The organism is Allocoprococcus comes (assembly GCF_013300725.1).
Lineage (GTDB): Bacteria > Bacillota > Clostridia > Lachnospirales > Lachnospiraceae > Allocoprococcus > Allocoprococcus comes_A.
Genome location: NZ_JAAIMM010000023.1, coordinates 1 through 57,671 on the forward strand (window position 1 = coordinate 1; position 57,671 = coordinate 57,671).

Genomic DNA, 57,671 nt, shown 5'->3' on the forward strand with positions numbered 1-57,671 from the left:
TGATCAACAGGTGGCTCTTTTTGAAAAATCAAGGTACAGATGATTACCTACTTACACAAGTGTAAAGAAAACAGAAACTTAAATATTCACAAAGAGAAAAGGCTATGGTATAATACAGAGTACTGAATTTAGATAATTATACTGAAAATCAAAGGATTTATAGGAGGAAATAGAGAAAATGAAACTTGGTATCGTTATTACGAGACCGATTTCATAAATGTCCATATAAGTTGTTAAATGCCTTTAAATGCTGATAGCTAGAGCATTTAACGGATTTCCGACTTGGATAAAACTCTATATAAATTCATGTAAGTTTTTGAAAAATGGCCCACTTTGTGGCCCATTAACTTTTGATTGAAGTCCTAATATGGTAAGGAGAAGTGCTTGTATGAGCGCTTCTTTTTTGCAAGTATTATAATAAAAATAACTGGTGATTAGGTTCCAATATGAATATGTAACTGGAATTTTAAAGGCATAGTATGTTGTACCATCTAATAAATTTTGCTTTCATTTTTGCTCATGACCATGAGACTTTTTTCACTCAAACTGCATGCTGATGATATATTTCTAGTATCGAACAGAACGTTGTTGTATTATGATTTGCTTTTAATTGTCACGGCAGTGTTTAATGGATGCTGTGAAAGCCTAGGCTTTAAAGGATTTTTTGATGATTGACGAATAATTTACACCTTATTTATACCTTTGGAAGACCGGATCGGAATAATAGAGAAATAAAGAAATAGATAAATATAACAGGAAGCAATTTTGTCATATTGGAAATAATTAAAATTTGCTGAACCGTGTTGATTTTATTGATTGAGTATAATAAAAGTAAGAACAGAAACTTCCATGTTTGAAGCGGTTACCAGAATTGACAAAGAAATGCAAGTTAGCCAATCCGGTAGTCCAGCATATTTTTTCATTGTCACCCGACGTTTATACAAAACATATACTTATTCCGCTTGATGCGTCATTCTTGTTCTGAAAACAGGAACAGAATCCTTACAGCGACTGTAAGTGTTATTTATTGTGCTTCTGTGCTATCATTTACCCAGAAATGGATAGGAGGCATTCACATGAAACCAATTTTGAATATTGAAAATCTTACCAAAGTCTATGGGGCGTTGCCAAACCAGACGAGAGCACTGAACGGAATCACTTTTCAGGTCATGCCGGGAGAGTTTCTCGGTATTATGGGAAGCAGTGGTTCCGGCAAATCCACGCTTCTCAACTGTATTGCAACTGTGATTCAGCCTACAGGTGGAAGCATTCAGGTGGAGGGAGATACTCTGCAATCCCTCAAGGAAAAGGCTCTTGCCGAGTACCGTGGCAAAAAAGTTGGTTATCTATTCCAGAACTTTGAATTGCTGGACAACCTGACTGGCAGGGAAAATATCCTGCTCCCGACTTCCTTGCATGGGGTAGCCGAAACAGAAAGCAGCCAGCGGCTGAAGCAGTTGGCTGACTATCTGGAAATTTCTGATGTTCTGGATAAGTTTCCGTCCAAGATGTCCGGTGGCCAGCGTCAGCGTGTTGCGGCAGCAAGGGCTCTGATCTTACATCCCCAAATGATCCTTGCCGATGAACCGACGGGTGCGCTGGATTCTAAGAACGCAAGAAGTCTTATGGAGAAGCTGTCCGGCCTGAATCGTGACGAACAAGCTACGATCCTGATGGTAACCCATGATTCCAATGCCGCCAGTTTCTGTAAGCGCATCCTGTTCATCCAGGATGGCGTGATCTTTCATGAGCTTCGGCGTGGAGACGAAAGCCAGCAGGAGTTCTACGGGCGCATCCTGAAGGTGATGGCGCAACTGGGAGGGGGCAGCGCAAATGTTCTCTAATCTCATTCTTCGGAACAGTCGCCGCAGCCGAAAGGAAAACGGTCTGTTTTTCAGCTCCCTGGTGATTTCTATTGTTGCATTTTACATGATTCTTTCCATCTCCACTCAAGATGTGATGCTCTTTTTGCAGAAAATGGAGAGTGACGCAGTTGACAAACTCCTGCTTCTGATTCCTGCGTTTTATGGGATGACCCTCGGTATTCTGTTCTTTTTGATCTATTTTGCCTGCAAGTATCAGTTCGAGCGCAGACGGCATGAGTTTGGTGTTTATCTAATGTTGGGGATGCGTAGAAGTAAACTGTTTGGTATGCTTCTGGCGGAAGATTTCCTGACCAGTATTCTTGCCATGCTCATAGGATTACCTGTGGCTGTGGTGCTTTCAGAAATTGTCAGTCTTGTCACCGCCAAACTGGTAGGCATGGGGATCATCGGTCATCAGTTTTCTTTATCCTGGTCTGCGATTGAATGGACGCTGGCAGGATTTCTGGCAATTAAGCTGACGGCACTTCTGATTTTGAGTGGACGAATCAGCCGCCAAGAGATCGGTACTTTGCTATCCCAGCCAACGAACCACCCCAAAAAGCAAATGCCATCTGTTATCTATGGACTGGCTGCTATATGCGGAAGTGTGATGTTGGCAGTGGCTTACTACATGGCGATTCAGAGAATTGCATGGACAAAGGTAAGTATGATGGGACTGACTTTGCTGTTGGGCATAGTTGGTACGATGCTGCTTTTCTATGGGATGCGTGCGCTGATTGCTTTGATTGTTAAGAAAGGAAAAGGAAATAAGCAGCTGCATGTATTTACCTTCCGGCAGATTCAGGAGAATGTCATTCATCAGTCAAACTCCATTGCCATCAGCTCCCTGCTGATTCTGGCAGCGCTGTGTTGTTTTGGTGCGGGCGTAGGAATTGCAGGAACGAATAGCCTGTCTTCTGACCATGTAATCGACTATACTTTTGAAGATCATACTGCAGAAGATTCATCGCAGGTTCTTCCGAATATAAAGGCAGCCCTGAAAGAAAACGGTTTGGAAAATCAATTTTCAGAGCTTTTTGAAATGAGGGTTGGGAGTATTCACACCACAGAAGATTATGATAATGCCTACAGCATGGACGTTGTTATGGACTCTCTTCGAAGCCTGCCCCAGTCGGAAGACCGGGATGTCCTTTTGAACAATCTTGATTATGCCACATACCCATATTTGATTTGTTTATCGGACTATAATCGTTTGTTGGAATTGTCCGGCAATCCGGCTCTCCAATTAGGCGAAAAGGAGGCCGCTGTCTATATTGATACAGAGTTTACTACGGTAAGCCGTACCGCAATGCTGAACCAAGTATTGGCCGGGCATCCCAAGGTGGAACTGGATGGTAGTCCGATTCATCTTACAGGAGAGGTTCAGTCTGTGAATTTGGTCACGGACCGTTCTATAACCTTGTCCTTTGCATTGATTCTTCCGGATGAAGCATTCCTATATTATAGCCAGGGGATGTATGATACCTATGTCAATGCGGTGCTCAGTGAACAGGCTCTGGATGGAAATAGCCTTATGACTGCATATTTGGATTTGAACGAGAAGCTGGACGAAACTGGCATTGAATATGAAAGCTATCTTCAGAATATGGGTCGTCAGCTTTTCTACACCATAGCATCCAGTTATATTACCCTATATCTAGCAATTGTTTTCCTGGTAGTTGCCAACACCATCGTGGGTGTTCAGTTCCTGATGAGTCAGCAGAAAACCGGGCGCAGATACCAGACTCTGATCCGCCTGGGAGCTACTTACGAAACCCTTTGCCAGTCTGCTGGAAAGCAAATTACCTGGTTTATGGGACTTCCTGTATTGGTTGCGGCTGTCAGCAGTCTGTTTGGAGTCAGGGCGTTATTTACAGGGATACTCTCGTCTCGAACCCGTGGGACAGTGTCTGAAATGCTACTTGTATCTGCTACTATGATTTTGCTGCTTTGCGTGATAGAATATATTTATATGAGAGTGGTCAAGCGCTCCAGTGATCGGTATTTGCTGACACTGATGCAGCCACAGAGAGAAGAATAATTTGGAAGGAGGTGCTGCCGTGAAAAGAATTGCTGTTGTGGAAGATGAAGTCTATATGCGGGAAGAACTCTGCAATATGCTTCAAAAGGACGGGTATCTTGCGGAGGCAATCACCGAGTTGGAAGATGCCGTTCGGCTCCTGGCAGCCCTCCGTCCTGACCTTGTGATCTTAGACCTGAATTTGCCGGAGATCAGTGGCTTTCAAATCTGCCAGGAACTAAAGAATAAAACCGCTATCCCCGTCCTGGTACTGACTTCCAGAGATCAGGTAAAGGATGAACTGCAAGCGTTCCACTTGGGTGCTGATGAATATTTGACGAAGCCGTGCAGAAAAGATCGACTTCTTGCCAGGGTATCCAATATTCTCAAAAGGTATGAAGGCCGTACCAATCTCATAGAGGGACCAGATTTCCTGTTAGACCAGCAGACCTACACGCTTTATATTCATAATACCTCTGTCGTGCTTCCAAAAAATCAGGGAAAACTGTTGGTTGCTCTTTTGTCCGGCGGCGATGCTCTGGCCACGACGGAGCAACTTTGCATAGCACTATGGGGAACCACGGAATACATAGACGAAAATGCCTTGCAGGTTAATCTGACCAGGCTGAAAAAGACGATGTCCGGTCTTGAGATGAAGCAGCGAATCGTTGCGGTTCGTGGGATGGGCTATCGTCTGGAAACGGGGGTGGCTCCATGAAGCGGCTTTGGCGCATGATAGAACGGTACTACCCCTGGCTGCTGTTGCTGTTGGGCGTGGATTGCTTTTGTGCTATCATTCTTTGGATTTCTGACATTCAGGCATTTCAAACCTTGAGTGGGTTAGTAGTTCTGACAAGCCTCCTTTTGTTTTCAGCAATTCTGTTTGTACTAAACAAGCGGGAGACCACCCGCCGAGAGCTGTTCCGGGATTTCCTCAGTGATCCTACCATCTGCAACGAGGAACGGCTGCTCAGTGCCATCAGCCGGGAAGAAGGAGAATCTATCCGGCTTCTGGCATCAGTTTTACAGGAACACAAAACTGAGAGTAACAGTATGGCAGATGCCCTACAGGACTATGAAGAATATGTGGAGGGCTGGGCACATGAAGCGAAAACGCCCCTATCGTTGTTGACCATGCTCCTGGATAATCGGAGCAACGAAATGTCTCCTCCCCTGCAAGCAAAACTGGATTATGTCCGCAGTCAGCTTCAGGAGGATGTCACTCAGATGTTATACTATGCCCGGTTAAAGAGCAGTACAAAGGATTATCAGTTTAAGGATATCAATTTGAATGACTGCTTGGGGGAAGTTCTGGAGGACTATGCCCCACTTCTGGAAGAAAAGCAGTTTGTAATTATCAATAAACTGCAATCTGAAACAGTCTATACAGACCGTAGAGGGCTTCAGTTTATGTTGGGACAGATCGTGAGCAATGCCATAAAATATAGCAGCGATAGTCCCATGCTAACAATCTCTATGATACATTCGGAGATCGCAGATGTTCTTTCAGTTGAGGATAATGGCATCGGTGTAAAAAAATATGATCTGCCGTATATTTTTCAAAAGGGCTTTACCGGGGATTCTACTGACAGCAGAAAGAAAGCTACCGGTATAGGGCTTTACCTGGTTAAGAAGATGGCTGACGATCTAAACCTTCGTCTGGAAGCTGCTTCCCCGTGGGAAAAGGGCTTTAAGATAGTCATCTTCTTTCCAAAATTGAGATCCAACGGAGGAAAATAATATAAGCAAAAAACGGGGCTGTAAAATAAGTCTCTGCTAAAGAAACGCTAGTTCCGACAAATGCTGGTTCTGGCGTTTCTTTACATTAATATATGTTTTTTGAAAATCGTCACTGTTTTATGTAAAAAGGGTACACTTAATAAGCTTGGATAGATTTCTTCTGTACGTCCATATTTTTTATATCTTACATGTTGTTTTCGTTTGAAAAGAAATTTACGTCCAATAGGGCATATAGGATTTCCGTTCTCATCTCTTATATAGTTTACAGCACGATAAGGATTCGTGTGATGTTTTTTATCTGCCGTTTCTTTTTTGTACATGGTAAATATCATTAAATTTTTCCATTAAAGGTACAAAGCATTCCATGCCTTGTCTTCCATAAAATCAATTCTACGTTAAAAACATACCGTCTAGACAGCTATTTTTTAAGCTATCATTTGAAAGACATATATAATATATAGGCTCAAATGGTGAAAGTGCCCATTTGGGCCTATTATTGTATGAATTCATACGTTACAACCAGAGCAAGATCCACCCGTGTATTACAGTATTGTCATTTTGACAATTTTGTATTACTTACGAGTAGCAGACTTGATGGGGGTTACGTCCCCATACCCACGTGAAAATATAATTGCAGGCAATTACATTTTAGCAGATACGCAAGCGTTTCTGAGTAAGCGTCATAGACAACAAAATAAGAAAATTTTGATAAGGCATTCACCTGGATAGGTGAGTGTTTTTTTATTTTCAAATATTTAATTAACAGAAAAAATAAAAAAGTTTTCCTCAGGGGGCTGTAAAAATGCCTCTCAGCGTTTCGTATTAATGAAAGGGTATTTTTTGCAGGAAAAATAAAAAATTTTCATCAAGAGCCTGTATTTATGCCCTTCATCTTTTGAATATGTGTAAGGACATTTTTTGAGCCGGCATAAAAATGATTTTTACAACAGTTAGAAACAGAAACGAGGCGAGAAAAGAATGAAATATGAATACATGAAGGAGTCAGAGCAGATGCTTCAGTACTTCCAGTTTCCGAAGTTTTTGCTAAAACTGCGAATTTCTCAAACTGCAAAATTCCTTTATATGATTTTGTATGACCGGGCACGGATATCGAGAATGAATAGTTGGATAGACAAGTATGGAAATGTTTATCTGATTTTTCCGATAGAGGAATTGTCTGCTCAAATCGGTAAATGTAAATCTTCTGTAAAAACAGCATTGAAGGAATTAGATGATGTGGGACTATTGGTTCGCAGATCTGGTGGTTTTTCAAAACCCAATCATTTATATATAAAAATTCCATCTGATGAGATTGGTTTACAGCTGGTTGAGAATAAGGCGGTTGAAAAGATGGTTGCAACAGAGTCGGAAAAGCAACCTTCATCTGGTCGTAAAAATGGCTGTGCAGGAGTCGGAAATGTGGCACCTAGTAAAGTAACTGAGAAATATAAAAGAAATAAATATCATGAAGTAAATTATTGCTATGGAGAAGGAGAGAGTTTGTGATGAGAGAAGAAGATATCGTATGTGTAGGCAGTGATGGTTTGCAATACTGCAAAGTCTGTGGGGAAGCGAAAGAAGCTTTTTTCCCCGAGGGTGGCTTTATGGGGATGAAAAAACATACTAGGCAATGTGCCTGTGACAGAAAAGCGTATGAAGAAGAACAAAAATATTTTAAAGAGAAAGAACACCGGGAATTAGTCAGTAGAAATACGAGCATCTGTTTTGACGAGAGCAGGATGGAAGAGTGGACATTTGAGAATGCAGATATGTCAGATGCAGTAATGCATAAGGCAAAAAGCTATGTTGATAACTGGGAGGAAATGAAAAGAAATCATATAGGCTGTTTGTTCTGGGGACCGGTTGGTACCGGGAAAAGTTATATTGCCGGGTGTATTGCCAATGAACTTCTTAAGCGGGAAGTAACGGTAAAGATGACAAATTTCAATACCATTATTGATGATATATTTCCACTGGCAGACAAAACGGAATATATCAATGCATTGGCTTCTTACCAGCTTTTGATTATTGATGATCTTGGAGTGGAACGAAATTCAGAATATGCGTTAGGAATTGTTTTTAGCGTCATAGACCGCAGGATCCGTTCGGGACGACCTTTGATCATCACAACCAATCTTCCGCTGAAAGAAATAAAAAGCGAGACCATGTTGGACAAAAGGCGTATCTATGATCGTATTTTAGAAATGTGTACACCAATGTATGTTGGAGGTACAAGTAAACGAGAAGCGATTGCAAGTATGAAAATGGAGAAAGCGAAAACGTTGTTGAATACAAAGAATGATCGTGTGTATTGCGGATAGAAGTGTATGCTACGCACGTTAAATAATAAGGGAAGGATTTTATGAGCAAACAACATGTTGCGATATGTGAAAAAGTGGCTCTTACAATTGAAGAGGCAGCAGAATACAGTAATATTGGACAAAACAGAATAAGTGGTCTTTTGAAAGAACCGAGATGTCCGTTTGTGCTTTACGTAGGCACGAAAAAACTTGTAAAGAGAAAAGAATTTGAAAAATTCATTTCGGAAAGTGTGGAAATATAAATGATTGACAGGAGATGGGGCAGGAGATGAGATGAAAATGAATATTCACAAAAATAAGATGCTATGGTATAATACAAGGTACTGTATTAGGGCTTCTTATGAGAGGAGCTGAAATATGGGAAAAGATTTAAAAGGCAAAGAACTTGGCAAGGGAATATCCCAGGAAAGTACGGGATTATACTCAGCCAGATTTGTAGATCGGTTTGGAAAGAGAAAACATAAACGATTCAAAAAGCTGCAAGAGTGCAGAGCATGGATTGCTGATGCGACTTATGTGGATGAACACAGTGATATTTCAATGCCATCAGATATGCTGGTCGATCAATGGTTTGATTATTGGATTGGGATAAAAAAGAAAACAGTCCGTTCAAATACTGTTCGCAATTATACGGAGAGATATATTAAAAATATTAAACCGGTAATTGGGAAGATGACACTATCAGACGTGAAACCACTTCAATGTCAGAAAATATTTTATGATATGGCAGATCAGGGGTATCGCACATCTACAATTTATCAGGCAAGAATTGCATTATACAATATGTTTGAGTATGCAAAAGAGAATGAAGTCTTGCGTAGCAATCCCTGTAAAAAATCTGTGAAAAGTGATATGGGAAAGCCTTCTGAGAAGAAGGTTGCTTTAACAAGAGACATACAAAAAACATTTTTACAATATGCAGAAAATCAAAGCTATGAAAATCAGTATCGTTTTATACTACAAACCGGATTGCGAACAGGCGAATTGGTAGGATTGAAATGGGGAGATGTCGATTTTAAATCCAAAACAATTCAGATTCGCAGAAGTATGGAATATCGTTACAGTGCAAAGGAGTGGCGTATCGGAGAACCAAAGAGTAAATCAGGTTACCGTACGATACCCTTAACAGAAGAAGCGGTTTCTATACTAAAAAAACAAAAAGAAAAGAATAAGAGGATTTCAGAAATTTCAACAGAATGGGAAGAATTTGTGTTTCTGTGTCGAAAAGGAACACCTGTCAAGAACAGTACATATGATACAGCGCTGTTTAAAATCTGTGACAAAGCAAAAATTCCAAGATTTTCGATGCATATCTTGAGACATACTTTTGCTACCAGATGTATTGAAGCAGGAATGAAACCGAAAACACTTCAGATGTTACTGGGCCATTCGAATATTGGAATTACAATGAACTTATATGTTCATACTACCGAGGAAGAAAAGAAAAAAGAAATGGACTTGGTAGCAGAAGCACTTATGGCAATGTAATGGCCCACTAAATGGCCCACTTGCAAAAATAAGTATGCTGAAATCCCTTGAAATCAAAGGATTTATAGGAGGAAATAGAAAAAATGAAATTAGGTATTGTAGGATTACCTAATGTAGGAAAAAGTACTTTATTTAATTCACTGACAAAAGCAGGAGCAGAATCAGCCAACTACCCATTCTGTACCATTGATCCAAATGTGGGTGTTGTTACTGTACCGGATGAACGTCTGGATGTGCTTGGTGAGATGTATCACACCAAAAAGATCATCCCGGCAGCGATTGAGTTTGTAGATATTGCAGGCCTTGTAAAAGGTGCATCCAAAGGAGAAGGTCTTGGAAACCAGTTTCTCGCAAATATCCGTGAGGTTGATGCAATTGTTCATGTAGTACGTTGTTTCGAGGATAGCAATATTGTCCATGTAGATGGAAATATCGATCCGCTGCGTGACATTGAGACGATCAACCTGGAGCTGATCTTTTCAGACCTTGAGATCCTGGAAAGAAGAATTTCCAAAGCAGTCAGAGCAGCAAGAAATGACAAGACGATCGCAAAAGAGCTGGCACTGATGGAAAGAATTAAAGCACATCTGGAAGATGGAAAGATGGCAAAGAGCTTTGATGATATCAATGACGAAGATGAACAGCAGTGGCTGGAAAGCTACAATCTTCTGACCTACAAGCCGGTTATTTTTGCTGCAAATGTGGCAGAAGATGATCTTGCAGATGATGGTGCGAGTAATGCAGGAGTACAGGCGGTCCGTGAGTATGCAAAAAAAGAGGACTGCGAAGTATTCGTTGTATGTGCGGAAATTGAGCAGGAGATCGCGGAACTTGATGATGATGAAAAGAGTATGTTCCTGGAAGAACTGGGACTTAAGGAATCTGGTCTTGAAAAGCTGATCAAGGCAAGCTACAGCCTTCTTGGACTGATCAGTTACCTGACAGCAGGAGAACCGGAAGTCCGTGCATGGACGATCAAAAAAGGAACGAAAGCACCACAGGCAGCAGGAAAGATCCATTCTGATTTTGAAAGAGGATTCATCCGCGCTGAGATCGTATCCTATGATGACTTGATGGCATGTGGCACTTATAACGCTGCAAAAGAAAAAGGCCTGGTGAGACTGGAAGGTAAGGAGTATGTTGTACAGGACGGAGATATTATCCTGTTCAGATTCAACGTATAATATTTGTTAAAAAAGTAAGTGATAATGTATGACGAGAGACGGACAGATGTCCGTCTCTTTTGTAATGCAAGATAGTCAAAACTTACTATAGTTTACATAAAACAACCTTCTAAAATGCAGGGTTTGTACGTCAAAAGGAACAATCAGAACATTAAAATGACTGGACTTTTCATATATGAACAGCTATAATAATATCGAACGAAAGTGTAGAAAAATTTTAACACAAGTAAAAGTTTTGACACAATCTAAGGAGGAACAAAGAAAATGGCAAGATCAATGAAGACCATGGATGGTAACCATGCAGCTGCTCATGCTTCTTATGCTTATACAGAAGTTGCTGCTATTTACCCGATCACACCTTCATCTGTAATGGCTGAAGCCACAGACGAATGGGCAACACAAGGAAGAAAGAATATTTTTGGTCAGACTGTTCAGGTAACAGAAATGCAGTCTGAAGCAGGTGCAGCAGGTACTGTACACGGCTCACTGTCAGCAGGTGCGCTTACTACTACTTACACAGCTTCCCAGGGCTTACTTCTTATGATTCCTAACTTATATAAAATTGCTGGTGAACAGCTTCCGGGTGTATTCAACGTATCTGCCCGTGCAGTAGCTTCACACGCTCTTAATATTTTTGGTGATCATTCAGATGTTTACGCCTGTCGTCAGACTGGATGCGCAATGCTCTGTGAATCCAGCGTACAGGAAGTTATGGACCTGACACCGGTTGCACACTGTGCAGCACTGAAAGGTAAAATTCCATTCATTAACTTCTTCGATGGTTTCCGTACATCACACGAAATCCAGAAGATCGAAACATGGGATTACGAAGATCTGGAAGATCTCGTAGATAAGGATGCAATCAAGGAATTCCGTGCACATGCACTGAACCCGAACCATCCATGTGAAAGAGGATCAGCTCAGAACCCGGATACATTCTTCCAGGCTCGTGAAGCATGTAACCCATACTACGATGCTATGCCGGCAATCGTACAGGAATACATGGACAAAGTTAACGCTAAGATCGGAACAAACTACAAACTGTTCAACTACCATGGTGCAGAAGATGCTGAAAGCGTAATCATCGCTATGGGATCTGTTTGTGACACAATCGATGAAACAATCGATTACTTACTTGCTCAGGGCAAGAAGGTTGGCGTTGTTAAAGTTCGTCTTTACAGACCATTCTGTGCACAGGCACTTGTAGATGCAATTCCGGATACTGTTAAGTACATCAACGTTCTTGACAGAACAAAAGAACCAGGATCTCTTGGAGAACCTCTGTACCTTGACGTTGTTGCAGCTCTTAAAGGAACAAAATTCGATGCTGTTAAGATCAACTCAGGACGTTACGGACTTGGTTCTAAAGATACAACACCGGCTCAGGTTGTTGCTGTATTCGAGAACGAAGCAAAAGCTAAATTCACAATCGGTATCGTTGATGATGTAACAGGACTTTCTCTTGAAGTAGGTGCTCCACTGGTTACAACACCGGAAGGAACAATCAACTGTAAGTTCTGGGGACTTGGAGCTGACGGAACAGTCGGAGCTAACAAGAACTCTATCAAGATCATCGGTGATAACACAGATATGTATGCACAGGCTTACTTTGATTATGATTCAAAGAAATCCGGTGGTGTTACAATGTCTCACCTCCGTTTTGGTAAGAAACCGATCAAATCTACTTACCTGATTCATAAAGCAAACTTTGTTGCATGCCACAACCCGTCATACATCAACAAATACAACATGGTTCAGGAACTTGTAGATGGTGGTACATTCCTTCTTAACTGCCCATGGACAGTAGAAGAACTGGACAAACATCTTCCGGGACAGGTAAAAGCATTCATCGCTAACCATGACATCAAATTCTACACAATCGATGGTATCAAGATCGGTAAAGAAATCGGACTTGGCGGACGTATCAATACAGTTCTTCAGTCTGCATTCTTCAAACTGGCTAACATCATTCCGGAAGAAGAAGCTATCGACCTTATGAAGAAAGCTGCAAAAGCTACATACGGTAAGAAGGGTGATAAGATCGTACAGATGAACTACGATGCTATCGATGCCGGAGCTAAACAGGTTAACGCTGTTGAAGTACCGGAAAGCTGGAAGAACTGCGAAGACGAAGGTCTGTTCACACCAGAAGTTAAGGGTGGAAGAGAAGATGCAGTAGCATTCGTTAAGAATATCCAGGCTAAAGTTAACGCTCAGGAAGGTAACACACTGCCTGTATCTGCATTCAAAGATTATGTAGATGGATCTACACCGTCAGGAACAGCTGCTTACGAAAAACGTGGTATCGCAGTAGATATCCCGATCTGGCAGTCAGAGACATGTATCCAGTGTAACCGTTGTGCATATGTATGTCCGCACGCTGCAATCCGTCCGGTAGCTCTTACAGAAGAAGAACTTGCAAAAGCACCAGAAGGACTGAAAGCAATCGACATGATCGGTATGCCGGGAATGAAGTTCACAATGACTGTATCAGCTTATGACTGTACAGGATGTGGCTCTTGTGCAAATGTCTGCCCAGGTAAGAAGGGTGAAAAAGCTCTTGTTATGGGTAACATGGAAGAAAACGCTGGAGAACAGGTATACTTCGACTTTGGTACAGAAATCGAAGTAAAACCAGAAGTTGTTGCTAAATTTAAAGAAAATACAGTAAAAGGATCTCAGTTCAAACAGCCACTGCTTGAGTTCTCAGGAGCTTGTGCTGGATGTGGAGAGACTCCATACGCTAAACTTATCACACAGTTATTTGGTGACAGAATGTACATCGCTAACGCAACAGGATGTTCATCTATCTGGGGTAACTCATCACCGTCTACACCTTACACAGTAAACTCTAAGGGACAGGGACCGGCTTGGTCTAACTCACTGTTCGAAGATGCTGCTGAGTTTGGTTACGGTATGTTACTTGCTCAGAAAGCAATTAGAGAAGGTCTGAAAGCTAAAGTTGAAGAAGTTGCTGCATCAGATAAAGCCAGCGAAGAAGCAAAAGCTGCTTGCAACGAATGGCTTGAAACATACGGATGTGGAGCTACTAACGGAACAGCTACAGACAAACTTGTTGCTGCATTAGAAGGATGCGACTGCCCGACATGCAAAGATATCGTTGAAAAGAAAGACTTCCTCGCTAAGAAATCTCAGTGGATCTTCGGTGGTGACGGATGGGCTTACGATATCGGATTCGGTGGTGTTGACCACGTACTTGCAAGTGGAAAAGACATCAACGTAATGGTATTCGATACAGAAGTTTACTCTAACACAGGTGGACAGTCTTCTAAGTCTACTAAGACTGGTGCTATCGCTCAGTTCGCAGCAGGCGGAAAAGAAACTAAGAAGAAAGACCTTGCTTCTATCGCAATGAGCTACGGTTACGTATACGTTGCACAGATCGCTATGGGTGCTGACTTCAACCAGACTGTAAAAGCTATCGCAGAAGCTGAAGCATATCCGGGACCATCCCTGATCATCGCTTACGCTCCATGTATCAACCATGGTATCAAGAAAGGTATGAGCAAAGCTCAGACAGAAGAACAGCTTGCAGTTGAATGTGGATACTGGAACAACTTCCGTTTCAATCCAGAAGCAGAAGGATCTAAGTTCACTCTTGACAGCAAAGCACCAGACCTTGCTGGATACGAAGAATTCCTTAACGGAGAAGTTCGTTACAACGCTCTTGCAAGATTCAATCCTGAAAAGGCTAAAGTTCTGTTTGCTAAGAACGAAGAAGAAGCAAAAGCTAGATATGCATATCTGCAGAAACTCGTTACATTGTACGGTTCTGAAGAATAAGATTGACTTGAATGAGGAGTCAGGGACGAAAGTCTCTGGCTCCTTTTGTCGTGGCACATTCAAAAGTCTGGGAGTGGTATGTGGTGGAAAGGGACTGGCAATTTATGTATAAATAGTAATTATCTCTTGCAAAAATGAAAATTTTATAGTATGGTTGATAAAGAAAATGATGAATATTCAGCTTGATAGAGGCGCGGGATTTATCAGTACCGTCTGAGTGATATGGCAGGGAAGCCATCAGATGGGAAAGGAGAAACCGCCGAAGGAGCCGGAACCCCAACCCCGGTTTCTGGGACGATGCAGAAGATGCAGCGTACTGTCACACACGTGGAGCGCTATCGGAAGAACATTTAAGGAAGACTAAACATGCCATGAATGCGTTTTGCCGGTGCAAGCGTTATTCATGGCATTTTTATGTTTTAAAACAGGAGGTTTTTTAATTGAGAGAAAAAATGAGAAAGTTAAGCAGTCTGCTCGCAGCTGTAATGATCTGCGTAATGGCAAGTCCCCTTGTCACTTTTGCAGCGGACGCAGAGGAGTATGTACCGAAGATGTACGCCAGTATCTGGTCACTGGTTCCACCGGTGGTTGCGATTGCGCTGGCACTGATCACAAAAGAAGTGTACAGCTCTTTATTTGTAGGTATTTTAGTAGGTGGAATGTTCTATTCTGGATTTTCATTCGAGGGAACCATCACCCATATTTTCCAGGAAGGGATCGTAAGTGTGCTTTCTGACAGCTATAATGTGGGAATCCTGATCTTCCTGGTTATCTTAGGAACCATGGTCTGCCTGATGAATAAGGCAGGAGGATCTGCCGCATTTGGTGAATGGGCAAGTTCCCATATCAAGAGCCGTGTCGGTGCACAGCTTGCAACAATCATTCTTGGTGTGCTGATCTTTATCGATGACTATTTTAACTGTCTGACAGTCGGAAGTGTGATGCGTCCGGTAACGGATGCGCAGAATGTTTCCAGAGCAAAGCTTGCGTATCTGATCGATGCGACAGCAGCTCCGGTATGTATCATTGCCCCGATTTCATCCTGGGCAGCAGCTGTTACCGGATTCGTAGAAGGGGAAGATGGATTTTCGATTTTTATTCGTGCGATTCCATATAACTTCTATGCAATCCTTACCATCCTGATGATGGTTGCAATGGTTGTGATGAAGGTTGAGTATGGTCCGATGAAGGTTCATGAAGATAATGCGAAAAAAGGTGATATTTACACCACACCGGACAGACCGTATGCAAATGCGGAGGAAGAGACAGTGGATAACTGTAAAGGAAAAGTAATGGATCTTCTGATCCCGATCATTTCACTGATCATCTGCTGTGTGATCGGAATGATCTACACTGGTGGGTTCTTTGACGGAGTCGGTTTTGTAGAAGCATTTTCAGGAAGTGATGCTTCCCAGGGACTGGTGTACGGAAGCTTCTTTGCTTTTGTGATCACAATCGTGCTGTATCTGGTAAGACGTGTGCTGAAATTCGATGAGTGTATGGCATGTCTCCCGGATGGATTTAAGGCGATGGTTCCGGCAATCCTGATTCTTGTTTTTGCATGGACGCTGAAATCTATGACAGACAGTCTTGGAGCTGCAGAATATGTGGCAGGTATTGTGGCAGGAAGTGCGGAAGGCATGGTCAATCTTCTTCCGGCAATCATCTTCCTTGTGGGATGCTTCCTTGCATTTGCGACAGGTACAAGCTGGGGAACATTCGGAATCCTGATCCCGATCGTGGTACATGCATTTGAAGGAAAGAATGAGACGATGATGATCATTGCCATCTCCGCATGTATGGCCGGAGCAGTTTGTGGTGACCACTGTTCACCGATTTCGGATACAACGATCATGGCATCTGCCGGTGCACAGTGCAATCATATTAATCATGTCAATACACAGCTCCCATATGCGGCAAGCTGCGCGGTGATCTCGTTTATCACTTATATTGTTGCCGGATTTGTACAGAGTGCATGGATTGCACTTCCGGCAGGAATTGTTATGATGCTTGCATTTTTGACCTTTATGAAGTTTTCACAGAAGAAGCAGACAGCAGCGGATTTTTCACAGAAGAAAAATGCATAATACAGAAAATGAGGAATGGCTTTCGTAGCTGTTCCTTATTTATTTTCTGTCATAAAAATTCGGTAGACAAGTGACAAAGCAAATTCTTTTTTACTGCCAGAAAATTTATATATAGGATGAGCCTGTGATCGGGATTTAAGGAAAACATTTCCCACCAAGACCTTGTATCAAATCAAAGAAATGTGTACAATGTTATTTATGAGACTAACTACAGAATTTGGAGGAAATCATATATGGATTTAACAAAGCTTACAGCATATGAGATCATCGAGCACAGACCTCTTCCGGATCTGAAATCGGAAGGTGCACTTCTGAAGCACAAGAAGAGTGGTGCGAGAGTGCTTCTGATCTCCAATGATGATGAGAATAAAGTATTTAACATCGGATTCCGTACTCCGACTACGAACAGCACCGGAGTGCCGCATATCATGGAACATACCGTTCTGTGCGGTTCGGAGAAGTTCCCGACCAAGGATCCGTTTGTGGAACTGGTAAAAGGATCGCTGAATACCTTTTTAAATGCGATGACTTATCCGGACAAGACCGTGTATCCGGTTGCAAGCTGTAATGAAAAGGATTTTCAGAATCTGATGGATGTGTATATGGACGCAGTCTTGCATCCGAATATTTACAAACATGAAGAGATCTTCCGTCAGGAAGGCTGGAATTATCGCCTGGAGGAAGCAGATGGGGAGCTTTCTTATAACGGAGTTGTTTATAATGAGATGAAGGGAGCTTTTTCTTCACCGGATGGTGTTCTGGACCGTATGATCCTGAATTCCCTGTTCCCGGATACGACTTATGCAAATGAGTCCGGCGGAGATCCGGATGTGATCCCGGAACTGACTTATGAAGAATATCTGAATTTCCACAGAACCTATTATCATCCGTCCAACAGCTATATTTACCTTTATGGCAATATGGATATGGAGGAAAAATTAAACTGGCTGGATCAGGAATATCTGTCTGCCTATGACAAAAAAGAGGTAGATTCCGAGATCCATCTGCAGAAACCGTTTGAAAAGATGCATGATATCACAAAGCCGTATTCCATTGCAAGCAACGAATCGACAGAGGATAATACCTATCTTTCTTACAATAAAGTCATCGGAACTTCTCTGGATGAAAAGCTGTACCTGGCATTCCAGATCCTGGACTATGCGCTGCTTTCCGCACCGGGAGCACCGATCACAAAGGCACTTCTGGAAGCCGGAATCGGAAAAGATATCAGCGGTTCCTATGACAGCAGCACCTATCAGCCGATCTTCTCCATCGTGGCAAAGAATGCCAATGAAGAGCAGAAGGCAGAATTTGTGAAGGTGATCGAAGATACATTGAAGGCTATCGTAGAAAACGGAATGGACAAAAAGGCACTGGAAGCGGGAATCAATTATCATGAATTCCGTTACCGCGAGGCAGACTTCGGAGGCTATCCGAAGGGGCTGATGTACGGACTGCAGATCTTCGACAGCTGGCTTTATGATGAGACAAAGCCATTTATTCATGTAGAGGCACTGGATACTTTTGTGTTCTTAAAAGAGCAGATCAGTACCGGATATTTTGAAAAACTGATCCAGGCTTATCTTCTGGACAATCAGCACGGCGCACTGGTTACGATCGTACCGGAGCCGGGACGTACAGCCAGACTGGATGAGGAGTTAAAAGCGAAACTGCAGGCATACAAAGAAAGCCTGAGCAGAGAAGAAATTGACAAACTGGTTGCGGATACGAAACATTTACAGGAGTATCAGGAAGAACCGTCAAGTCAGGAAGATCTGGAGAAGATCCCGATGCTGACAAGAGAAGACATTTCCCGTGAGATCGCACCGATTTACAATGAAGAGATAAAGATCGCAGAGATCCCGACCGTTTTCCATGAGATTGAGACCAATGGAATCGGTTATCTGGATCTGATGTTTGATCTTTCCGATGTACCGGAGAAGGATCTGCCGATGGTGGGACTTCTGCAGGCAGTTCTCGGAATCATTGATACGGAGCATTATGAATACGGAGAGCTCTTCAATGAGATCAACAGACACACCGGAGGAATCGGGACTTCATTGGAGCTTTATCCGGATGTGACAAAGGTCAGAGAAAAAGAATTCAAGGCAACCTTTGAGATCAAGGCAAAAGCACTTTACGGACAGATTCCGTTTGCCATCCGTATGATGAAAGAAATCCTGACTGCATCGAAGCTGGATGATGAAAAGCGTCTGAAAGAGATTCTTTCGATGACAAAGACAAGACTGCAGGATCGTTTCCTCTCCGCAGGACATTCGGCAGCAGCACTCCGGGCAATGTCTTATAAATCGCCGATTTCAAAATTTAAAGATACGACAAATGGAATCGGATATTATCAGAACATCCGTGAGATGGAAGAACATTTCGAAGATAAGAAGGAAGAGATTACAAATAGCTTAAAAGCTTTAGCCGAACTGATTTTCAGAAAAGGCAATATGATGATCAGTTACACAGCCACAAGAGAAGGACTTGCCGTTTTAGAAGAGGAGATCGGAAGCTTAAAAGAAGCCCTTTATCCGGAGAGAACACCAGAAAGCAGATGCGTACTGCACTGTGAGAAGAAGAACGAAGGATTCAAGACTTCTTCCAAAGTACAGTTTGCGGCAAAGGCAGGCAACTTTATTGATGCCGGAGAAGAATATAACGGAGCACTGCAGATCCTGAAGGTGATCATGAGCTACGAATATCTCTGGATCAATATCCGTGTGAAAGGCGGAGCTTATGGCTGCATGAGCAACTTTAACCGTCTTGGCGAGGGATATTTTGTATCCTACCGTGACCCGAACCTTGGAAGAACGCTTGAGATCTATGATGGAGTTCCGGAATATCTGGAGAACTTCACGGTCAGCGAGCGTGATATGACCAAATACATCATCGGAACGATCAGCAATATCGACCAGCCGATGACACCGGCAACCAAGGGTGACCGTTCCATGAATCTGTATATGAATCATGTGAGCGCAGAGATGATCAGAAAAGAAAGAGAGCAGATCCTTACAGCAAACCAGGAGGATATCCGTGCACTTGCAGGTGTGGCACGTGCGGTGCTTGCAAATGATCAGATCTGTGTGATTGGAAATGAAGCAAAGATAGAAGAAGAGAAAGAACTGTTTATGACAGTTGAGAATTTATTTTAAAAGGAGAATGCATGAGAGCAGATTTTAAATCAGGATTTGTAACTTTGATCGGAAGACCGAACGTGGGAAAATCCACCCTTATGAACTATCTGATCGGTCAGAAGATTGCAATTACATCGAATAAACCGCAGACCACCAGAAACCGGATCCAGACGGTGCTTACGACCGAGGAAGGACAGATTGTATTTGTTGATACACCGGGAATCCATAAGGCGAAGAACAAGCTTGGAACCTACATGGTAAATGTGGCAGAGCGCACTTTAAATGAAGTGGATGTGGTGCTGTGGCTGGTTGAGCCGAGTACCTTTATCGGAGCCGGAGAGCAGCACATTGTGCAGCAGCTCGGAAAGGTGACAACTCCGGTCGTGCTGGTCATCAACAAAGCAGATACTGTGAAGAAGGAAGACATCCTTCCGTGTATCGCAAAATACAACGAAGTATACCAGTTTGCAGATATCGTTCCGGTATCTGCAAGAACCGGTGAAAATACGGACGAGCTTTTAAAGGTCATTATGAAATATCTTCCGTATGGACCGCAGTTTTATGATGAAGATACCATTACCGACCAGCCGGAAAGGCAGATCGTGGCAGAGCTGATCCGTGAGAAAGCACTGCATTGTCTGAATGAAGAAATCCCGCACGGAATCGCGGTATCGATCGAGAAGATGAAGGCACGTAAAAAAGTGATGGACATTGAAGCAACGATCATCTGTGAGCGAGACTCCCACAAGGGAATCATCATCGGTAAACAGGGATCCATGCTGAAAAAGATCGGCAGCACGGCAAGATATGAGATCGAGCAGATGCTCGGATGTAAGGTAAATCTCCAGCTTTGGGTAAAAGTAAAGAAAGACTGGAGAGACAGTGATTTTCTGATCAAGAACTTCGGATATAGAGAAGACGAGTAAAAAATGTCAAGGTGTTTCTCTGAAAAACAGCTGGCAGATATTACGCAGTATAGCATCTGAGAATATGGGAGAACCTAATCTTAAAAGGCATAAGAAAAAGATGAGGTGACCGAAGGATGAATCAGGAATACTGGGATCGGTTTGCAAGGACAGGACGGGTGGAGGATTATCTCTCCTACCGGGAAAAGGAAGTCTGCAAAGCGAAAACGGAGAAATACGGGGACAAATGCAGTGAATCAGTTAACAGCAATGACAGGGATGATTCTGTCGGCAGCACCGATCGGTGAATATGATAAAAGAGTCGTGATCCTGACAAAAGAAAAAGGGAAAATATCAGCGTTTGCAAAAGGAGCAAGACGACCGAACAGTCCGCTTGCAGGGGCATGTACGCCTTGTAATTTCGGGAAATTCATGCTGTATGAAGGAAGAAATTCCAACACCCTCCAGTCGGCAGAGATCGAGAATTATTTTGCAGAGCTCCGCACGGATGTGGAAGCGGCATACTATGCATTTTATTTTCTCGAATTTGCAGATTTTTATACAAGGGAAGCTAATGACGAGAGGGAAATGCTGAAGCTTCTTTATCAGACGATGCGCGTGCTGACGAAAAAGATCATTCCATTTGAGCTGGTACGCTACATATTTGAACTGAAGGCACTCAGTGTCAGCGGGGAAGGACCGCAGGTATTTCAGTGTGTCAGATGCGGGAACAGGGAACGTCCCTGTGTGTTCAGTGTGAAGGAGGGCGGTCTGGTCTGCAGTGAATGTGGTCAGAATGTCTATGACGGAATGCGGCTGAATACGTCTACCCTTTATGCCATGCAGTTCATTGTCGGGACACCGGTGGAAAAGCTCTATACCTTTACCTTAAGCGATGAAGTTTTAAAGGAACTGGGAAAGGTAATGGGGCGTTATCTGGATGTATACGTGGATCACAGATTCAAGTCGCTTGAGATTCTGGAGCAGCTCACAGGGCTGAAATAACCGGAAAATTGTATATTAGATTAGAAAATAAAGACAAATTTGGCGAAAATTAGCAGGATAAGCTTGCAAAACCTATATGCAGTAGGTATAATAGGTGAATCAGAGAGGAATAAATGTTATCGCGATAAGTAGCGTTGTTCTTCTAACGAAAAATAAAAAGAATGCGAGGATTAGTGTTATGGTAGAAAAGACAATGGACAAAATTGTAGCTTTGGCAAAATCAAGAGGCTTTGTATATCCGGGGTCTGAAATCTACGGTGGGCTTGCAAATACATGGGATTATGGTAACCTGGGTGTTGAACTTAAGAACAACGTAAAGAGAGCATGGTGGAAGAAATTTATTCAGGAGAATCCGTACAACGTAGGTGTTGACTGTGCGATCCTGATGAATCCGCAGACATGGATCGCTTCCGGACATCTGGGAGGATTCAGTGATCCGCTGATGGACTGTAAGGAATGTCACGAACGTTTCCGTGCAGATAAGATCATTGAAGATTATGCACATGAGCATGGAATTGATATTCCGGACAGCATTGACGGATGGTCACATGAAGAGATGGAAGGATTTATCAAAGAACATGAAGTTCCGTGTCCGACCTGCGGAAAACATAATTTCACAGAGATCCGTGAATTTAACCTGATGTTCAAGACTTTCCAGGGTGTAACAGAAGATGCAAAGAACGTTGTTTACCTTCGTCCTGAGACTGCACAGGGAATCTTCGTAAACTTTAAGAATGTACAGAGAACTTCAAGAAAGAAGCTTCCATTTGGTATTGGTCAGATCGGTAAATCATTCCGTAACGAGATCACACCGGGTAACTTTACATTCCGTACCCGTGAGTTTGAACAGATGGAGCTTGAATTCTTCTGCAAACCGGATACAGACCTTGAATGGTTTGCTTACTGGAAGAAATTCTGTCTCGATTGGCTGTTCTCTCTTGGACTTAAGGATGAGGAGGTCCGTTACAGAGATCATGACAAAGAAGAGCTTTCTTTCTACAGCAAGGCTACAACAGACGTAGAATTCCTCTTCCCATTCGGATGGGGCGAGCTGTGGGGAATCGCAGACAGAACCGATTATGACCTGACACAGCATCAGAATGTATCCGGACAGGATCTGACTTACTTTGATGATGAGACCAATGAAAAATACATTCCATACGTTATCGAGCCATCACTTGGTGCTGACCGTGTGGTACTTGCGTTCCTTTGCGCAGCATATGATGAGGAAGAACTGGAAGACGGTTCTACACGTACCGTTATGCACTTCCATCCGGAACTTGCACCGATTAAGATCGGTGTGCTTCCGCTTTCCAAGAAGCTGAACGAAGGTGCTGAGAAGGTTTATGCAATGCTTAGCAAATACTACAACTGCGAATTCGATGACAGAGGAAATATCGGTAAGAGATATCGCCGTCAGGATGAGATCGGAACACCGTTCTGCGTAACTTATGACTTCGATTCTGAAGAAGACGGAGCAGTTACTGTTCGTGACCGTGATACGATGCAGCAGGAAAGAATTAAAATTGAAGATCTCAAAGCATACTTTGAGAAGAAATTTGAGTGGTAGAGATTTGAAAAGATCCGGATTTCCCTGGTTTGGGAAGTCCGGATCTTTTTGTGCGAAAAAGTTTGTTGGGGAAGTTGTGAGACAAATGGAAGTAGTCAAATTTTTTGATGGATGGGAAAAAGCGGTATGACAGGTTGATGTGGTGAAGCAATGAAAGATAGATTTTCTGAATAAGTGATATTTATGTAGAGGCTTGAAAAATTTGGAATAAAAATGGTAGATACTAGGGAGTGTAATCGTGATAGGTTGGCTAGAATGCGTGGATTTTGAGAAAAAAATTTAATTTGTGAAAATAGACAAAGAGAATGGATGATACAGTTAAAAAATAGTCAATAAAAACGATGATTATAGAGCGAAGCTATTAAATATTCTGACAAATAATAAACAATAAAGAAAATTATTTAACGCTTGACTAATTGTGACGACAATTATATAATGTGTTTAAGTTAAGGTTGGATGATGAATATGTGAGATACTTGTTGTACAGACGGCGCGCACCGTTATTTAATGTACAGCATGAGCCGAAGGGGCAGGCAGAAACTCTCAGGCAAAAGGAACATATTCGGACAACACTCTGGAGAACAATATATATGTATTGTACCGAAGAAGTAGTCTGGACTATATAGCGCAAAAGTCCAGGTGATCTTTCAGGTGAACGGACAGAGGCAGACAAAAAAGGATTCAATGACGAAAACTTTTTTGCCTGTTTTTTTTGTACCCTAAAAAGCGGAATATTCAGAAAAATATAGATACAAATGATAAAATTCTGAATTTAACACACCGAAAAGGGAGCAAAAAAGACAAGGTAGTTGGTTCTAAGGAGGTAAAAGAGAATGAACAGAATTGAAGATGTAACAAATTACATTACTGAATGTGATGAAGAAGTAGGAAAAGCGCTGCAGTTAGAACTTGGCCGTCAGCGCAGAAACCTTGAACTGATCGCATCAGAGAATATCGTAAGCCCGGCAGTTATGCTTGCGATGGGAACTGTACCGACAAACAAGTATGCAGAAGGTTATCCGGGAAAACGTTATTATGGTGGATGCGAGGATGTAGATATTCTTGAAAATCTTGCAATCGAACGTGCAAAGAAATTATTTGGATGTGATCATGTATGTGTACAGCCACATTCAGGAGCAAATGCGAATACAGCTGTATATCAGGCGCTGATCAAACCAGGCGATACAGTTATGGGATTGAACCTGGCACACGGCGGACATCTTACACATGGTTCACCGGTAAATCTTTCCGGTATCCTTTACAATTTCGTACCTTACAATGTCAATGATGACGGTGTTCTGGATTACGATGCAATCAGAAAGCTTGCTCATGAATGTAAACCGAAGATGATCGTAGCAGGAGCTTCGGCTTATCCAAGAGAGATCCGTTTTGATATTTTTGCAGATATCGCAAAAGAAGTTGGAGCTTATCTTTTCGTAGATATGGCACACATTGCAGGTCTTGTTGCAGCAGGACTTCACCAGAGCCCGGTTCCTTATGCTGATGTAGTTACAACAACAACACATAAGACACTCAGAGGACCTCGTGGTGGAATGATCATGTGCAAAGAAGAATATGCAAAAGCGATCAACAAAGCAATCTTCCCGGGAACACAGGGCGGACCTCTGATGCACATTATCGCAGCAAAAGCTGTATGCTTCGGAGAAGCCTTAAAACCGGAATTCAAAACCTATCAGGAACAGGTTGTCAAGAATGCAAAAGCACTTGCAGAAGCCATGGTTGAAGAAGGATTCAACCTTGTCAGCGGTGGAACAGACAACCATCTGATCCTTGTAGATCTTCAGAACATGAACATCACAGGAAAAGAACTTCAGAACAGACTAGATGAAGTTTACATCACAGTTAATAAGAATGCAGTTCCGAATGATCCTGCAAGCCCGTTTGTAACCAGTGGAGTTCGTATCGGAACACCGGCTGTTACAACAAGAGGTCTGAAAGAAGAAGATATGAAGACCATCGCAAAATTAATCAAGATGACCATTACAGACTTTGATACCAAAGCAGATGAAATCCGTGCTGAAGTTACAAAGATCTGCGATAAATATCCACTTTATCAATAGGAGGAAAGAAAGATGGAATTAAAGACACCACTCTATGAGGCTCATGTAAAAGCAGGTGGAAAGATCGTACCGTTTGCCGGATACCTTCTTCCGGTTCAGTATGAGACAGGCGTGATCAAAGAGCATATGGCAGTTCGTACCCAGGCTGGACTTTTTGATGTATCTCATATGGGTGAAATCCTTTGTGAAGGAAAAGATGCTCTTGCCAATCTGCAGCACATCCTTACAAACGATTTTACAAATATGGTAGACGGACAGGCAAGATACAGCCCGATGTGTAATGAGAACGGCGGAACCGTTGATGACCTGATCGTATATAAAAAATCAGATGACCACTATTTTATCGTAGTAAATGCAGCAAACAAAGATAAAGATTATCAGTGGATGCTTGCACATCAGTCAGGAGAGGTTACATTTACAGATGTATCCGATCAGTATGGACAGATCGCCCTTCAGGGACCGAAAGCGATGGAAATCTTAAGAAAACTTACAACAGAGGAAAATATTCCGAAGAAATATTATCATGCAGTATTTGACGCAGAAGTTGCCGGAATGCCTTGCATCGTATCCAAGACAGGATATACCGGTGAAGATGGAGTAGAAATCTACCTGGCAAGTGATCTTGCAGAAAAGATGTGGGAGACACTTCTTGAAGCAGGAAAAGAAGAGGGACTGATCCCTTGTGGACTTGGTGCACGTGATACACTTCGTATGGAAGCTGCAATGCCTCTTTACGGACATGAAATGGATGATGAAGTATCACCTCTTGAAACAGGCCTGAACTTCGGTGTTAAGATGAAAAAAGACGAATTCATCGGAAAGAAAGCCATGGAAGACAGAGGAACACCAAAGATCGAAAGAATTGGTCTTAAAGTAACAGGAAGAGGAATCATCCGTGAACATCAGGATCTGTATGTTGGAGATCAGAAGATCGGACATACAACATCCGGAACACATTGTCCTTATCTTGGATATCCGATCGCTATGGCACTTGTTGATGCCGGAAGCGTAGCAGTTGGTGACAAGGTAGAAGCTGATGTACGTGGAAGAAGAGTGGAAGCAGAAGTTGTGCAGCTTCCGTTCTATAAGAGAGCAAAATAAAAAAATAATAACGAAAACAGATTAACAGGCCGGTCGCGGAAAAAGCGATAGAGAGTGTTTGGAAAAGGCGGCCGGCAGTTGAAAAGAAAAGGAGATTAAAATCATGGAAGTTAGAGCAGAATTAAAATATACAAAATCACACGAATGGGTAAAAGAAGAAGGCGGAGTCTGGACAATTGGTCTTACAGATTATGCACAGTCAGCACTCGGTGATCTCGTATTCGTAAATCTTCCGGAAGTTGGAGACAGCGTAGAGGCCGGAGAAGTATTTGGAGATGTTGAATCTGTAAAAGCGGTATCAGATGTATATTCACCGGTAACAGGAGAAGTTGAAGAAATCAACGAAGAACTTCTTGACGCACCGGAAACGATCAATGGCGCTCCATATGATGCATGGTTCATCAAAGTAAAAGATGTATCCGGAACAGAGGAACTTCTTTCAGCAGAAGAATATGAGGCATTTGTAGCAAGTGAAGAATAATCAGGGAAAGGCGGTGGACCATTCATGGGAAGCTATGTACCGAATACAAAAGAGCAGCGTCAGGAAATGCTGAAAGAGATTGGGTTTCAGTCAATTGACGATCTGTTCGCACACATTCCGGCAGAAGTAAAGATCCAGGGCGGTCTTAATATTCCGGAAGGAAAAACAGAATTAGAAGTACGTCGTGATATGGAAAATATTGCTGCAAAGAATCAGATCTTTAAGACGATTTTCCGCGGCGCAGGTGCTTACCGGCATTTTATTCCGGCAACAGTAAAGAGCGTGATTTCAAAAGAAAATTTGTTAACTGCATATACTCCTTATCAGGCAGAGATCAGCCAGGGAATCCTGCAGTCGATCTTTGAATATCAGACCATGATCTGTGATCTGACAGGAATGGATATTTCCAATGCCTGCGTATACGATGGCGCAGAAGCATCCGCAGAAGGTGTGGCAATGTGTCGTGACAGAAAGCGCAGCAAAGCACTTGTTTCAGCTACCGTGAATCCATATGTTCTTGAGACGATCAAAACATACTGCTTCGGAAATGAAATGGAAGTAGAAGTGATTCCGGAAAAAGACGGACTTACAGATATTGAATATCTGAAGGAACATGTAGATGCACAGACAGCATGTGTACTGATCCAGCATCCGAACTATTACGGTAATCTGGAAGAAGCAGCCGAGATTGGTGAGATCACACATGGAGCAGGGGCAAAATATGTAATGAATGTCAATCCGATTTCTCTCGGTGTAGTAAAGACACCGGCAGAATATGGAGCTGATGTGGCAGTTGGCGAAGGACAGCCACTTGGACTTTCTATTGCATTCGGCGGACCATATCTTGGATTTATGGCTGCAACACAGAAGATGATGAGAAATCTTCCTGGACGTATCGTTGGACAGACAGAAGACCACAATGGAAAGAAAGGTTATGTACTTACTCTTCAGGCAAGAGAACAGCATATCCGTCGTGAAAAAGCATCCAGCAATATCTGCTCAAACCAGGCACTTTGCGCACTTGCAGTAGGCGTTTATCTGGCAACAATGGGCAATGAAGGAATTAAGAAAGCAGCAACACTTTCAACTTCAAAAGCACATTATCTTTCAGCAGAACTTGCAAAGGTTGGATACCAGACCGAGAACAAAGGAGAATTTTTCCATGAATTCGTAACTGTATCAGAGGTTCCGGTCGCAAAAGCACTTGCAGCACTTGAGGAAAAAGGAATCCTTGGAGGATTTCCGCTTGATGAACACAGAATTCTGTGGTGCTGTACAGAAGTGAATACCAAAGAAGAGATGGACGCAGTTGTTCAGATTCTGAAGGAGGTGCAGTAATGTTAATATTTGAAAAAAGCAGACCTGGAAGAGGTTGCGATTTACTGCCAGAATGCGATGTAGAAGTAACACTTCCACAGGAAAAAGATAAAAGAGAGAAAAAACTTCATCTGCCAGAGCTTTCTGAGATTGAACTGAGCAGACATTATACAGAGCTTGCAAAGAAATCACATGGTGTGAATGATGGTTTCTATCCACTCGGATCTTGTACAATGAAATACAATCCGAAGATCAATGAAGATATGGCAGCACTTCCGGGATTCACAGAGATCCATCCACTGCAGCCGGCACATACGGTACAGGGATGCCTGGAAGTCATCAAAGAATCTGAAAATCTGCTCTGCGAGATCACGGGTATGGATCGTATGACATTCCAGCCGGCAGCCGGTGCTCACGGAGAATTTACAGGGCTTCTTCTGATCAAAGCATATCATAAGAGCCGTGGAGACGAAAAGAGAAAGAAAATCATCGTTCCGGACTCTGCACATGGAACCAACCCGGCAAGTGCGGCAATGGCAGGATTCCAGGTAGTCAGCATTGAATCTGCACCGGATGGTGGTGTTGATCTTGAAAAATTACAGGAAGTATGCGGAGAGGATACAGCAGGACTTATGCTTACCAATCCAAATACGGTAGGACTTTTTGATAAGAATATCCTGAAAATCACGGAGATCGTTCATAACTGCGGCGGACTTTGCTATTATGACGGAGCAAACTTAAACGCAGTTATGGGAACTGTTCGCCCTGGAGATATGGGATTTGATGTGATCCATCTGAATCTTCACAAAACCTTCTCAACTCCGCACGGTGGCGGTGGTCCTGGAAGCGGACCTGTTGGATGCAAGAGCATGCTGGTTCCGTTCCTTCCATCTTATGTAGTAGATGGGGAAGAAGAACTGAAATTTGTAAAAGAACCACAGAGCATCGGTGAGATGAAGAGCTTCTATGGAAACTTTACAGTCATCGTAAAAGCACTTACCTATGTGAAGACACTGGGACGCGAAGGTATTCCGGAAGCGAGCCGGAATGCAGTTTTGAATGCAAACTACATGATGAACAAACTGAAAGACCTTTATACAATGGCGTATGATGAGGTATGTATGCATGAATTCGTAATGAGTCTTGCAGATCTGAAAAAGAAAACAGGAATTTCTGCAATGGATATTGCAAAAGGACTTCTTGATAACGGTATCCATCCACCGACAATGTACTTCCCGCTGATCGTTGAGGAAGCACTGATGGTAGAGCCGACAGAGACAGAGTCCAAAGAAACTCTGGATGAAGCAGTAGAGGTATTACGCAAACTGTATGAAATCGCAGAAACAGATGCCGAACAGCTTCATCAGGCTCCTGTTACAACACCGGTTACAAGAATGGATGAGGTTGGAGCAGCAAGACATCCATATCTGCGATACGAATGGCAGGACTAATAAGTTATAGCTTAAAGCGAGGGAAAAACTATGATTGAAAAGATTACTTATATTGAAAGCAATCAGTTCAGTCCATATAGAAATCTTGCAGTGGAGGAGTATTTGCTCCTCCACTGCGAGGATAAAGAATGTATTCTTTATCTGTGGCAGAATCAGAATACAGTTGTTATCGGACGGAATCAAAATGCTTGGAAAGAATGTAGAACAACAAAGCTGGAAGAAGAAGGTGGTCATCTTGCCAGGCGTCTGTCAGGTGGCGGAGCTGTGTACCATGATCTGGGAAATATGAACTTCACATTTCTGATCAATAAAGAAGAATATGATCTGGACCGGCAGCTTCAGGTAATCATTGGAGCGATGGAGATCCTTGGATTGAAGGCTGAAAAATCCGGGCGTAACGATATCCTGATCGATGGAAAGAAATTCTCAGGAAATGCGTTTTATGAGCAGGAAAAACATTGCTATCACCATGGCACGATCATGGTAGGAGTAAACATGGAAACCTTATCCAGATATCTGACTGTATCAAAGGATAAACTGAAATCAAAGGGGGTTGATTCGGTAAAATCCAGAGTGACAAATTTAAGAGATTATCTTCCGGAGCTTACAATGGAAGAACTGAAGGTGGCACTTAAGCAGTCTTTTGAAAAGGTATACGGATTAAAGGTACGTGATAAAAAAATAGAAGACCTTGATACCGGAGTAATTGCAGAAAGAGAGAAATTTTTCTCTTCATGGAACTGGCTCTATGGCAGAAAAATTGATTTTCAGTATGAGCTTTCCCACCGTTTTGGATGGGGAGGGATTACACTTCAGTTTGCAGTAGAATCAGGAAAGATCAAGGATGCAATTGCATGGTCGGATGCACTGAATCCGGATTTCATACATACACTTCCAAAGTATCTGAAAGGACTGAAGTACAGAAAGGAAAGTATCTGTACGGAATTGGGGCTGTTCTGGTCAGATGATCCACAGGAAGAAGAGATGATGAAAGACATTATCGAATGGATTCAGGGCGAGGAACTGTAGGAGGATGAAATAAAATGAGCGAGAAGTTTGATGTAGTAGTAATTGGAGCCGGTCCGGGAGGATATGTGGCAGCAATCAAATCTGCGAAGCTTGGAATGAAGACCGCAGTGATCGAAGAGAGAGAAGTCGGGGGAACATGCCTGAACAGAGGATGTATTCCGGCAAAAGCAATGATTCATGCATCGACATTATATCGTGAAATCAAAGAAGCGGACCGCTTCGGAATTTCAGCATCAGATGTTACTTATGATTTTGAAAAAATTCTGGAATATAAGGAGCAGACAACCGGACAGCTTGTTCAGGGAGTAGAACAGCTCCTGCAGGCAAACGGCGTAACAAGATATTATGGAAAAGGCACACTTTTTGAGGGGAAAAAAGTTAAGATTACAGGGAATGAAGAACAGTCTGTCGAAGCAGAGAATATTATTCTGGCTTCTGGTTCCAAACCACTGATTCTTCCGATCCCGGGAATGGATCTTCCGAGAGTTCTGACAAGTGATGAACTCTTCAAGATGAGAGAAGTTCCAAAGAGTCTGGTTATCATCGGTGGCGGTGTGATCAGTGTAGAATTTGCTACCGTATATTCCGCACTTGGATCTAAGGTTACCATTCTTGAAGCAATGCCGCGTCTGGTTCCAAATATGGATAAAGAGATCGCACAGAACCTGAAACTGATCCTGAAGAAACGTGGCGTAGAAAGCCATACATCAGCAGCAGTACAGGGTGTGCATATGGAAGGGGATACCTGCGTATGTACCTTTGTCGAAAAAGAAAAAGAACAGACTGTAGAAGCAGAATATGTTCTGTGCGCAGTCGGAAGATGCCCGAATACCGACGGATTATTTGCAGAAGGTGCTGCTCCGGATATGGAAAGAGGACGTGTTCTTGTAAATGATAAATTCGAAAGCAGTATTCCGGGAGTCTATGCGATCGGTGATCTGATCTTTGGCGCACAGCTTGCCCATGCAGCAAGTGCACAGGGAATCGTTGTTGCAGAACAGCTGGCGGGAAAAGAACCTTCTGTGAATCTGGATGTGGTTCCGGGATGTGTTTATACAGATCCGGAAATCGCATCAGCAGGTATTACAGAAGATGCAGCCAAAGAACAGGGAATCAAAGTGAAGACTGGCAAATTTATCATGAGTGCCAATGGTAAATCTCTTATTACAAAAGAAGAAAGAGGATTTATCAAGATCGTGGCAGATGAAGAGACAGATGTGATTCTCGGAGCACAGATGATGTGTGCAAGAGCCACAGACATGATCGGTGAATTTGTAACTGCGATCGCAAATAAAATGACGGTTGCACAGCTTTTAAAGGGAATGCGTGCACATCCGACGTATAACGAAGGAATCGGAGAAGCCCTGGAAGAAGCAGAGGGTGGAGCGATCCACGTTGTACCAAAGAAAAAGAAATAGAACTGTACAGCAGTAAAGGAATATGATAAAATATTCAGATATCAGCATATGCTGAAAAGTACAAAAAGGAAAAGTAAATCATGTTATACGAAGAAGCAAGGGTATATTTGGATCATGTATCGAAATACGGAAGTGTACTTGGCTTAGATAGTATAAAGAGCTTATTGGGTGAGCTTGGGAATCCGCAGAAAGATTTGAAATTTATACATATAGCCGGGACTAATGGAAAAGGATCGATTCTCGCCGGACTATCCGGTATCCTGCAGCAGGCTGGATACCGGACCGGAAGATACTGTTCTCCGACCGTGATGGGATATATGGAACGATTTCAGGTTGATGGCCAATGGATGGCGGAGGACGAGCTCGCCCCTTTTGTATCTCAGGTGAAAGAGGCAGCAGAAAAAGTAGAAGAAAAAACGAATCTCACCGTAACTGTTTTCGAGATGGAAACGGCGATCGCATTTCTCTATTTCAGAGAAAAACAGTGTGATTATGTCGTTCTGGAAGCCGGAATGGGTGGGCTTCTTGATGCGACAAATGTAATAGATACTACTGTTCTGAGTATTTTTGCATCGATCAGTATGGATCATATTGGTGTACTTGGAAATACACTGGAAGAAATTGCGGAAAACAAAGCCGGGATTATAAAGCCATCCTGCCAGGCGGTGGTGACAGCACCGCAGAAACCGTCTGTGATCCGAATTTTACAGGAAAAGACAGAAGAATGTGGCTGCCAGATCCGGATTGCGCATCCGGAAAAGGCAAAAGTGAAAAGAGAATTGATGGATGGTCAGATTTTTTCTTATGAGGAGTATGAGGACATTCATCTGAATCTGATCGGAAGATATCAGATCGACAATGCAGTGACGGTATTGGAGGCTGTGAAAGCCCTGAATGAGAATGGAGCGGTTATTCCGGAGGATGCGGTAAGAGCAGGATTTGCAAAAGTAATCTGGCAGGGAAGATTCCAGGTTCTTGAAAGAGAACCGTTGATGATCGCAGATGGCGCACACAATCAGGATGCAGCGCTTAGGCTTGCAGAAAATGTGAGAACCTATCTTGCAGGAAGACGGATCATCGGAGTGATGGGTGTTTTTAAAGATAAAGAGTACCGGAAAATGGCAGAGATCATGGCACCGTATCTTACGAAAGTGTATACGATCGATCTCCCGAATCGGGAGCGGAGTCTGGCGAAAGAAGAACTGTGCAAAGTATTGGAAGAAAATGGAGTACAGGCAGAACCGGCAGAAGGAATCCGGGAGGCACTTACAGCAGCAAAAGCAGACTGTAAAAGGGATGAAGTGGTTCTGAGTTTTGGTTCCCTGTCTTATCTGGGGGATGTGATTCGGATTTGCAGGAAAAGGAAATAGACTGAGAAAAGAAAGAGAGAACATTATGGTAGATCATAAAAAAGTAGAACAGGCAATCCGGCTTTTGCTGGAAGGAATCGGTGAAGATCCTGACAGAGAAGGACTGGTTGAAACACCGGACCGGATTGCAAGAATGTATGAAGAAATCTGTGGCGGAATGAATGAGGATGCAGCGGAACACCTGAAAAAGACATTTACAGCAGAAAATAATGAAATGGTTGTGGAAAAAGATATTACATTCTATTCCATGTGCGAGCATCATATGCTGCCATTTTACGGCAAAGTTCATATTGCCTATATTCCGGATGGAAAGGTGGTGGGACTTAGCAAGCTTGCGCGGACTGTGGAAGTATTTGCGAGAAGACTTCAGCTTCAGGAACAGATGACAGCACAGATCGCGGATGCCCTGATGGAGAATCTTCGTCCAAAGGGAGTGATGGTACTTGCCGAGGCCGAGCATATGTGTATGACCATGCGTGGAATCAAAAAGCCGGGAAGCAAGACGGTCAGTGTTGTTACAAGAGGTGCATTTGAAGAGAATGAAAAACTGCAGAACATGTTTTTCCGTATGATAGGTTAGTGCGATGGAAATAAAACGAAAACTGGAAGAGCAGAGGAGGATGCAGAGAGTCTGGAGAATATATGAGCATCCTTTTTTTGAAGAGGGACTGGCAAAGAATAAAGATGCAGAAAAGGAAAGAAAATTCTGCCATCATGATATGAATCATTTTCTGGACGTGGGACGTCTGATGTATATTTTTTCGATGGAGCGTGGATATGCCCTTGGAAAAGAAGAGATTTATGCGGCGGCATTACTTCATGACATCGGGAAATGGCAGCAGTATAAGGCGGGAATCCCCCATGAAATAGCGAGTGCTGAAATTGCAAAAAGGATTCTGGAAGAGACTGGATTTACAAAGGAGGAGTCGGACAGGATTCTTTTTGCAATTTTAAGCCACCGGGGCAAAGCAGAAGAGACAGAAAATGCAGGGCAGGATAAGTGGCAGCTTGCAGAAATCCTTTATGATGCAGATAAGATTTCCCGTGCGTGTTATACGTGTCCGGCTGAGAAGGACTGTAACTGGAGCGGAGAAAAGAAGAATCAGAAAATCATCTGGTAGAAAACGAGGAATGAAAATGAGAATTGGAAATAAAGAATTTGACACAGCAAAACATACTTATATAATGGGAATCCTGAATGTGACACCGGATTCTTTTTCAGACGGGGGGAAGTGGAACGGTTATGATGCGGCAATGCGTCATGCAGAAGAGCTTTTAGAAGGCGGAACCGATATCCTGGATATCGGAGGTGAGTCCACAAGACCAGGACACCAGCAGATTACGTCAGAAGAAGAAATTACAAGAACTGCGCCGGTTATTGAGGCTGTCAAAAAGAATTTTGATGTGCCGGTTTCGATTGACACTTATAAAAGTGATGTGGCAGAGGCAGCACTTCAGGCAGGGGCAGATCTGGTAAATGATATCTGGGGATTCCAGTACGATGAAAAGATGGCAGGCCTTGTGAAAAAATATGATGCAGCATGCTGTCTGATGCATAATAAAAATGAGGCGGTGTACAAGGATTTCCTGAAGGATATGTATGCAGAATTGCAGAAGTGTGTAGATACTGCGAAAGCGGCTGGGATTGGAGATGACCGGATCATGCTGGATCCGGGGGTTGGATTTGGAAAGACCTACGAGATGAACCTGGATGTGATGAAGCATCTTGAGCTTTTTAACGGACTTGGATATCCGATGCTTCTTGGAACTTCCAGAAAATCCATGATCGGTCTGACACTGGATCTGCCGGTAACAGAAAGAGAAGAAGGAACTCTTGTCACGACCGTGATGGCAGTACAGAGCCATTATGGATTTGTGCGCGTTCATGATGCTGAGAAAAACCGCAGAGCGATCAAGATGACAGAAGTGATTCTGGCAAGAGAGTAAGCAGGAGAAAAAGATGGATCAGATAAAAATTGAAAACCTGGAAATATTTGCAAATCATGGGGTGTATCCGGAAGAAAACAGACTGGGACAGAAGTTTCTGGTTTCCTGTATTTTATATGTGAATACACGCAAGGCGGGAAAAACGGATGACTTGGAAGCGTCTGTGAATTACGGAACCATTTCCCATCTGATAAAAGAAAAGATGGAAGAGAAGAATTACAGGCTGATCGAAGCAGTAGCAGAGCAGCTTGCAGAAGAGATCTTATTATTTGATGAGAAGATCCGGAAAGTCATGGTGGAAGTAAAGAAACCATGGGCACCGGTAGGACTGCCGCTTGAGACGGTTTCCGTGAAGATTGAACGTGGCTGGAATGAAGCGTTTATCGCACTCGGATCGAATATGGGTGATAAGAAAAAATACATTGAGAATGCGGTAGAAGAGCTGAAAAAAGAAAGACTTTGCAGAGTCCTGAAGCTATCGAAGCTGATCGGAACCGAGCCATATGGCGTGACGGATCAGGATGAGTTCCTGAACGGGGCACTGAAAATGGAAACACTGCTTACCCCGCATGAGCTTCTGGAGCTGCTACACCGGATTGAGCAGGAAGCCGGAAGAAAGCGGATCCGCAGATGGGGACCGAGAACACTGGATCTGGACATCATTTTCTATGGGGATCAGATCATTGAAGAGGATGATTTATGTGTACCACATATCGATATGCAGAACAGGGAATTTGTGCTTGGACCAATGTGTGAGATCGCACCGCATAAACGGCATCCTGTTTTGAAGGAAACGATGACGGAAATGCTTGTAAAGTTAAAGGGTAATAATTGACTTATTATCGGGCGAGGATTATACTGAAAGTATTGTGGGGAATCCCAACTGAATTGAAGAGAGGTATAGAAATGGAAGAAAAAAAGAATCTCTGGAGCTCTTATGATGAAGCTGCCAAAAAAGAACTTCATGAAATCAATGAAAAGTACAAAGCCTGCCTGGATGCCGGAAAGACAGAGCGTGAATGCGTAAAGCTTGCGGTTGAGATGGCGAAAGAAGCAGGATATCAGGATATCAAAGATGTTCTGAAAGAAGGAAAGAGCCTGAAAGCAGGAGATAAAGTATATGCGGTATGCATGGAAAAAATGCTTGCCATGTTCCGTATGGGCGAAGAACCGCTTTCAAACGGTATGAATATCCTTGGAGCCCATATCGATTCACCACGTATTGATGTAAAACAGAATCCATTATATGAAAGTGAAGGAATGGCTTATCTGGATACACATTACTATGGCGGAATCAAAAAATACCAGTGGGTAACAGGACCGATGGCACTTCATGGTGTTGTTGCGAAAAAAGATGGAAGCGTAGAAGAGATCAGCATTGGGGAAAAAGAGTCTGATCCGGTATTTGTTATTACAGACCTTCTTGTTCATCTTGCAGCAAACCAGATGTCAAAGAAAGCAAGTGAAGTGATCGAAGGAGAAAAGCTGGATCTTCTGATTGGAAACAGCCCGCTTGATAAAGCGAAGGGACTTGATGAAGAAGAAAAAGAAACGATCAAGGCTAACGTACTTCATATTTTAAAAGAGAACTATGGAATCGAAGAAGAAGATTTTGCATCGGCTGAACTGGAAATTGTTCCGGCAGGAAAGGCAAGAGACTGTGGATTTGACAGAAGCATGATCCTTTCTTATGGACAGGATGACAGAGTCTGCGCATTTACTTCTCTGTTCGCTATGCTGGATGTGGAAAATGCAAAGCGTACAGGATGCTGTCTGTTAGTAGATAAAGAAGAGATCGGAAGCGTTGGAGCAACTGGAATGCATTCCCGTTTCTTTGAAAATACAGTTGCAGAGCTTGTTGCACTTACAGAAGGTGAATCTGAACTGAAGGTACGCCGTGCACTTGCTAATTCAAGAATGCTTTCTTCTGACGTAAGTGCTGCTTATGATCCGATGTTTGCAGAAGCATTTGAAAAAAGAAGTGCCGCTTTCTTTACAAAGGGACTTGCATTCAACAAGTTTACAGGAAGCCGCGGAAAGAGCGGATCCAATGATGCAAATGCAGAATATCTTGCAAGACTGCGCAAGGTGATGGACGATGCAGGTGTTACTTACCAGTTCGCAGAACTTGGTAAAGTCGATGTAGGCGGAGGCGGAACCATCGCATATATTATGGCAAATTATGGTATGGAAGTGATCGACAGCGGTGTTGCTGTACTTTCCATGCATGCACCTTATGAAGTCAGCAGCAAAGCTGATGTGTATGAAGCAGTAAAGGGATACAGAGCATTTCTTCTGAATATGTAAGAGATGAAAAGAACTCAGGCAAAACAAAGGATACAGTCCGGTTTTGCCTGAGCTTTTTTCTGATAATAACAAAATTTTTAGTATATAAAAGAAATTTAATTACGGAGATTTTCATTATAGAAGAAATCGAACTCTTCTATAAATTCACTTTTTTGTACGAAAAAAAGTACATAAGGGTTGACTATCACAGTTAAAACATTTACAATATTAGTGCGGTAAAATCCGTTTTTAAGGGCGATATAAGATATGAAAAGAGCAGACAGTTACCAGTCTGACTGTGATTTTCAAGTTTTATATATATCAATTACCAATAACGAGGAGGAATTGTAAAATGGCAACAAAATGGGTTTACATGTTTACAGAAGGTAATGCCGATATGAGAAACCTGCTTGGTGGAAAAGGCGCTAACCTTGCTGAAATGACAAACTTAGGTCTTCCAGTACCACAGGGCTTCACAATCACAACAGAAGCTTGTACTCAGTATTATGAGGACGGAAGACAGATCAATGAAGAAATCATGGCTCAGATCATGGAAGCTATTACAAAGATGGAAGGAATCACAGGAAAGAAATTCGGTGATAAAGAGAATCCACTTCTTGTTTCCGTTCGTTCTGGTGCAAGAGCATCTATGCCTGGTATGATGGATACAATCCTGAACCTTGGTCTTAATGAAGACGTTGTCAACGTACTGGCTGAAAAATCAGGCAACCCACGTTGGGCTTGGGACTGCTACAGAAGATTTATTCAGATGTACTCAGATGTAGTTATGGAAGTAGGTAAAAAATACTTCGAAGAACTGATCGACAAGATGAAAGCTGAAAGAGGCGTTAAACAGGACGTTGAACTTACAGCAGAAGATCTTCACGAATTAGCTAACCAGTTCAAAGCTGAATATAAAGAAAAAATCGGTGCTGATTTCCCAACAGATCCAAAGGAACAGTTAATGGGAGCAATCAAAGCTGTATTCCGTTCATGGGACAACCCGAGAGCAAATGTATACCGTCGTGACAACGATATCCCGTATTCATGGGGAACCGCTGTTAACGTACAGATGATGGCATTTGGTAACATGGGTGATGACTGTGGTACAGGTGTTGCATTTACACGTGACCCAGCTACAGGAAATAACGGACTGTTCGGAGAATTCCTTACAAATGCTCAGGGAGAAGACGTAGTTGCAGGTGTTCGTACACCAATGCACATTTCAGAAATGGAACAGAAATTCCCAGAAGCATTCAAACAGTTCAAAGAAGTATGCAAGACTCTGGAAACACATTACAGAGATATGCAGGATATGGAGTTTACTGTAGAACATGGTAAACTGTACATGCTTCAGACACGTAATGGTAAGAGAACAGCTCAGGCTGCTCTTAAGATCGCTTGCGATCTCGTTGATGAAGGAATGAGAACCGAAGAAGAAGCAGTTGCTATGATCGATCCTCGTAACCTTGATACACTGCTTCATCCACAGTTCGATGCAGCTGCACTGAAAGCTGCTGTACCGATGGCTAAAGCACTTGGAGCATCTCCAGGAGCTGCTTGCGGTAAGATCGTCTTCACAGCAGATGATGCTGTAGAATGGGCTGCAAGAGGAGAAAAAGTTGTTCTTGTACGTCTTGAGACATCACCGGAAGATATCACAGGTATGAAGTCTGCTCAGGGTATCCTGACAGTTCGTGGTGGTATGACATCACACGCAGCCGTTGTTGCACGTGGTATGGGAACATGCTGTGTATCTGGTTGTGGTGACATCAACATGGATGAAGAAAACAAGAAATTCACACTTGGTGGAAAAGAATTCCATGAAGGAGATGCAATCTCTCTTGATGGATCAACAGGTAATATCTATGACGGAATCATCCCGACTGTAGATGCTACAATCGCAGGTGAATTCGGAAGAATCATGGGATGGGCTGACAAGTACAGAACTATGAAAGTTCGTACAAATGCTGATACACCATCTGATGCTAAGAAAGCTCGTGAACTTGGTGCTGAAGGTATCGGACTTTGCCGTACAGAGCATATGTTCTTCGAAGGCAACAGAATTGATGCATTCCGTGAAATGATCTGCTCTGAAACAGTAGAAGAAAGAGAAGCTGCACTTGCTAAGATCCTTCCGGAACAGCAGGGAGACTTCGAAAAACTTTACGAAGCACTGGAAGGAAATCCGGTTACTATCCGTTTCCTTGATCCACCGCTTCATGAATTCGTTCCAACAGAAGAAGAAGATATCAAGAAACTTGCTGATGCTCAGGGCAAATCTGTTGACCAGATCAAAGCAATCATCAGCTCTCTGCACGAATTCAACCCAATGATGGGACATCGTGGATGCCGTCTTGCTGTAACTTATCCGGAAATCGCTAAGATGCAGACAAGCGCAGTTATCCGTGCTGCTATCAATGTTAAGAAAGCTCATCCGGATTGGAATGTTAAACCGGAAATCATGATTCCGCTGGTTGGCGATATCAAAGAGCTTAAATATGTTAAGAAGTTTGTAGTAGAAACAGCTGACGCTGAAATCGCTGCTGCAGGAAGCGACCTTGAGTACGAAGTTGGTACAATGATCGAAATTCCTAGAGCTGCTCTTACAGCTGATGACATCGCAAAAGAAGCTGACTTCTTCTGCTTCGGTACAAACGACCTTACACAGATGACATACGGATTCTCACGTGATGATGCTGGTAAGTTCCTTGACGCTTACTATGACGCTAAGATCTTCGAGAACGATCCATTTGCTAAACTTGACCAGACAGGTGTTGGTAAACTTATGAAGATGGCTATCGAACTCGGAAAACCGGTTAATCCGTCACTTCACGTTGGTATCTGTGGAGAACATGGTGGAGATCCAAGCTCTGTAGAATTCTGCAACAGCATTGGTCTTGATTATGTATCTTGCTCACCATTCCGTGTACCGATCGCTCGTCTGGCTGCTGCTCAGGCTGCTATCGCACAGAAGAATGCGAAATAAGCATATTGCGTATAGCAAGAAATAAATAATAAGAGGGCGTGTGAAAAAACGAAAGTTTTTTTACACGCCCTCTTATTTTATCTAGTTATAGATTAGAAATATTAAATTATGATTAAAATGAAAATTATACTGTTCTTTTCAGAATATATATGATACACTGAATCCACCAAATCAAAAAATCTTTTATCAAATCATTTTTGCAAAGAGTAAATTGATTGCAAATTATTACAAGCTAAAACAAATCAAGACAGTCTAATTAAATAGGTTGATTATAATTCCAAAAAAATGAAAATAAATCAAGAAGTTTCCAGAAATGGATTGATTATAATTCCTGAAAATGAAAATAAATCAAGAAAATTTCAGAAATAGATTGATTGCATACCGGAAAAATGAAAATAAATCAAGAAGATGCCGTAAATAAATTGATTGTATTTTCAAAAACCCAAAGAAAATCAAGAAGATTACAGAAATGAGTTGATTGTAATTGACAAAACTCAAAACAAATCAAGAAGATTATAGAAATGAGTTGATTGTAATTGACAAAACTCGAAACAAATCAAGAAGATTATAGGAATGAGTTGATTATAATTTTCAAAATTCGAAACAAATCAAGAAAATTCTCGAAATGAATTGATTAGGATTTGAAAAATAGAAAAGCAAAGGAGAAATGTTTATATATATGTATGAATTAGAAAACATGCTTCTTCAGATGCAGGAACATTTGGAGAAAGTTGTTACGCAAGCTAAAGCTGATTTGAATACAACAGTACCAGAAGGACACCTCAGAATTTCAATAGATAAAAATAAGCCGCGCTATTATCAATGTATAGATGATAACAAAGGAGTCTACATTCCAAGAGATAATAAAGAATTGCCAAAGCGCCTGGCGCAAAAAGGTTATAATAAGGCAGTGGTAAAAAAGGGAGAAGCAAGGCTTAAACAAATAAAGAGAATAACAAAAAATTATTCATATGATGAGATTGAGAAAATTTATACGTCTATGAATAAAGCAAGACAATTACTGGTAACACCGATAGAACCAACATGGGATCAGCTGCTTACAAAATGGTATGAAGAAGAATATCAGGGGAAAGAGTTTAAGGAGGGAACACCATTAATTCTTACTGAGAAGGGAGAACGTGTCAGATCAAAGTCAGAGAAGATATTAGCAGATTATTTTTATAGAAAGAATATTCTTTACAAATATGAAAAGCCACTTCATCTGAAAGGGTATGGTACCGTGTATCCGGATTTTACATTTTTGTCAAGAAAGACTTACCGGGAAATATATTGGGAACATGAAGGAATGATGGATAAACAGGATTACGCAAGAGCAGCTGTGCGAAAAATAGAATTGTATCAAATAAATCATATATATCCAGGCGATCGGTTGATTATAACTTTTGAGACAGAACAAAATGTATTGAATTCAAAGATAATAGAGAATCTGATAGAAAAATATTTGATATAAGAGGACTTATGATATAATTAGCTTGTTGGGGGAGAAGGAAATTCAGGTTGGAACGAGGTGGAATGTTATGATGTATCCGTACATGATACTTGCAGATGAAACAGAAATTGTTCACTCTCAGATTATTGAAAAAGATGGAATGAAAAAAATTATAGTTAATTTTGAGCGTCCAACAGAAAACGGATTTGATTCAGCAAGATGTGAATTACCTGATCATAAATGGACAGAACGAGAAGGATATTCTGATGAAGAGATAGAGCTGTTTGGAAAAATCTTACACCGCGATGAACATTTGCTATACAAGTATGCAGAGAATGAAATGTTTAAAAAGAATAAAGTCTAGGACGGAGGAGAACTACATGGAATTACTAAACGGAAGACCTACAAACACACAAGACAGACTGGACAAGGAGATCCGAGTGTACGATTTCTTGGATTCACTAGGTGTATCTTACCAGAGAATCGACCATGAAGCCGCAATGACAATGGAGGCATGCGAGGAAATCGACCGGACGCTGGAGGCGACGATCTGCAAGAATCTGCTTTTATGCAACCGACAGGAGACACAGTTTTATTTACTGATGCTTCCGGGAAATAAGGTGTTTAAGACAAAAGATTTGTCAGCGCAGATCGGTTCGTCCAGACTCTCTTTTGCAAAAGCAGAGTATATGGAAAAATATCTGGACATTACGCCGGGATCTTTAAGTGTGCTTGGTCTTATGAATGATAAGGACAGGATGGTACGGCTTCTGATCGATGAAGAGGTGCTTGAGGGAGAATATATCGGATGCCATCCATGCATCAATACATCGAGTCTCAGACTTCGGACAAAAGATTTGGTAGAGAAGATTATTCCGGCAATGGGACATGAGCCGACCATCGTGAAGCTGTAAATCCGGCGGAAAACGAAAAAAGGTAGCAGAAACAGCAATATAGAAACAGAAAGATTTTTGACAGTGCAAATATAAAAACTGGATAATGAAAAATATTACAAAATCTATATAAAAAAACAAAATAAATTCATGCAAAATTCATATAAAAAAGAAAGAAACACCTTGACGAAATGCAAGATTTCTCTTAAAATATGAAAGGTTGTGCAAAAGAAGAACAACTGCCGTGCAGAATCATCTGGATACAGACAGATATGCGGCAGTTTTATTATGTGACATAGTATAGAATTGCACATATATTACAGTCTATATTTATGACACAGGCCAATTTAGTGAAAATTATATTTTATCATGCAAATAAAAGGAGAGATACACGGATGAAGTATGATGTAATTATTATCGGTGCCGGACCAGGCGGAATTTTTGCTGCTTATGAGTTGATGAAAAAGAAACCAGACTGCAAGATTGCAGTATTTGAAGAAGGTTATCCGCTGGAAAAGAGAAAATGTCCGATTGATGGCGAAAAAATAAAGAGCTGTATCAACTGCAAACGCTGCTCGATCATGTGCGGATTTGGCGGAGCCGGTGCATTTTCAGATGGAAAATACAATATCACCAATGATTTCGGCGGAACCTTATTTGAGTATATCGGTAAAAAACAGGCTGTTGAGCTGATGAAGTACGTCGATGAGATCAATATGGAAAATGGTGGAGAAGGTACAAAACTGTACTCCACAGCCGGAACAAAATTTAAAAAGCTCTGTCTTCAGAACAAGCTGAATCTTCTGGATGCATCTGTACGTCATCTGGGAACAGATATCAATTACGTCGTTCTTCAGAATCTCTACGATCAGATGAAGGATAAGATGGACTTCTTCTTTGATACACCGGTTGAGACGATTGAGATCATCGACGGTGGATACCGTATCGTATGTGAAAAAAATTCTTACGAATGTGAGAAATGTATCGTTTCCGTTGGAAGAAGTGGAAGTAAATGGATGGAAAAAGTCTGCGAAGATCTTGCAATCCCGACCAAGTCCAACCGTGTGGACATCGGTGTCCGCGTAGAACTTCCGGCGGTTATTTTCTCACACCTGACAGATGAGCTTTACGAGAGCAAGATCGTATACCGTACAGAAAAATTTGAGGACAATGTGCGTACCTTCTGTATGAACCCGAACGGTATTGTGGTAAATGAAAATACCAACGGAATCATCACAGTAAACGGACACAGCTATGAAGGAAATGAGAAAAAGACAGATAACACCAACTTTGCCCTTCTGGTTGCAAAGCATTTCTCTGAGCCATTTAAGGACAGTAACGGATATGGTGAAAGTATCGCAAGACTCTCCAACATGCTTGGCGGCGGTGTGATCGTACAGCGTTTTGGTGATCTGGTACGTGGAAGAAGAAGTACCGAAAAGCGTATTGAAGAAGGTCTGGTAACACCAACCTTATCCGCAACACCGGGTGACTTAAGTCTTGTTCTTCCGAAACGAATCATGGATGGAATCATTGAGATGATCTATGCGCTTGACAAAGTAGCACCGGGTACTGCAAATGATGATACCCTTCTTTATGGTGTGGAAGTAAAATTCTATAACATGGAAGTAGAGATTGACAAGAATCTGGAAAGCTGCCACAAGGGACTGTATGTGATCGGTGACGGAAGTGGAGTTACACATTCTCTGTCCCATGCATCTGCAAGTGGTGTTTATGTTGCAAGACATATTATCGGCGAAGCAGAATAGTCTGCGAATAAAAAGGCAGAGCGAAGCTGGAAAAGTAAGATAAAGAGAAAATAAAAAACCGTAAATCCGAAGGATTTGCAGGTGTGTACTGGAAGAAAGTACCTATCTGCAATTTCGGATTTACGGTTTTTATTGTACAGAAAATTCAGCTAAATTTCTTTTGCAAGGATACTCCTAGTGTTGCGCAGTCGCCCGTCGGTAAGTCAGATAAGCAATCACTGCGGTCGCAAATTCGGTGATTCCAAAGGCATACCAGACGCCGGAAGCTCCCAAAAAGCGGCTTAAGATAAAGGCTGCCGGAATAATAATGACAGTAAATCGGCACAGTGAGATGACAAGGGAAGGTCTTCCTTTTCCAAGACCCTCCAGCGCACCGGAGCTGGTGATGGACACGGAAGAAACTAAAAATCCCAGGCTGATGATCCGAAGTGCAATTCCTCCTGCCTGAATAGTTTCCGGATTGGAACTGAACAGTGCGATCAGTGAATCCGGGAAAAGCTGGCAGAAGATTGTGCCAAAGAGCATGATCCCAAGACTCAGGTAAAGGGTATCGGCAAACAGCTTATGGACACGTTTTGTTTCTCCGGCTCCGTAGTTGTATCCGATCAGCGGACGCATTCCCTGAATAATCCCGTTTGCCGGAAGATACAGGAAGGTCTGAAGCTTGTAATAGATTCCGAGCACCACCACGTAGACCTGGGAGTAGGCGGCAAGGATCCCATTCAGTGTGGTGATAAGCAGGGATGGAAGTGCCATATTCAAAGTGGCAGGGATTCCAACCGCGTAAAGCCGTCCGGCCATGGCACGGTCTACGTGGCAGCTTCTATGAATCTTCACCGGAAGAGGTCTGGTAAAATAAAAGGCAAGGTACAGTACCAGTGTGACAACCTGACCAAGACCGGTTGCAAGTGCGGCCCCTTCAATTCCCATTTTCGGGAACGGTCCGATTCCGAAGATCAGAAGTGGATCCAGTACGATATTGAAAATACATCCGCTCATCATGCAGATCATGGACACGCGCATCCGTCCGACTGCCTGGAAAATTTTTTCCCAGGTAATTTCAAGAGAGATTACAATGGAAAATCCAAATGCGATCTGGGAGTAGGCATTTCCCATCTGAATAACGGTCACGTTTTTTGTAAAAATCTGTAAAAATAGCGGCATTACGGCAATTGTGACTACGGTAAGAACGATACCGTGGATGACAGAGAGAAAAAGTCCCTGTGTGGCAGCTGCATCCGCTTTTTTCTGATCCTGGGCGCCAAGGAAAAAGGCAATGGCAGCATTAATCCCAATTCCGAAGCCGACACCGACCGAGGTGATAAAATTCTGGATCGGGTAGACCAAAGACAGCGCAGTCATGGCTTCTTCGCTGATTCTTGCGACAAAATAGCTGTCAACAATATTATAAAGAGAGTTGACCATCATTGAGATCACCATTGGCAGAGCCATGGAAAGCAGAAGCGGCAGAATCGGTTTTTCTTTCATGAAAGTCTGGTTCATAAACATTCCTCCTGATAAATATAAAGCATAAGGTACAAAATCTGTAAAAAAGGGCAGAAACCCGATACATAAAAAGCCACATAACTGCCGCTGTCTGCAACAAGTTATGTGGCGAAAAGTAGACATCTATTTTGATATCCAGAAAAATCCACAAAGATTTTGGTATAAAATTACACAGATAATTATTTTAAAAATTTTCCTTCCATTTGTCAATATCTTTTTGAAAAAATACCAATTAAAATATTGACAAAAAAGTAAGCTAAACTAACATAAGTGTATGAAATATAACATTACTACGATGCAAGTAACTAAAGGAAGGAGTAGAGGAATGTTTTTAGAGATTAAAGGGATCAAAAAATCGTTTGGAACAGGCGACAGCCGGGTAAATGTTCTGAAAGGACTTGATCTGGAAATTGAAAGAGGAGAATTTTGTGTGCTTCTGGGACCATCCGGTTCCGGAAAATCGACTCTTCTGAATATTATAGGCGGCATTGACGGGGCAGATGAAGGAAGTATTACGATTGACGGAGAACAGCTGGAGGATATGACAGAGAAGAAGCTGTCATTGTACCGGAGAAAGCATTTGGGTTACATTTTCCAGATGTACAATCTGATTCCGAACCTGACCCTCAGGGAAAATATTGAGGTTGGTGCTTATTTGAGTGACCGTCCGCTGGATGTGGATGAGCTGATGCACACACTGGGAATTTATGAGCATCAGAACAAGCTGCCAAACCAGCTTTCCGGAGGACAGCAGCAGAGGACAGCAATCGGGCGTGCAATCGTGAAAAATCCGGATATTCTGCTCTGTGATGAACCGACAGGTGCGTTGGATTATAATACTTCTAAGGAAATCCTGAAGCTGATCGAGACCGTCAACCAGAAATATGGAAATACGATCGTGATGGTTACACATAATGATGCGATCAAGGATATGGCGGACCGGGTAGTAAAGCTGCGTGACGGTATGATCCGCAAGAATTATTGTAATGAACACAAGCTATCAGCAAGTGAGCTGGAATGGTAAGGAGGACGCGTGTTATGAAGAGTCCTTTAAGAAAAAGACTTCCACGGGAATTGAAAAGTGAGATTGGAAAATATCTGGTGGTGCTGATTCTTATGATCGCAACGATCGGATTTGTATCTGGTTTTCTGGTTGCAGATGGAAGTATGCTGAAAGCATATAATGAAGGCTTTGAAAAGTACAAAATCGAAGATGGAAATTTCCGGGTAAAGAAGAAAATCACGAAGTCACAGAGGGAGAACATTGAGAAAAATGGTGTAACACTGTATGAGAATTTTTATCTGGAAGAGGCCCTGGACAATGGAAGTACCATGCGTATTTTCAAAAACCGGGAAGAGGTCAACCTGGTGTGCCTGATGGAAGGAAAGCTTCCTGAAAAAGCCGGAGAGATGGCTATTGACCGTATGTATGCGGATAACAACGGCATTTCTGTTGGAGATACACTGAAAAGTGGCTCAAAAGAATGGAAAGTAACTGGATTTGTAGCACTTTCTGATTATAGCTGTCTGTTTCAGAACAACAATGACAGTATGTTTGATGCAGTCAAATTTGGAGTATCGATTGTTACGCCGGAAGAGTTTGAATCCCTGGATCAGAAGAAGCTTCAGTACAGCTATTCCTGGGTGTATGACAAAGCACCGAAAAATGAAAAACAGGAAAAAAAGATGTCGGAAGATCTGATGGAAGCACTAGGGGAAGAAGTCACTTTGGAGTCTTTTGTGCCACAGTATCTGAACCAGGCAATTACATTTACCGGTGATGATATGGGGAGTGACCGTGCCATGATGACAATGCTCCTCTATATGATCATTGTGATCATTGCGTTTGTATTTGGAATTACGATCAGCAATACGATCCGGAAAGAAGCAGGCGTGATCGGAACTCTGCGGGCTTCCGGTTATACAAGAAAAGAACTGATCGGACATTACATGGCACTTCCGGTGATCGTTACGCTGATCGGTGCGGTGATCGGAAATATTCTGGGTTATACAGCACTGAAAAATGTATGTGCGGGGATGTACTATGGAAGCTATAGTCTGCCGACCTATGTGACGGTGTGGAATGCAGATGCTTTCTGGATGACAACGGTGGTTCCGGTGCTGATCATGCTGGTAGTCAACTATGGAATCCTTCGCTACAAGCTGAGGCTTTCACCGCTGAAATTCCTGAGAAGAGATCTTTCTGGAAGCAGGCGGAAAAGAGCAGTCCGGCTAAGTCCGAAGCTTGGAATCTTCCATCGGTTCCGACTGCGTGTGATTTTCCAGAATATGAGCAATTACATCGTACTTTTTATTGGAATTATATTTGCGAATCTGCTTTTGTTCTTTGGACTTTTGCTGCCGTCAGTACTTTCGCATTATCAGCAGGATATCCAGAGCAATATGCTTGCAAAATACCAGTATATGCTGGAGGTTCCGGTAAGTGCGATGAGCGGAAACAAACTGGACAGTATGCTGGAGCTTTTACAGTTCTCTTATGGAACAAAGACGGAAAATGAAGATGCGGAAGCGTTCAGCGCTTACTCATTGGAAACATTGCCAAGCAAATATAAGACAGATGAAGTGATCCTGTATGGAATCAAACCGGACAGTAAATATATCGATGCAGATCTGGAGGACGGTGACGGTGTCTATATTTCCAGTGCCTATGCAGAGAAGTTTCTGTTGAAGTCGGGAGACTCGATCACGTTGAAAGAAAAATATGAAAAGACAAAGTATACATTCGAGGTTAAAGGAATCTACAAATACAGCGGTGGAATCTGTGTCTTTATGCCACAGGAGCAGTTGAATGATACCTTTGATCTGGGAAACGATTATTTCAGTGGATATTTTTCCAATTCGAAGATCAAGGATATTGACGGGAAATACATCGGTTCGGTGCTTGATCTGGAAGCACTGACAAAGATTTCGAGACAGCTGGATGTATCTATGGGAAATATGATGGGGATGGTCAATGCTTTTGCAATCGGTATTTATATGGTTGTGATCTATCTGTTATCCAAGATCATTATTGAGAAAAATGCACAGGCTATTTCCATGACGAAGATCCTGGGATATACCAATGGAGAGATCAGCAGGCTTTATATCTGGTCGACAACGATCGTGGTGATCATCTGTCTGCTTCTCAGCCTGCCGATTGAGAAAGCAGTTATGAATGTGCTGTTCCGGGAAATGATGCTGACCAGTATTTCCGGCTGGATCGCACTTTGGATCGATCCGAAGATCTATGTGGAAATGTTCCTGATCGGAATCGGAACCTATGCAGTTGTGGCAATTTTAGAATATCGAAGGATTAAACATGTGCCGATGGGTGAGGCACTGAAAAATGTAGAGTAAGGGGCAGAAAAGAAGAGAATTAAGGTGCGGATCAGGGCAGACTAAGCTGCCCTGTAGATTGCCGGGACGATTTCGCGGAGGAGAGCAAGAAGCGCCTGAAACTGTGCATGATGATAAATGTTTTTCCGGTAGACGGCACAGATGTCCCTGGTGTCATGAAAGTGATCCGGGGTAAAGAAATGAATGTCCGGAAAGGAAGTAGTCCGTGCATAAATTTCAGGAAAAAAGGCAATCCCCATTCCGCGTCTTGCAAGAGAAAAGGCAGTATTACTGCTGGTGCAGATGCAGCGTATATTCGGATGGAAAGCGGCAGTCTCGCAGATCTTGCGGCTGATCTTTCCGAGATCGTGATCCTCTGAAAGCAGAATAAATGGAACTGCAGATAGCGCAGGAAGATGAATCTGAGGAGTGGCAGAAATGCCATCCTCTTTTTTGGATTTCACAATGTTTCTGAAAAAATTCCGGTTACTGGTCTCGGATACAGATTCTGCCTGGCTGTCTGAAACCAGAGTAGCAGAAGAAGACAGGTGCGCTGGCGGATCAGAAAATGGACACAGCGAATCCGGGATTGCCAGGACAAAACTTTCCTTCACCAGCAGCTCGCTTTCAAAGTTAATCGTATCCGGGCTGGAGATATCCAGGATCAGATCCAGCTGATCTGCTTCCAGCATTTGTCGCAGGATATAAGTTGGCTGTTCAATGATCTGAATATCACAGTTCTCATACATGGAATAAAAGCGCTCCAGAACCGGCACGAGAAGCCGCTCACTCCGGTGGGGACTGAGACCCAGACGGATCAGTTTTCGTGAACCGGAGGCAATATCGCCAAGCTTCCACTCCAGCTGGGTATGAGAATGAAGGGTAGAAACCGCCCATTCGTAGAACAGGGAGCCGGCATAGGTAAGCTTCATCTCGCCACGGCTCCTCTCAAAAAGAGGGACTCCGGTTTCCTTTTCCAGAGCCTGAATGCTTAAGGAAAGGGATGGCTGTGAGATATAAAGCTTCTGAGCCGCTTTGGTGATACTTTTTTCTTCGGCAATGGTGATGACATATTGCAGCTGATTCCAGTTCATAAAACTCCTCTATAGGTTAAAACTATATTTTTAATAATAAAACATATATTTCACAAATGTCAATAGAGATGATAAAGTAAAGGGCAGGAGGAGGAACGGATGAAAAAAGAGAAAATAAAAAATGGACTGATGCTGTTTGCGTTTTTCTTTAAGATAGGCTGCTTTACATTTGGCGGAGGATGGAGCATTCTGGCGCAGATGGAGCAGGAGTTTGTCGATAAAAAGAAATTGATCACAAAGGAAGAACTGCTGGATATGGTTGCGGTTGGAAAGTCAGTTCCCGGAATTATGATCACCAATATCAGTATGCTGTTCGGTTATTATGTAGGCGGCTGGTTCGGTGGAGTCTGTGCGGTACTTGGAATGACCTGTCCGGCGGTGCTGATCCTGTCGTTTGTGACTGCATTTTACAAGGTGCTGAAAAGCAATGTCTGGTGCTATGCAGCCCTTCGGGGAATCCGTTGCGCGGTGGTCCCGATCATGGGAAGTGCGGCATTGTCCCTTGGAAAGGAAGCATTCCGAAAGAAGATGGCAGTTCCAATCTGTGCGGTGGCATTGGTGCTGTGTGTCTTCACGGACATCAGTAATGTGCTGATGATCGTGGCTGGAATCATATTGGCACTTTCGGTAAGAGCGGTGAAAAAGGCGAAGGGAGGACAGATGGCATGATTTATCTCAGACTGTTTGCGGCATTTATGAAAATTGGGTTTACCAGCTTTGGCGGGATGTCGATGATCCCGGTTATCATGCAGGAGATGAAAGTGAACCAGTGGATGACGGCGGAGGATCTGACCAACCTGATCGCCATTGCGGAAATGACACCGGGACCACTTGGAATCAACTGCGCAACCTTTGCCGGGATGCAGACGGCAGGTGTGCTTGGCGGAATTGCGTCTGTTATGGGTGTGCTGATGCCTGCGTATACGCTGACGCTTGGTGTGGCGGTGTGTTTTGCAAAGTTCCGTGGGAATGACATTATGAGCTGTATGCTGGATGTGATCAAGCCAATCTGTATCGCGATGATTCTTGCGGTGATCCTGAATCTGATGCAGGAAAATTATTTCCCGAATGCGCGGATTGACTGGTTTGGATGCGGGATCGGAATTGTGATGTTTTATCTGATCTTGAAGCGGAACTGGTCGGTACCGAAGGTGATCACACTTGCGGCAGTGCTTGGAATGGTGGGGTATGGTGTGCTTGGAATGGCATAGATCTATGGGCAAAACAGGAGAGTTATTCTTTTGCAAATTTGAAGATTTGTAAGAGGGTAACTCTCTTTTTATTTCATAGGAAATTCCAAAGGAACTTCCTATGAAACAAAAGGCACTGCGTGCCAGAGATGCGCAATCGCACGAAGATGAAGAATGTCGCAAGCGACCGAACTCGGCGCGAGAATGTACCGAGGCACAATCTTTCTTAATGCGATTTTGCATAACTATGATCATGGGAAAGAAAAAATGATAGAAGAAAGAAAATTTAACCTAAACTTAACATAGATTTGATTGGGATTGCATAGATCACAGATAAAATGGAAAATGAGCTGGAAGGGAAGGCATCATTGTAAGAAGTAAGTTTAAAAGATGTTAACAAACACAGGGTAAATTGAGAGAGGAATTAACATGAACGAGAAAATTCAGATCATTTTCGGACTGCTTGGCGGTCTGGCAGTATTTATCTATGGAATGAACATGATGAGTGAATGTCTGCAGAAGGCAGCAGGCGATAAGATGAAGAGCATTCTGGCACTTCTCACAAAGAATCCGCTTCTGGGTGTGCTTGCCGGTGCGCTGACAACAGCGGTATTGCAGAGCAGTAGTGCGACAACGGTTATGGCAATCGGTTTTGTAAGTGCGGGACTGATGAACCTGCCACAGGCAATTTCCATCATTTTTGGTGCAAATATTGGTACAACCATGACAGCACAGATCATTGCATTTAAGATCAGTGATTATATTTATGTAATTATTTTTATCGGTTTCCTGATTTCATTTGTGACAAAATCAGAGAAGGTAAAAAGCATTGGTCAGACAATCTTTGCATTTGGTCTTCTGTTCCTGGGGATTGAGACGATGGGAGATGTTATGAAACCGCTGGCATCCAGTCCGGTATTCACAGACCTGATCGGACGTGTAGCACATATTCCGGTACTTGGTGTGGCAGTTGGTACACTTATGACGCTGGTTGTACAGAGCAGTAGTGCGACCATTGCGGTACTGCAGAACTTCGCTTCCCAGCCGGGACCGGACGGGGTTACGAGTATACTTGGGCTTGCAGGAGCAATCCCGATCCTTTTAGGTGATAATATCGGTACAACGATCACAGCACTCCTTGCCAGTATCGGACAGTCAAAAGATGCGAAGAGAACCGCTGTGGCACATTGTATTTTTAACATTTCCGGTTGCTTTTTATTTATCTGGTTCGTAAAACCATTTGCGGCACTGATCCAGAGCATTTCGCCGAAAGGCCCGGAGATTGAAGTGATTTCCAGACAGATTGCAAATGCACATACTGTATTTAACATCACAATGACACTGATCTGGGTATGCCTGATTAAACTGATGGTGAAGATTGTCATGACACTGCTCCCGGATGGCAAAAAAGGTGTCGAAGATCCAGGCAGCCCGATTTATCTGGATGAAAATATCATCAGTCAGCCGGCAGCAGCGCTGCAGCTTGTGGCAAAAGAGATTTTCCGTATGAGTGACCAGGTAAGAGATATTCTGAAGAAAACGATTGAGCTTGTGAAAAATGAAGAAGTGAAATCCATTGACGATCTGAAAGAAAATGGAGAACAGGTTGAACGCCTTGGAAAATGTATTACCGAATATCTTGCAGCTTTGTTTTCTTCGGGTTCATTGACCGAGCAGCAGGCAGCGCAGACGGCGAGCCTTATGTGTGTGCTCAGTGATGTGGAACGTATGGGAACCTTAAGTGTGGAAATGGCAGAATGTATGCTGGAAAGATCAGACCGGAAGTATAAATATACACCGGAAGCGATGGATGAGCTGCAGAAGAGTCTGAAGGTTCTGAATAAGATGTTCTGTGATTCTCTGAAGGCACTGCAGGGAGATGATGGTATCGAACCAGGCAAGATGATGAAGCGAAAGGATAAGCTTCTGGATCTGGATATCAAGATGCGGAAAGCGCATATTGAGCGTGTCAATAAAGGAAAATGTAAGGCGAGCCTTACCGCACCGTTTACCAATATCCTGCATCTGATCGACCGTATGGGAAACAGCTGTATCAACCTTGCGGATGTCGCGGAAAGCGGAACCAGTATGAAATACTTTATGTTGGAAGAAAAATAAGAAGATGGAAAAATCCACGGACTTTAGAAGATTCAAAGTCCGTGGATTTTTTTAATCATGATAAACGATTTTTCCATTACAGATTGTATATTTCACTTTGCCATACAAAGGAGTTCCGGTAAATGGTGAGTTGGATGAAAGGGATGCATATTCAGTCGGAGTCCAGTATTCATTTTCATCGAAGATCACAAGGTCGGCTGCCTTTCCTGCAGCAATCTGTCCGTAAGGAAGATGATAAAGTTTTGCCGGATTGATGGTCATCTTTTCCAAAAGCTGGAGGAGGGATAAATGTCCGGGTCTTACAAGGCTGGTGATACCGAGCGCAAGAGAGGTTTCCAGACCAATGATTCCACTTGGTGCTTCGGTGATCGGCTTTTCTTTTTCTTCTTTACTGTGTGGTGCATGGTCGGTAGCAATGAGATCGATGGTTCCGTCTGCAAGTCCCCGGATGATCGCCTGGCGATCCTGTTCGGTACGAAGCGGCGGGTTCATTTTGGCAAGGGTGCCGTGCTTAAGAACGGCATCTTCCGTCAGTGTAAAATGATGCGGTGTGGCTTCAGCGTGAAGCTTTGCGCCCATTTTTTTATAAGTACGGACCAGATCAACGGAGATGCCGGAGCTGATATGCTGGATCACAACATCGGCACCGGATTTGAGTGCCAGCAGGCAGTCTCTTGCAACCAGAGATTCTTCAGCAATCGAAGGAGAACCGTAGATGCCGAGGGCATCTGATACTTTTCCATGACTGATTCCGTTGTTGCGGATGAAGGAAGGATCTTCTTCGTGAAGGCTGACCGGTACGTTAAGCTTTGCCGCTTTTTCCATTGCGTGATAGCAAAATTCGGCGTTCATAAGCGGGATTCCGTCATCGGTAAATCCGCATGCACCGGCTTCTTTTAATGCATCCATATCGGTTTCTTCCTGGCCTTTCAGATTGCAGGAAATGGATGCAGCCTGAAAGATACGGATCTTTTCTTTGGAAGCACGCTCCAGGTTGTCTCTGAGAACCGGAACAGAATCTACCGTCGGGGAAGTATTTGCCATGCAGATGACAGAAGTAAAACCGCCTTTTGCAGAGGCAAGCGCGCCGGTGTGGATCGTTTCTTTATAAGTGAATCCGGGATCACGGAAATGGACATGCGTGTCGATAAGTCCCGGTGCAACGACAAATCCGGTGGCGTCAAGAACATCCTCTCCTTCTTTTGCAATCTGAGTTGCCATTTCTTTGATGATGCCATCTTCGATCAAAAGATCCATTTTTTCGGAAAAACCGGAAGCAGGATCGATAACAAGTCCGTTTTTAATAATCATAATAGTTAAGCCTCCTTGCAGGATATAATCTGTTTCTAGTATACGGGATAGGAAAAAGGTTTGTCAATGTAACAGGAGAAGTTGGGAAAAGAAGACTGGTTACAGAATCAAAAAAGAGTAGTTGTCGAAATGATGAAAATAAGGTATGGTAATGATAGGTCATGGTACTTAAATCGGGGAAAATAAAAGAAGAAGGAGAAGAAAATGAAAGCAGGAGAGGTTATGACAATACTGGATAATGCCCTTCGTATAGGTAAAGGTGTAACCCGGTATGGGAAAGTAGCAGCGTATATTCCGGAACTGGCTAAGAAAGATAAAAATAAGCTTGGGATCTGTCTTTATACCATTGATGGTGACCGGTTTGAAGTTGGAAATACAGAAGACAGATTTACGATTCAGTCGATTGCCAAGGTTATGGCATTATGTCTGGCGCTGGAAACGTTTGGAGCAGGATTCGTGTTTGATCATGTAGGAGTGGAACCATCGGGAGAAGCATTTAATTCACTGGTGGAGCTGGATAACAGGAGTAACCGGCCGTTTAATCCGATGATAAATTCGGGGGCGATCACGGTTGCAAGTAAAGCAATTGCATACCTTTTGAAAAGCAAGCAGATTATTGACAATGATGTGGAAGAGAGTGTCACATTTTATACACAGATGTGTGCAATGTCTGTTACGGCAAGAAATCTTGCGACATTTGGGCTGCTTCTTGCAAATGATGGAATACAGTTGTCTACCGGAAAACGTCTGATCTCATCACAGACCGTCAGGATGGTACAGACGATCATGCTTACTTGCGGGATGTATGACGGATCCGGCGAATTTGCGTTAAAGACAGGGATTCCTACAAAGAGTGGAGTTGGTGGAGGTCTGCTTAGTGTAGCGCAAAAGAAAATGGGCATTGGAATTTATGGACCGTCATTAGATGAAAAAGGGAACTGTATTGCAGGCTGTGAATTATTAGGCTATATTTCAGAAGCATTTCATCTTCACATATTTGATCAGACAGAATGGAAAGTAGAATAAAAAAGTAGAGTTCAGTTTTGATACGCCCTGTCTGACAGGAATGGATCAAAACTGAACTCTTTTTATGCATGTCTCATATTCTTTTCAAGAGTAATTTTCTTTTTCCCGGTTGCACGGTAAAATTCCACATGGCTTCCGATGAACTTCTGGATGACAGATACTGTTTTCCCGGTCAGAAATGCACAGAAGACAGTGCCGATTCCGATTCCATAGAATCCATGGAGGATTGCAAGGGAGAGGATCACGGTGGTTGTCAGACAGCTGAGATCAAAGGTTGTCTTGATGACTTTGTAATTTTTCTTTACAATCCCTGATAAGTCACGCGGAAAGATATCCGTTGGAATGATCGGCAGCATACAGTTGTTGGCAAGGCAGATGCCGAAGCACATCAGTAAGAATCCTGCCAGAAAATAAATCGTGTGAAGAGGCAGGGAGTTCGGCAGAGCCTGGATCCATGCGTTGTGTACGTCGATCATTTTTCCGAATCCGATCCCGACTACGAAAGAGAAAAGGTAGCCGGGGCAGAATGAACGCTTGAGGATCATCAGTGTAATGACAAGCAGTGTCTGGAAAATATAATTCCATGTTCCGAAACTGAATACCGGGAAGGCGATGTTAAATACAAGCGGTACAGAGGAGATTGTTGAGATCCCGAATCCGCTTTTTGACATCAGATCCACGCCGAGTGAATTGATCAGCAGGACAATGAGTAGAGCGACTTCTCCGGCAAGATGAAATTTTTTCTTATTCATAGGTTAAAAATCCTTCTTTCCTGATAGATAATAATTTACAAAAATTTTATATTTAAGCTGTCTCTCATTATAATGAATAAAACTGATAAAAACAAATGATTATTTCGAATGAAATGATTCTAAAACTGAATGGAATGTGGTAAGATGATAAAAAGTAAAGAATTGCTTTTGAAAAATAAGGTGTTTGTGGATTGGATTGTAGAAATTGTATAGATACAGAGTAATCCAGTGAAAAAAACATTTCTGGCATTATGTTTTGAAGTAGAAAATTAGAGGATAAAAATGAATATTGAATATTTAAAATATTTTTCAGAGCTGGCAAAAATCCAGCATTACGGAAAGGCGGCAAAGGCGCTGAATATTTCACAGCCGGGGCTCAGCCATGCAATCAAATCGTTAGAAGAAGAGTATGGGGTTCCGCTTTTTCAGAAGGAAGGGCGGAATGTGAGCCTCAGCCGCTACGGCAAAGAACTGATGAAGGATGTGGATGAAATTCTGGGAGCGTATCTTCGTCTGGAAGAGCGGGCGGCAGGACTTCGGACGGAGGAGAAAACGGTGCGGATCGGCAGTGTGTATCCTCTGGCACCGGGGACGATTCCACATATGCTGAAAGAGTTTGGGGCAACA

General features: G+C 42.7%; 45 protein-coding genes and 2 riboswitches (1 of these 47 running past the window's edge). Of the genes, 41 read left to right on the forward strand and 4 right to left on the reverse strand.

The genetic code is table 11. The features are described from left to right. Positions 1-1,076 precede the first annotated feature (1,076 nt). The 34 genes from G4407_RS11990 (at position 1,077) to G4407_RS12155 (ending at position 44,711) form a co-directional block, all read left to right on the forward strand. The gene (locus G4407_RS11990) at positions 1,077-1,844 is read left to right on the forward strand and encodes an ABC transporter ATP-binding protein (protein WP_161143304.1); all 768 of its coding nucleotides are present in this window, start codon (positions 1,077-1,079) and stop codon (positions 1,842-1,844) included. Continuing rightward, complete coding sequence (locus G4407_RS11995) at positions 1,834-3,906, forward strand: ABC transporter permease (protein ID WP_008372098.1); 2,073 nt, start codon at positions 1,834-1,836, stop codon at positions 3,904-3,906. The genes G4407_RS11990 and G4407_RS11995 overlap by 11 nt, the downstream gene beginning before the upstream one ends. A 19-nt stretch (positions 3,907-3,925) precedes the next feature. Further along, positions 3,926-4,603, forward strand: coding sequence for a response regulator transcription factor (locus G4407_RS12000; protein WP_161143303.1), 678 nt, complete (start codon positions 3,926-3,928; stop codon positions 4,601-4,603). Positions 4,604-4,716: 113 nt separating this feature from the next. Continuing rightward, positions 4,717-5,625, forward strand: coding sequence for a sensor histidine kinase (locus tag G4407_RS12005; RefSeq protein ID WP_243014396.1), 909 nt, complete (start codon positions 4,717-4,719; stop codon positions 5,623-5,625). A 978-nt stretch (positions 5,626-6,603) separates the two neighbouring features. Then, positions 6,604-7,131 (forward strand): replication initiator protein A, encoded by a 528-nt coding sequence (locus G4407_RS12010; protein ID WP_161143302.1) that lies wholly within the window; start codon positions 6,604-6,606, stop codon positions 7,129-7,131. Continuing rightward, entirely contained in the window at positions 7,131-7,946 is an 816-nt protein-coding gene (locus G4407_RS12015) for an ATP-binding protein (RefSeq protein WP_161143301.1), read from the forward strand. The genes G4407_RS12010 and G4407_RS12015 overlap by 1 nt, the downstream gene beginning before the upstream one ends. Before the next feature lie 41 nt (positions 7,947-7,987). Then, on the forward strand, positions 7,988-8,188 hold the full coding sequence (locus tag G4407_RS12020; RefSeq protein WP_008372088.1) for an excisionase: 201 nt from the start codon (positions 7,988-7,990) through the stop codon (positions 8,186-8,188). Positions 8,189-8,303: 115 nt separating this feature from the next. Then, positions 8,304-9,434: a tyrosine-type recombinase/integrase gene (locus G4407_RS12025; RefSeq protein ID WP_117980708.1), complete on the forward strand. Its 1,131-nt coding sequence runs from the start codon at positions 8,304-8,306 to the stop codon at positions 9,432-9,434. Between the two features lie 83 nt (positions 9,435-9,517). After that, entirely contained in the window at positions 9,518-10,618 is a 1,101-nt protein-coding gene (gene ychF, locus G4407_RS12030; protein WP_173689087.1) for a redox-regulated ATPase YchF, read from the forward strand. Between the two features lie 264 nt (positions 10,619-10,882). After that, complete coding sequence (gene nifJ, locus G4407_RS12035) at positions 10,883-14,422, forward strand: pyruvate:ferredoxin (flavodoxin) oxidoreductase (RefSeq protein WP_173689088.1); 3,540 nt, start codon at positions 10,883-10,885, stop codon at positions 14,420-14,422. Positions 14,423-14,600: 178 nt separating this feature from the next. Next, a riboswitch (Lysine riboswitch) is annotated at positions 14,601-14,768 on the forward strand. 139 nt (positions 14,769-14,907) lie between these two features. Further along, on the forward strand, positions 14,908-16,509 hold the full coding sequence (locus tag G4407_RS12040; protein WP_243259216.1) for a Na+/H+ antiporter NhaC family protein: 1,602 nt from the start codon (positions 14,908-14,910) through the stop codon (positions 16,507-16,509). 233 nt (positions 16,510-16,742) lie between these two features. Further along, positions 16,743-19,667, forward strand: coding sequence for an insulinase family protein (locus tag G4407_RS12045; RefSeq protein WP_173689089.1), 2,925 nt, complete (start codon positions 16,743-16,745; stop codon positions 19,665-19,667). Between the two features lie 11 nt (positions 19,668-19,678). Next, positions 19,679-20,575, forward strand: coding sequence for a GTPase Era (gene era / locus G4407_RS12050; protein ID WP_173689090.1), 897 nt, complete (start codon positions 19,679-19,681; stop codon positions 20,573-20,575). A gap of 116 nt (positions 20,576-20,691) precedes the next feature. Then, the gene (locus tag G4407_RS12055; protein WP_173689091.1) at positions 20,692-20,862 is read left to right on the forward strand and encodes a hypothetical protein; all 171 of its coding nucleotides are present in this window, start codon (positions 20,692-20,694) and stop codon (positions 20,860-20,862) included. Then, on the forward strand, positions 20,807-21,559 hold the full coding sequence (gene recO, locus G4407_RS12060; protein WP_173689092.1) for a DNA repair protein RecO: 753 nt from the start codon (positions 20,807-20,809) through the stop codon (positions 21,557-21,559). The genes G4407_RS12055 and recO overlap by 56 nt, the downstream gene beginning before the upstream one ends. 178 nt (positions 21,560-21,737) lie before the next feature. Further along, complete coding sequence (locus tag G4407_RS12065) at positions 21,738-23,129, forward strand: glycine--tRNA ligase (protein WP_173689093.1); 1,392 nt, start codon at positions 21,738-21,740, stop codon at positions 23,127-23,129. Positions 23,130-23,585: 456 nt separating this feature from the next. After that, positions 23,586-23,698, forward strand: a riboswitch (glycine riboswitch). A 264-nt stretch (positions 23,699-23,962) separates the two neighbouring features. Then, positions 23,963-25,210 carry a serine hydroxymethyltransferase gene (locus G4407_RS12070; RefSeq protein WP_173689094.1) on the forward strand — a complete coding sequence of 416 codons (1,248 nt, stop codon included), beginning with the start codon at positions 23,963-23,965 and terminating at the stop codon, positions 25,208-25,210. 12 nt (positions 25,211-25,222) lie between these two features. Continuing rightward, on the forward strand, positions 25,223-26,311 hold the full coding sequence (gene gcvT / locus G4407_RS12075) for a glycine cleavage system aminomethyltransferase GcvT (RefSeq protein ID WP_173689095.1): 1,089 nt from the start codon (positions 25,223-25,225) through the stop codon (positions 26,309-26,311). Between the two features lie 103 nt (positions 26,312-26,414). Next, the gene (gene gcvH / locus G4407_RS12080) at positions 26,415-26,792 is read left to right on the forward strand and encodes a glycine cleavage system protein GcvH (protein ID WP_173689096.1); all 378 of its coding nucleotides are present in this window, start codon (positions 26,415-26,417) and stop codon (positions 26,790-26,792) included. A 24-nt stretch (positions 26,793-26,816) separates the two neighbouring features. Next, positions 26,817-28,130, forward strand: coding sequence for an aminomethyl-transferring glycine dehydrogenase subunit GcvPA (gcvPA, locus tag G4407_RS12085; protein WP_173689097.1), 1,314 nt, complete (start codon positions 26,817-26,819; stop codon positions 28,128-28,130). After that, a complete protein-coding gene (gene gcvPB / locus G4407_RS12090) occupies positions 28,130-29,560 on the forward strand; it encodes an aminomethyl-transferring glycine dehydrogenase subunit GcvPB (protein ID WP_173689098.1) in 1,431 nt (476 codons plus the stop codon). Before gcvPA ends, gcvPB begins: the two co-directional genes overlap by 1 nt. 30 nt (positions 29,561-29,590) lie before the next feature. Continuing rightward, positions 29,591-30,589, forward strand: a complete 999-nt coding sequence (locus G4407_RS12095; protein WP_118217581.1) for a lipoate--protein ligase — start codon at positions 29,591-29,593, stop codon at positions 30,587-30,589. 14 nt (positions 30,590-30,603) lie between these two features. Beyond that, positions 30,604-32,007: a dihydrolipoyl dehydrogenase gene (gene lpdA, locus G4407_RS12100; protein WP_173689099.1), complete on the forward strand. Its 1,404-nt coding sequence runs from the start codon at positions 30,604-30,606 to the stop codon at positions 32,005-32,007. 80 nt (positions 32,008-32,087) lie between these two features. After that, positions 32,088-33,377, forward strand: coding sequence for a bifunctional folylpolyglutamate synthase/dihydrofolate synthase (locus tag G4407_RS12105; protein WP_173689100.1), 1,290 nt, complete (start codon positions 32,088-32,090; stop codon positions 33,375-33,377). 25 nt (positions 33,378-33,402) lie between these two features. Next, positions 33,403-33,957 carry a GTP cyclohydrolase I FolE gene (gene folE, locus G4407_RS12110; RefSeq protein ID WP_173689101.1) on the forward strand — a complete coding sequence of 185 codons (555 nt, stop codon included), beginning with the start codon at positions 33,403-33,405 and terminating at the stop codon, positions 33,955-33,957. A 4-nt stretch (positions 33,958-33,961) separates the two neighbouring features. Next, positions 33,962-34,498 (forward strand): HD domain-containing protein, encoded by a 537-nt coding sequence (locus G4407_RS12115; protein WP_173689102.1) that lies wholly within the window; start codon positions 33,962-33,964, stop codon positions 34,496-34,498. A 16-nt stretch (positions 34,499-34,514) separates the two neighbouring features. Next, a complete protein-coding gene (gene folP, locus G4407_RS12120) occupies positions 34,515-35,324 on the forward strand; it encodes a dihydropteroate synthase (protein WP_173689103.1) in 810 nt (269 codons plus the stop codon). A 13-nt stretch (positions 35,325-35,337) separates the two neighbouring features. After that, the gene (gene folK / locus G4407_RS12125) at positions 35,338-36,159 is read left to right on the forward strand and encodes a 2-amino-4-hydroxy-6-hydroxymethyldihydropteridine diphosphokinase (RefSeq protein WP_173689104.1); all 822 of its coding nucleotides are present in this window, start codon (positions 35,338-35,340) and stop codon (positions 36,157-36,159) included. A 71-nt stretch (positions 36,160-36,230) separates the two neighbouring features. Next, positions 36,231-37,631: an aminopeptidase gene (locus G4407_RS12130; RefSeq protein WP_173689105.1), complete on the forward strand. Its 1,401-nt coding sequence runs from the start codon at positions 36,231-36,233 to the stop codon at positions 37,629-37,631. A gap of 331 nt (positions 37,632-37,962) precedes the next feature. Continuing rightward, positions 37,963-40,599 (forward strand): pyruvate, phosphate dikinase, encoded by a 2,637-nt coding sequence (ppdK, locus tag G4407_RS12135; RefSeq protein ID WP_173689106.1) that lies wholly within the window; start codon positions 37,963-37,965, stop codon positions 40,597-40,599. A gap of 679 nt (positions 40,600-41,278) precedes the next feature. Next, positions 41,279-42,070 carry a hypothetical protein gene (locus tag G4407_RS12140; RefSeq protein WP_173689107.1) on the forward strand — a complete coding sequence of 264 codons (792 nt, stop codon included), beginning with the start codon at positions 41,279-41,281 and terminating at the stop codon, positions 42,068-42,070. 82 nt (positions 42,071-42,152) lie between these two features. Continuing rightward, positions 42,153-42,413 (forward strand): hypothetical protein, encoded by a 261-nt coding sequence (locus G4407_RS12145; RefSeq protein ID WP_243259212.1) that lies wholly within the window; start codon positions 42,153-42,155, stop codon positions 42,411-42,413. A 16-nt stretch (positions 42,414-42,429) separates the two neighbouring features. After that, positions 42,430-42,963, forward strand: coding sequence for a prolyl-tRNA synthetase associated domain-containing protein (locus tag G4407_RS12150; RefSeq protein WP_173689109.1), 534 nt, complete (start codon positions 42,430-42,432; stop codon positions 42,961-42,963). 374 nt (positions 42,964-43,337) lie between these two features. Then, complete coding sequence (locus tag G4407_RS12155; RefSeq protein WP_173689110.1) at positions 43,338-44,711, forward strand: NAD(P)/FAD-dependent oxidoreductase; 1,374 nt, start codon at positions 43,338-43,340, stop codon at positions 44,709-44,711. Between the two features lie 174 nt (positions 44,712-44,885). Here G4407_RS12155 and G4407_RS12160 read toward each other — a convergent pair whose 3' ends face one another. Further along, on the reverse strand, positions 44,886-46,214 hold the full coding sequence (locus G4407_RS12160; RefSeq protein WP_173689111.1) for an MATE family efflux transporter: 1,329 nt from the start codon (positions 46,212-46,214) through the stop codon (positions 44,886-44,888). A gap of 328 nt (positions 46,215-46,542) precedes the next feature. On the opposite strand from G4407_RS12160, the gene G4407_RS12165 reads away from it, so the two are divergent. Together G4407_RS12165 and G4407_RS12170 are read left to right on the forward strand one after the other, a co-directional pair. Continuing rightward, complete coding sequence (locus tag G4407_RS12165) at positions 46,543-47,241, forward strand: ABC transporter ATP-binding protein (protein WP_055157500.1); 699 nt, start codon at positions 46,543-46,545, stop codon at positions 47,239-47,241. A gap of 14 nt (positions 47,242-47,255) precedes the next feature. Further along, positions 47,256-49,574 (forward strand): ABC transporter permease, encoded by a 2,319-nt coding sequence (locus tag G4407_RS12170; protein WP_173689112.1) that lies wholly within the window; start codon positions 47,256-47,258, stop codon positions 49,572-49,574. Between the two features lie 41 nt (positions 49,575-49,615). Here G4407_RS12170 and G4407_RS12175 read toward each other — a convergent pair whose 3' ends face one another. Then, positions 49,616-50,647: a LysR family transcriptional regulator gene (locus G4407_RS12175; protein WP_173689113.1), complete on the reverse strand. Its 1,032-nt coding sequence runs from the start codon at positions 50,645-50,647 to the stop codon at positions 49,616-49,618. A gap of 99 nt (positions 50,648-50,746) precedes the next feature. On the opposite strand from G4407_RS12175, the gene G4407_RS12180 reads away from it, so the two are divergent. The 3 genes from G4407_RS12180 to G4407_RS12190 all read left to right on the forward strand — a co-directional run bounded on the left by G4407_RS12180 (position 50,747) and on the right by G4407_RS12190 (position 53,955). Continuing rightward, complete coding sequence (locus tag G4407_RS12180) at positions 50,747-51,316, forward strand: chromate transporter (RefSeq protein ID WP_173689114.1); 570 nt, start codon at positions 50,747-50,749, stop codon at positions 51,314-51,316. Next, the gene (locus G4407_RS12185; protein WP_173689115.1) at positions 51,313-51,858 is read left to right on the forward strand and encodes a chromate transporter; all 546 of its coding nucleotides are present in this window, start codon (positions 51,313-51,315) and stop codon (positions 51,856-51,858) included. The genes G4407_RS12180 and G4407_RS12185 overlap by 4 nt, the downstream gene beginning before the upstream one ends. A gap of 408 nt (positions 51,859-52,266) precedes the next feature. Then, complete coding sequence (locus tag G4407_RS12190; RefSeq protein WP_173689116.1) at positions 52,267-53,955, forward strand: Na/Pi cotransporter family protein; 1,689 nt, start codon at positions 52,267-52,269, stop codon at positions 53,953-53,955. 51 nt (positions 53,956-54,006) lie between these two features. Here the strand turns inward: G4407_RS12190 and G4407_RS12195 are convergent, their stop codons facing one another. Beyond that, the gene (locus G4407_RS12195) at positions 54,007-55,266 is read right to left on the reverse strand and encodes a dihydroorotase (protein WP_173689117.1); all 1,260 of its coding nucleotides are present in this window, start codon (positions 55,264-55,266) and stop codon (positions 54,007-54,009) included. A 204-nt stretch (positions 55,267-55,470) separates the two neighbouring features. Between G4407_RS12195 and G4407_RS12200 the strand changes: the two genes are divergently transcribed. Beyond that, positions 55,471-56,292, forward strand: coding sequence for a glutaminase (locus tag G4407_RS12200; protein WP_173689118.1), 822 nt, complete (start codon positions 55,471-55,473; stop codon positions 56,290-56,292). Positions 56,293-56,354: 62 nt separating this feature from the next. Here the strand turns inward: G4407_RS12200 and G4407_RS12205 are convergent, their stop codons facing one another. After that, positions 56,355-57,044, reverse strand: coding sequence for a DUF6198 family protein (locus G4407_RS12205; protein ID WP_173689119.1), 690 nt, complete (start codon positions 57,042-57,044; stop codon positions 56,355-56,357). A 282-nt stretch (positions 57,045-57,326) separates the two neighbouring features. Between G4407_RS12205 and G4407_RS12210 the strand changes: the two genes are divergently transcribed. Next, a protein-coding gene (locus tag G4407_RS12210) for a LysR family transcriptional regulator (protein ID WP_173689120.1) crosses the window boundary here: on the forward strand, positions 57,327-57,671 show its beginning. It continues 519 nt past the right edge of the window; the window shows 345 of its 864 coding nt (coding positions 1-345); it begins with the start codon at positions 57,327-57,329; the stop codon falls past the right edge of the window.

Excerpts from the sequence above, each read along its gene's own strand:
- G4407_RS12175 (WP_173689113.1), bottom strand. The coding sequence starts at position 50,647 with ATGAACTGGAATCAGCTGCAATATGTCATCACCATTGCCGAAGAAAAA.
- gcvPB (WP_173689098.1), top strand. The coding sequence starts at position 28,130 with ATGTTAATATTTGAAAAAAGCAGACCTGGAAGAGGTTGCGATTTACTG.
- era (WP_173689090.1), top strand. The coding sequence starts at position 19,679 with ATGAGAGCAGATTTTAAATCAGGATTTGTAACTTTGATCGGAAGACCG.
- folK (WP_173689104.1), top strand. The coding sequence starts at position 35,338 with ATGGATCAGATAAAAATTGAAAACCTGGAAATATTTGCAAATCATGGG.
- gcvH (WP_173689096.1), top strand. The coding sequence starts at position 26,415 with ATGGAAGTTAGAGCAGAATTAAAATATACAAAATCACACGAATGGGTA.
- ppdK (WP_173689106.1), top strand. The coding sequence starts at position 37,963 with ATGGCAACAAAATGGGTTTACATGTTTACAGAAGGTAATGCCGATATG.
- G4407_RS12185 (WP_173689115.1), top strand. The coding sequence starts at position 51,313 with ATGATTTATCTCAGACTGTTTGCGGCATTTATGAAAATTGGGTTTACC.
- G4407_RS12040 (WP_243259216.1), top strand. The coding sequence starts at position 14,908 with ATGATCTGCGTAATGGCAAGTCCCCTTGTCACTTTTGCAGCGGACGCA.
- G4407_RS12045 (WP_173689089.1), top strand. The coding sequence starts at position 16,743 with ATGGATTTAACAAAGCTTACAGCATATGAGATCATCGAGCACAGACCT.
- G4407_RS12140 (WP_173689107.1), top strand. The coding sequence starts at position 41,279 with ATGTATGAATTAGAAAACATGCTTCTTCAGATGCAGGAACATTTGGAG.
- G4407_RS12155 (WP_173689110.1), top strand. The coding sequence starts at position 43,338 with ATGAAGTATGATGTAATTATTATCGGTGCCGGACCAGGCGGAATTTTT.
- G4407_RS12170 (WP_173689112.1), top strand. The coding sequence starts at position 47,256 with ATGAAGAGTCCTTTAAGAAAAAGACTTCCACGGGAATTGAAAAGTGAG.
- G4407_RS12095 (WP_118217581.1), top strand. The coding sequence starts at position 29,591 with ATGATTGAAAAGATTACTTATATTGAAAGCAATCAGTTCAGTCCATAT.
- gcvT (WP_173689095.1), top strand. The coding sequence starts at position 25,223 with ATGGAATTAAAGACACCACTCTATGAGGCTCATGTAAAAGCAGGTGGA.
- gcvPA (WP_173689097.1), top strand. The coding sequence starts at position 26,817 with ATGGGAAGCTATGTACCGAATACAAAAGAGCAGCGTCAGGAAATGCTG.
- G4407_RS12190 (WP_173689116.1), top strand. The coding sequence starts at position 52,267 with ATGAACGAGAAAATTCAGATCATTTTCGGACTGCTTGGCGGTCTGGCA.
- G4407_RS12165 (WP_055157500.1), top strand. The coding sequence starts at position 46,543 with ATGTTTTTAGAGATTAAAGGGATCAAAAAATCGTTTGGAACAGGCGAC.
- G4407_RS12055 (WP_173689091.1), top strand. The coding sequence starts at position 20,692 with ATGAATCAGGAATACTGGGATCGGTTTGCAAGGACAGGACGGGTGGAG.
- G4407_RS12010 (WP_161143302.1), top strand. The coding sequence starts at position 6,604 with ATGAAATATGAATACATGAAGGAGTCAGAGCAGATGCTTCAGTACTTC.
- folP (WP_173689103.1), top strand. The coding sequence starts at position 34,515 with ATGAGAATTGGAAATAAAGAATTTGACACAGCAAAACATACTTATATA.
- lpdA (WP_173689099.1), top strand. The coding sequence starts at position 30,604 with ATGAGCGAGAAGTTTGATGTAGTAGTAATTGGAGCCGGTCCGGGAGGA.
- ychF (WP_173689087.1), top strand. The coding sequence starts at position 9,518 with ATGAAATTAGGTATTGTAGGATTACCTAATGTAGGAAAAAGTACTTTA.
- nifJ (WP_173689088.1), top strand. The coding sequence starts at position 10,883 with ATGGCAAGATCAATGAAGACCATGGATGGTAACCATGCAGCTGCTCAT.
- G4407_RS12020 (WP_008372088.1), top strand. The coding sequence starts at position 7,988 with ATGAGCAAACAACATGTTGCGATATGTGAAAAAGTGGCTCTTACAATT.
- G4407_RS12025 (WP_117980708.1), top strand. The coding sequence starts at position 8,304 with ATGGGAAAAGATTTAAAAGGCAAAGAACTTGGCAAGGGAATATCCCAG.
- G4407_RS12105 (WP_173689100.1), top strand. The coding sequence starts at position 32,088 with ATGTTATACGAAGAAGCAAGGGTATATTTGGATCATGTATCGAAATAC.
- G4407_RS12145 (WP_243259212.1), top strand. The coding sequence starts at position 42,153 with ATGATACTTGCAGATGAAACAGAAATTGTTCACTCTCAGATTATTGAA.
- G4407_RS12015 (WP_161143301.1), top strand. The coding sequence starts at position 7,131 with ATGAGAGAAGAAGATATCGTATGTGTAGGCAGTGATGGTTTGCAATAC.
- G4407_RS12200 (WP_173689118.1), top strand. The coding sequence starts at position 55,471 with ATGAAAGCAGGAGAGGTTATGACAATACTGGATAATGCCCTTCGTATA.
- G4407_RS12065 (WP_173689093.1), top strand. The coding sequence starts at position 21,738 with ATGGTAGAAAAGACAATGGACAAAATTGTAGCTTTGGCAAAATCAAGA.
- folE (WP_173689101.1), top strand. The coding sequence starts at position 33,403 with ATGGTAGATCATAAAAAAGTAGAACAGGCAATCCGGCTTTTGCTGGAA.
- G4407_RS11990 (WP_161143304.1), top strand. The coding sequence starts at position 1,077 with ATGAAACCAATTTTGAATATTGAAAATCTTACCAAAGTCTATGGGGCG.
- G4407_RS12195 (WP_173689117.1), bottom strand. The coding sequence starts at position 55,266 with ATGATTATTAAAAACGGACTTGTTATCGATCCTGCTTCCGGTTTTTCC.
- G4407_RS11995 (WP_008372098.1), top strand. The coding sequence starts at position 1,834 with ATGTTCTCTAATCTCATTCTTCGGAACAGTCGCCGCAGCCGAAAGGAA.
- G4407_RS12070 (WP_173689094.1), top strand. The coding sequence starts at position 23,963 with ATGAACAGAATTGAAGATGTAACAAATTACATTACTGAATGTGATGAA.
- G4407_RS12130 (WP_173689105.1), top strand. The coding sequence starts at position 36,231 with ATGGAAGAAAAAAAGAATCTCTGGAGCTCTTATGATGAAGCTGCCAAA.
- G4407_RS12160 (WP_173689111.1), bottom strand. The coding sequence starts at position 46,214 with ATGAACCAGACTTTCATGAAAGAAAAACCGATTCTGCCGCTTCTGCTT.
- G4407_RS12115 (WP_173689102.1), top strand. The coding sequence starts at position 33,962 with ATGGAAATAAAACGAAAACTGGAAGAGCAGAGGAGGATGCAGAGAGTC.
- G4407_RS12150 (WP_173689109.1), top strand. The coding sequence starts at position 42,430 with ATGGAATTACTAAACGGAAGACCTACAAACACACAAGACAGACTGGAC.
- G4407_RS12205 (WP_173689119.1), bottom strand. The coding sequence starts at position 57,044 with ATGAATAAGAAAAAATTTCATCTTGCCGGAGAAGTCGCTCTACTCATT.
- G4407_RS12180 (WP_173689114.1), top strand. The coding sequence starts at position 50,747 with ATGAAAAAAGAGAAAATAAAAAATGGACTGATGCTGTTTGCGTTTTTC.